The following is a 57,671-nucleotide window of genomic DNA, read 5'->3' on the forward strand; positions in this document are numbered from 1 at the left end:
CTTATCCGGAAGCACGCAAGCCGGCGCTGAAGCTCAGAATTGATTTCGGCGAAGGCATCGGCATCAAACAATCGAGCGCGCAGATCACGCGGCATTATGATTGCGCGGCTCTCATTGGGCGGCAGGTTGCGGCGGTGGTGAATTTCCCGCCGCGCCAGATCGGAAAGTTCATGTCGGAAGTCCTGACGCTGGGATTTCCTGATGAGAGCGGCGAAGTCGTGCTGTTCGCGCCGGACATCAAAGTGCCAAACGGCGCCCGGTTATTTTAGTCCATCATTCCGTCATCCTCAGCTTCGTACTTCTTCTTGTGCCCGATCGCTCAGACGTACAACGCGACCGCCTTCACCTGATCGTCGGTGAGATCGACGCCACCTTTCGATGGCATGGCGCCTGGACGTTGCTTGGATGTCGCGTTAGTTCAATTTGCCGATAGCTATCGGCACAATTCGGAATGGAAGCGTGGGCGGTCCGTTATCTTTGGCTGCGAAAAGGTGCCCGAGTTGCCCTTCTCCGACCCAGACAGTTTCGCCGACTTTCGCAACCGATGTCGGGCCAGCGAGGCCGTCCCGCAAGGTTTCGATATCGACCTTCTCGCCGTTCACCGTTATGCGATCGACTGCACCTCCCCCTTCGGCCATCAGAAATGTATTGCCACTGAGGTGGCGCAGTCCGTCAGGGTTTTTGATCGGTCTTGAGGTTTCCAGCTTCGTGACGATGCCGGGCGCACCATCCTTCAGGGTGACACGAAAGAATTCGCTTCCACCGAAGGTGTTGACGTAAAGATTGCCGTCGTCGCCGAAGGCGATGCCGTCGAGTCCAGCGCCGTTCTTGGGAGCCAAAAGGTCATTCTCGAGCCAGATTTCAAGCTCCTTCGCGCCAGGCTTCAGCCTTAGAATTTGCGGTGCGGCGGTATTCGTCACGTACATTGTTCCGTCGGGTGCTATCACCATGTCATTGCAGACGTGGGCCTTCCCGGGGAACTCGGCGCTGAATTTGCCTTCACCGGTCGCTAGGTCGAAGCCCTTGAGATAGGCGCCTTCGACTGTTCCGGGCCCCGGCACGCCCATCGCCGAAATGTCGTTCGAGCAGACCCATAAAGTGTTTGTTTTCTCATCGACAAGGACACCGAAAGTCGTTCGCGTGCCGAATGCGCCGGGCTCGATCCATGGTTCTGCGGTCGATACCCCCGGCTTGGCGCGCGCGAGGCCGCCGGAGGCGATGCTGCTGATATAAATCGTGCCGTCTGACGATGCGGAAATACTTTCGGGATATGCGCGGTCGCCGGGAATTGCGATCGGCTTTAAATCTTCCGCGACCACCGGAGGAGCAAACGCGGCAATCCCTACGAGAATAACCGCTGAAATCCAGCGATTTGGTTTTTGCGTACGCATCATTCCTCCTGCTTACGGATGAGAGTTCTCACGGAGATGGTCCTCCCCGTTCGACTCTCATTTAAATTATAATAAAAATCTAAAATGCTTGTGAAGGGCCGGTGCAGGCTCCAAGGCGGCTGCCGAGTATACCTCAATGCGTGATCGCTTCCGGCTTTTTCGCCAAAGCGAAGGCCATCGATTCCGACAGTTCTCTCGCCTTACTGCGCCGAACGGAAAAGCTGATGCCGAAACCGTCCATTGTTTTGAGCGTCACGATTACAAGCGACGGGTCGACGGTCTGTTCAATGACCCAGGATCCCAACGGATAGGAAAATCGGCACGAAGCGTCACCATACTGGCGGCGAACCGCAGCATCGATGAGGTTTGGAAATGTCATCGCAAGCATGCCGAGTTGATCGATGGGGAAATTGAGATCAACGGGCATTCCCTGCGCATCGACGGCGCGCAGGGTGACGCTCTTACCATCATTTTCGACGTTGAAGGCGTCCAGATGCTGCACGTCGATGCGCATGCGTTGTCTCCGATACATCGTTCAGAGCTATCGTTATAGCTGAATAACTATTTCGAATCCATCGCTGCGGCATGGCGGCGGGGCGGCGGGGCGAACTGTCCGGTGTCACCTTGGGAACAGACGATGCCCCGCGGCTGAGGATAGACGGGCATCGAGTTGGATTTTGTGATATGCGTTTGCCTTGATGGCGTTCTCACCGCTCCCCGATTTGGAGGCGCTCAATGCCGCGATTTTCTTTGCCCGGATTTGCCATGGCGCTTGCAAGCGCGGGCCCCGCCTTGATGACGGCCTCCTGCCTGCCCGCCTTTGCGAAATCCGGTGACCGGATCGGCGACGCCGTCGTCATCACCAACATCGTCATGGCGGATTTCGAGAAAGAGGAGCGCAAGCTCTCGCGCGGCGACGACGTCCGGCAGGACGAAATCATCGAGGTCAATACCGACGCGCAAGGCGAATTCAAACTCGACGACGATACGAAGCTGGCGCTCGGACCCGGGTCGCGCCTGGTGCTCGACAAGTTCGTCTACGACAGCGACAAGAAAACCGGTTCGATCATCATGAACATGGCGAAAGGCGCGTTCCGATTCATCACCGGCGTCGCTGCGAAGCCGACCTACGTCATCAACACGCCGAATGCCTCCATCACCGTGCGCGGCACGATCTTCGACACCTACGTTTTGCCCGACAAGTCGGTTTGGGTGCTGCTGCACGAAGGCGCCGTCGAAACGACGGGAAAGAAGAACGTCTGCCGTGTGCTCGATCGTCCCGGCCAAATGATGCATATAGACGCCGACGGCACCATTACGGGTCCGTTCAATTGGACGAAGCTCCCGGACAACAGAGCTGTCGCCTTCGACACCGCCTTTCCGTTTGTGATCAATGCGCCGACCATCGACCCCAATCCGCTGCTGACGCGCTCGCAAATTATCGAGGCTAACTTCCCGGACGAGCCATCGAAGCCGTGCGTCAACCCGCATCTACAGATCATTCCCACTCCGCCGATCAAAACGCGGAAGGCTGAGACGCCGAAAAAAGCGCCGCCGAAGAAAAAGGTCGCGACGCGCAAGCCCAAGAAGGGTGACGGTGGCTATGGCGACGACTGCCCCGGCTGCATGACCGGCATGGGCATCGTCATCGGCGGCGGCGGAATGGGAGGCTTCGGCGGCGGCCATCGCGGCAACTACGGCGGCGACCGGGGACGATAGAACGCGATCGCCGCCGGCGTGAGAGGCGAAGGTGCTCAGGCTCGCGGCACCGGATGGGCGGCGCTTTTTCGATAATAGTCGGCCATGCCGCCAGAGGCGAACTGCAGGCACTCCGAGGCGGCCTGTCCAATCCGGGACGGGTCGCCATCGCTCTGCGCCGACAGAAACGCGGCGTGGGCCGTTTCCCACCGGCGGAAAAGCTCGCCCGCGGCGTAGGCCTCATCGCCGAGGAGCGCGAAGATGATCTCCGGACGGTCCTTGCCGCGGGGCGTCACCGCACCGAGTTCGAGCAGCGCGAACTGCGGCGCTTCGGCCGCGGTACGTTCGCCGACAATGATGTCGGCAGCGAAGGTTTTGGTCGCTTCCTCGAAACGTGCGGCGACGTTGACGACATCGCCGAGCACGGAATAATCGAAGCGCTGCGGCGAGCCGACATTGCCGACGACGCATTTACCGGTATTCAACCCTATGCCCATACGCACGGGCGCGAACGGCTTTCCGGGCGACATGTTTTCGGTTTGAAGTTCATCGTTGAGCCGGGCCAGGCTTTGCCGCATAGCGAGCGCCGTCCGGCAGGCATTGGCGGCATGGGCCGCGTCAGGCAGCGGAGCGTTCCAAAACGCCATCACGGCATCGCCCATGAATTTGTCGATGGTGCCGTTGTGCTTCAGGATCTCATCGGTCAGCGGCGTGAAGAGACGATTGACGAAGCGGATCAATTCTTCGGCGGTCATGCTTTCGGATAGCTTGGAGAAGCCGCGTACGTCGGCAAAGAGCAAGGTTATCTCGCGCGTTTCGCCGCCGAGTTTCAGCTTGTCGCGGTTTCGCGCGAGTTCTTCGACGAGGGGCGCCGAGACGTAGTGGCCGAACGCAGAGCGGATTTCGGCGCGTTCGACCTCGGACTTGATGTAGCTCGTCAGCGAAATGCCGAGATAGAGCAGTGCCACCGAAAGCGAGGGATAGACAGGGTCGAACAGCAATCCGGCTCGCGAATAGGCAAACCACGAGGCGGCGATGATCAAAGCAATCGCGGCGACGCCCACCGCAGCGGCGACGAGTGCGCCCGAACGCTCGATCAGCCACGCAACCAGCGCGCCGACAATGACGATGAAGGTGAGTTCCGCTCCCGTGGCATAGGCCGGCCGCTCAAGGTGATCTCCAGACAGTATTTGTTCAAGCGCCTGAGCATGAATTTCGACTCCCGGCGCGGCCGCTTCAAGCGGGGTCGCCCTCAAATCGAGCAAGCCAGTCGCGGTGGCACCGATCAGGACGTGGCGCCCCTTCACCGCTGCCGGGTCGAACGTGCCGTCGAGGACGCTCAGCGCCGAGATCTGTCGCCGTGGGTCGCTATGCGAAAGCTTCAGCCAGAGTTCGCCTTGGCCGTCCGACGGCAGAATCGTTTCTCCGACGCGGACGCTTTCGATGCCGGTCTTCTGTCCGAATGCCGACAGTCCGCTGCCGCCCGACGACTTGAGGAAAATGGTCGATTGCCCGGTTCCGACGCGGAAGGCTTCGAGCGCGAGCGAGGGATAGAGCGCGCCGCCGATCGAAACGATCAGCGGGATGCGGCGGATGACCTGATCGGCGGACGGGAGCCAGTTGACCGCGCCGATGCCGCTCGCGGCTTTGGTGAGAACGGGCAAATTCTCGACGCCGCCGGCAAAGGCATGAACGAATTGGGCGGGGTCGTCGCCGGCGAACGCGATGGCGCCTGGATAGCGCGCGATCTTTGCCTTGCCGTCGGAGGTTCCCGCTACGCCGAGAACGACTGGGGCTGCCGCGATGGCTTTGCCGAGATTTTCGTCATTCGACGGCATTTTTGCCAGTTCGGCGACAAGCGCGGCACTATTCGACCGGCTTGAGACGGACCGCGCGAGTTCTTCCGGCGACATGCGATCGGGCTCGGCCAGCACCAAATCGAACGTAATCGAGGCGGCGCCCGCGGCTTTGAGATTTGCGACGATGGCGCTCAGCCTGTCGCGCGGCCACGGCCACTGGCCGACCTTGGCGAGAGATGCTTCGTCGATCGCAACGATGCGGACAGGAAAGGAGGTATCGACCGGCCTCGGAGCGCTTCGGAGATAGGTGTCGAAGACCGACAATCTCAATCGTGCGACCGGATCGGGATCGGCTATGCGGAGTGCGACGCACGCGGTTAACAGCGCCACGGCGATGAGCAAGGCGAGCGGCAGCTTGGTTTCTCGGAGCCTCATGGAACGCCAAACGTCCTTGCAAGTTATTGGCTTGGCGGTGCGCAATAGGCTGCGCCCCGCAACTCACAAGATAAGCGAACCTGCCTAAGCCAAGCTGGTGACTGAACGTTCATTTTTTGGGCTTGCTCGCGCCTACATTCCGAATAGTCTTAAAACTATCACAAATTCGGTCACTCAAGGCCGATAAACCAGGGATTTGGGGCAATTTGGAAAATCGAGCATTCTCGGTTGGAAGACGCTTTGGCATTCAATCCGGCTTCGCAACCTTCCTGTTCGCTGCGTGCTTCCTAGGCACACCGGAGATCAGCCGCGCGGAGATCGGCTCGGACGAGCCGCATGTCGACAGCCTACAGCCGCCGGAAGATCCTCGCGATGTCGCCGACCGCGATTTCCCATTCGAGCTGCGGAAAATTGCCGACAAGCTTGAAAGCCCATGGTCGATGGCGTTCCTGCCCGACGGGCGGATGCTGGTCACCGAACGGCCCGGCCGCTTGCGCGTGATCATCGGCGATCAATTGCAGGGCGAGCCGATCTCTGGCGTGCCGACGGTTCTGTGCTGCAGTCATTCGGGGTTACTCGACGTCCTGGTCGATCCGAGTTTCTCCGACAATCATCGGATCTTCCTGAGCTATATGCACGGCACGGCGGATGCCGGCACGATCCGAATCATGAGCACCGAACTCGAGGGCAACGCGCTGATCAACAGCCGGGTGATCTTCGAGAGCCGGCCAGCGGCGAAGGGCCTCGACCAGATCGGCGGGCGGCTCGCCTTCGGGCCAGACCACAAGCTCTATCTGACGATCGGCGATCGCTTCCAGATGGAGCGGGCGCAAAACCTTCTGGATGACGGCGGCAAAATCATCCGAATCAACACCGACGGCTCGATCCCGAGCGACAACCCGTTCGTCGGACGGCCCGATGCGCTACCGGAGATCTACAGCTACGGACACCGCAATCCTCAGGGACTGATCGGCAACGTCGGCGATGGTCAGCTTTGGGCAGTCGAGCAAGGGCCCAAGGGCGGAGACGAGCTGAACCTCGTCACGCCCGGAGGCAATTACGGCTGGCCGCTCGTCACATATGGCAAAAATTACGACGATACGGTCATATCCGATCAGACGTCGGCGCCCGGACTTATCGACCCGGTGCACTTCTGGGTTCCCTCGCTGGCGACGGCAAGCCTGGTTTCGTATTACGGCAACGTCATGCCGGATGACTGGCGCGGAGATTTTCTGGTCGGATCTCTGGCGGGCGAGTGCCTGATCCGGCTCCGGATGGATTCCGGACGCGTCGTCAAGGAAGAGCGCTATCTGCACCATACGATGGGTCGCATTCGCGACGTCGCCGTCGGTCCCGACGGGTATGTCTATCTGCTGCAGGACAACAGCGAAGCGGCCGTCTACCGGCTTGAGCCGACGACCGATCTGCTGGCGAGGATGAAGCCGCCGCAGTAGGCCAAGGGCTTTCCGCCCGTGCCAGATGTCAAGAAATCATGCGGGCCGGATCAAACGATCCGGCCCGTTTCTGTTACACCATGTCCGGACATTTGACAGGGAGCATGACCATGGCCGACCGGCTAAAGGGCAAGATCGCGATCATTTCTGGCGGATCGACGGGGATGGGTGGTGCGTCGTCGCTTCTCTTTGCTGCCGAAGGCGCCGCGGTCGGGGTGATCGACCGGCGCGAAAAGGAAGGTCAAGCGATCGTTGACCAGATCAACAATGCGGGCGGCAAGGCCGTGTTCGCTGCCGCCGACGTCGCGGACGAAGGGCAAGTGAACGATGCGGTCGCCAAGGTCACGTCCGCGCTCGGTCAGGCGAATGTGCTGTTCAATCATGCGGGCACGATCATCATCAAGCCGTTCCTCGAAATGACGCTGAAGGAATGGGAATGGCTGATGGGCATCAACGTCACGAGCATGTTCCTGATGACCAAGGCTGTGCTGCCGGGCATGATCGAGATGGGCGGCGGCTCGATCGTGTGCACGTCGTCGATTTCAGCGATTGCGGCGACACCGCTCGAGACGGCCTACAATACGTCGAAGGCCGCCTGCCACATGTTTGCGCGCTCGATCGCGGTCGAGTATCGCGACAAGGGCATTCGCTGCAACGCCGTCGCTCCTGGATTCGTCGCCACGCCGCACGGACTGCGCGAGGTCGCCGAGTTGCAGAAGCTCGGTGTCGATGCGTCAGAGGAAGCGCTCGCCGTGCAGCAGGGCCGACTGTGCAAGCCGGAAGAAGTGGCCAACGCAGCCCTCTTCCTAGCCAGCGACGAAGCAAGCTTCGTCAACGGCGCGTCGATCTTCGTCGACAACTGCTTTACGGCCGTGTGACGGGGCCTCAGCAGACGAGCGACGCCGATTGATTCCGTTATCCCGGCGCAGGCCGGGATTCAGTCAACTTTCGACTTCTGACGTGTTGACGCTTGTCTGGGTGCCGACCCCGGCCTTCGCCGGGGCAGGCTCTTCGTCGGCATGACGGTGGGATGAATTGGATCGGCCCCATTCGTCTTCCGCCAACTAAACCGACCGCTAGCCGATCAGCTCCGGGCCTTTGTGGCCCTCGATCAGGAACTGCAATTCGTCTTTTAAATTCACGCCGGTCAATCCGCGGCGGAAGGCTTCGCGCAGGATCCAAGCGGTTTTGAACGCGCCCTCCTCATACGACAGCCCGCGCTGGCGGACGTTCGAAATGCAGTTGCGATCCGCGTCCTTCAGGCCGACGCGCGGAGAAAAGGTGATGTAGACGCCGAGGCTATCGGGCGAGGACAAGCCGGGCCGCTCACCGATCAGCACGAGCACGGCCTTGCCGCCAAGAATTTCTCCGGCCTCGTCGCCCAGCGCCACGCGGGCGTCTTCGGCGAGCAGGATCGGCGACAATCTCCAACCGTTTTTCGTGATGTAAGGTTCGAGCGCCGACAGGAATGGCACGATGTTCGCCGAAACCGCCGTCGATGACAGACCGTCGCCAACGAGAACGACCAGATCGGGCCGCTCCCTCTCCATTTCGGAAGCGCGAACGAGGGCCTCTCGCGAATGATCGGATAACTTGCGGCCGAGATCCGGGCGGCGCAGGTATTCGGACCGATCGCTGGTGGCGCTCGTGACTCTTAGCGTCGGGAAGCCGAGATCAGCGAGCCCCTTCTCGATCGGCGTCCAGTCGATCGGCGTCGTGACCGCGTCGCGCGCCATGGCATGCGAAAGTGCGAAGTCGAGCACCTCATGCGTCGGCATCGCGGAGCCGGAGCGCCCGAGGCCGATGCGGGCGTCGGTGAACTGCTTGAGATTTGCCCAGGGATCTGCCGCCATGTCACGCCGCCAATGCCTGAGCGTGCGTCAGTAGTGGATTGCCCGGGCGATGCGGCGCGAGATGGCCGGCCGCGTCGGTGACACCGATCTTCGAGAGCCAGGCTTCGAATTCCGGTGCGCGTTTGAGGCCCAGCGCCTCGCGCACGTAGAGCGCGTCGTGGAAGGACGTCGACTGATAGTTCAGCATGATGTCGTCGGCACCGGGAATGCCCATGATGAAGTTGACGCCGGCGGCGCCGAGCATCATCAGCAGGATGTCCATATCGTCCTGGTCGGCTTCGGCGTGGTTGGTGTAGCAGATATCGCAACCCATCGGCAGGCCAAGCAGCTTGCCGCAGAAATGATCCTCGAGGCCGGCGCGGATGATCTCCTTGCCGTTGTAGAGATATTCGGGACCGATAAAGCCGACGACGGTGTTGACCAGCAGCGGCTTGAACTGGCGCGCGACGGCATAGGCGCGGGCTTCGAGCGTCTGCTGATCGCAGCCGTGATGAGCGTCGGCCGACAACGCCGATCCCTGCCCAGTCTCGAAATACATGCAATTGTCGCCGACGGTGCCGCGCTTCAGGCTGAGCGCCGCCTCCCTGCCCTCCTGCAAATGCGCGAGCGAGACGCCGAAAGAGGAATTGACGCCTTCGGTGCCGCCGATCGACTGGAAGACGAGATCGACCGGCGCGCCCTTGGCGATGGCGTCGATGGTCGTCGTGACGTGGGTTAGCACGCAGCTTTGGGTCGGAATTTCGAAGCGCTGGATGACATCGTCCATCATGACGAGAAGGTCAGTGATGGCGCTGATGTTGTCGCTCGCCGGGTTGATACCGATGACGGCGTCGCCGCAGCCGTACATCAGGCCGTCGACCATCGAGGCGGCGATGCCTTTCTTATCGTCGGTCGGATGGTTTGGCTGCAACCGCACCGACATATGGCCGGGCAACCCGATCGTGTCTCTGAACTTCGTGATGACGTGGGCCTTCTTGGCGCCGAGGACGAGATCCTGATTGCGCATGATCTTCGAAACGGCGGCAACCATCTCCGGCGTCAAACCGGATGCGAGCGCGGAAACCTTGTCGGGCGTCGCGTCCTCCGAAAGGAGCCAGTCGCGGAACCCGCCGACGGTCAGATGCGAGACGGGTGCGAACGCGGCGGCGTCGTGGGTGTCGACGATGAGGCGGGTGACGTCGTCGTGCTCGTAGGGGATGATTGCTTCGTTGAGGAACTGCTTCAAGGGAACGTCGGCGAGAGCCATCTTGGCGGCGACGTTTTCGGCGGCGGATTTCGCTGCCACGCCCGCGAGCACATCGCCCGAGCGCGGCGGCGTCGCCTTGGCCAAAAGCTCCTTCAGGGATGAAAAGGTATAAGTCGTCCCACCTGCGTGCACCCGATACATGATGTCTCTCCAGATCTGGCCGGTTGCCAGTTCAATAATGTCCTTCAATCAGCGGCGCGCAAGCTTCAATTCGTGCCGATTACGTCATCAGCCGCACATTTGCAGAGCAACAGACCTCAAGCGCACTGTTGGGTGTCGAAGTCCATCACAGGCGTCGCGCGCTGCCTGAGATTGGCGAGATCGGCAACTCCGGCGATGAAGACATCCATCGAATCTTCGAATGTCGCGCTCGGATCGAGGGTCTTGAGAACGGGAAGCAGAGCACGGGTGGCGCGATAGGTCTGCGGATCGAGCGCCTGGAGTTCGGCTTCCTCCGCCGTGCCGATGGCTTTCAGCAGGCCCTCCGCCTCAGCCAGCGCGAAGCCGAGAACGAAAGCATAGAATGCGAGGCCGAGGCCGGCAGCAGAAGCATCGGGAAGACCGGAATTGCGCAGGGCGCGATAGACGATCTCACTTGAAATATGGTCTGCCGGGCCCGTCGCGTTGTAGCGGAAATGCAGCGGAAAGACGCGCGGATGGTTGTGCGCCAACAGCCGGTAGGCATTGCCCACGGCTTTCAGGTCGTCGCGCCAATTCTGAGACTCCGTAGGCATCTCGACGCTATGAAGGCCGCGTTCGGCGATCGCCCGCAGCAATTCATCTTTCGATCCGAAATGATGAAGGACCGTCATCGGGTCGATGCCCATCAGCACCGCGACCTTGCGGACCGAAAATGCGCTCTCGCCGACCGTGTCGAAGAGATCGAATGCAGCTTCGAGGATTTCCGATTTCTCGACGCCCCGCCGTGCCCGCGATTTAGCTTCCGACATCCGACTGCCCCTTGACTTCTACAGTGTAGAGTTTACACAGGAAGTACTCTAAGAAGCAAGCCACCAAGTATAAATACTCCGACCACAAGTCAGCGCGAGCGCGGGTGGCGCGACGGAAAAATCCTGTGATGGCACCGTTGCATATGGGAATCCGAGGGCATAATCATGGGGGTGGCATCGTTCACCGCCCTGAGGCGCCGCGTTCCATGAGCAGCACCCCCCATCCCAAGCGCGAGCTCCTTAGGCTCTGCGCGCGCATCGGCTATACGCCGCACTGACCTCTACCAGCTTGTCCTGCAATCGGGCCCAAAGCCCGTCTTTTCCTGTTTCTGCTGGAGGTTATCCCGTGTCCAACCGTTTTCAGACCAAGCAAATTCAGCAACTTGACGCGCAGCACCATCTGCACCCGTTCACCGACCATCAGTCGTTGCGCGGCAGCCAGAGCGTCCGCGTGATTGTCAAAGGCGAAGGCCCGTATGTCTTCGACAGCGAGGGCAATCGCATCCTCGACGGCATGGCCGGGCTTTGGACGACGAACATCGGCTACGGCAACAGGGAGCTGGCACAGGCCGCCTACGACCAGATGGTCGAGCTGCCGTTCTACAATACCTTCTTCAAGACCACGCATCCGCCGGTCGTGGCGCTCGCCCGCAAGCTCGCCGAGATTGCGCCCGAAAACATCAACCAGGTGTTCTTCGGATCGTCGGGCTCTGAATCGAACGACACGGCCATCCGCCTCATCCGTCACTACTGGGCGCTCAAGGGGGAGCCGAAGCGGCGCATCATCATCAGCCGCAAGACCGCCTATCACGGCTCGACCATCGCAGCCGGCTCAATGGGCGGCATGAGCCATGTCCATCAGCACACCTATCCGGTCTATGAAGGCTTCCGCCATGTGATCGACCCCTACTGGTTTGGGGAGTCATTTCCCGGCGAGACGCCGGAAGCGTTCGGCCTGCGCGCGGCTCGCGCAATCGAGGAAGAGATCCTCCGTTGCGGACCGGAGAATGTCGCAGCGTTCGCGGGCGAGCCGGTACAAGGCGCGGGCGGCGTCCGGATCGCGCCGTCGACCTATTGGCCCGAAGTCCAGCGCATCGTCGACAAGTACGGCATCCTACTGCTCGCCGACGAGGTGATCACGGGCTTCGGCCGTGTCGGCACCTGGTTTGCGTCCGATTTCTACGGCATTCGTCCGAACCTCATCACCTTCGCGAAGGCGGCGACGTCGGGCTACATCCCGCTTTCAGGCCTTCTCATCGACGACAAGATCGTCGAAGCGCTGATGTCGAAGGACGACGACTTCAACCACGGCTATACGTTCTCCGGCCATCCGGTGGCGTGCGCGGTGGCGCTCAAGAACCTCGAGATCATGGAGCGCGAACGGCTCGTTCCCAAGGTGAAGGAAACGACAGGACCGGCGCTGGCGAAGCTGTTGGCGCGGTTCAAGGATCATCCGCTGGTGGGCGAAGTGCGCTCTGTCGGCATGCTCGGCGCGATCGAACTCGTCGCCGACAAGAAGACTCGCCGGCGCTTCGACAATCCGGGCCGCGTCGGCCTCATCTGCCGCGATCATTTCTTCCGTGAAGGCTTCATCATGCGCGCGGTCTGGGACACGATGGTTTGCGCGCCGCCGCTGATCTGGAACGAAGAGCAGTTCGAAGAGGCAGGCCGCGTCATCCAGAAGGCGCTCGATCAGACGCTTGCTGCCGTGAGCGGAGAAATGGCGGCATGAGCAGGCCCATTGTCGTCATTGCCTGCAGCACCGGGACTAGCAGCGAGTTGGTCGCCGACGCGGCGGGGCGGAAATATTCGCTCGCCGTCGCGGAGGTGTCAGAATGCCAGCCGCTGCTGCTGCCCGTCGGCAAAGGCCTTGCTGATATCGCTTCGGTCCTCGAGGTTGCGTCCGGCATTCTGCTGCCGGGCGCGATCGCGAACGTGCATCCCGAGCACTACGGCAATGAAGAACCGGTCATTCCGGAAGCGATCGATCGTGACCGCGACGCCGTCACGCTGCCGCTGATCCGGGCGGCGGTGGAGCGGAAAATTCCGATCTTCGCGATCTGCCGCGGCTTCCAGGAACTCAACGTGGCGCTCGGCGGGACGCTGCATCAGGCCGTTCACTCGGTCGAAGGCCTCGCTGACCACCGGGAGCCGGACGTCAAGGACTTCGACGTGATGTTCGCGGTCCGACATCCGGTGAAGGTCAAGGGTGAACTGAAGAAATGGCTCGGGCAGGACGAGGTGATGGTGAACTCGCTGCACGGGCAAGGCATCAAGGACCTTGCAAAGCCGCTCGTCGCCGAGGCTTTCGCCGAGGACGGCCTAGTGGAAGCCGCGCGCGTCGCCCAAGGCAATCCGTTTTCCCTCGGCGTGCAATGGCACCCCGAGTGGCTCGTTCAATCCAACCCCGTATCCCTGGCGCTGTTCCGTCGCTTCGGCGACGCCGCGAGAGGTATGATCGCGAAAGGCCAGGCTGCATGACCGATACTTTTCTGACCGTCGAAGAAACCGCCGCTTTCCTCGACGCCAATCCGACCGTGTCGTGGATCGACATCCTTCTGTTCGACATCAACGGCATGCCGCGGGGCAAGCGCGTGCGGCGTGGCGATCTGGTCAGCGCGGCGAAGAGCGGGCTGCTGTTGCCGGCGTCGGTGTATGTGCTCGATCCGCGCGGCAACTCGATTGCCGAGACCGGTCGCTTGTGGGAGACCGGCGATCACGACATTCCGTTCCGCATTCTGTCGGGAACGCTGCGGCCGGTGCCGGTCAACGGTTCGACCCATGGCCAGGCGGTAATGGTGCCGTCGGAGGGCTGCGATATGGATCCGCGCGGCGTTCTGGCTGCGCAAGTCTCGCGTCTCGGCAAGGCCGGGCAGAAGCCCGTCGTCGCTGTCGAGCTTGAATTCTACGTCACGCGGCGCATGCCGGACGGCAACTTCAGCCTGATCACGCCACCGGGTCTTTCGGCCGACCCCGACCGTCCGATGACGTTCGGCTTCGAGGAAATGGACACACTCGGACCGTTCATCGATGACGTCTATCGCGTCGCCGAGGCGCAGGGCCTGCCGCTCGATGCCGTGATGCAGGAATCCGGTCCCGGCCAATTCGAAATCAATCTCAAGCACTCGGACGCCATGAGCGCGGCGCTCGACGGCTTGCTTCTGAAGCGGGCTGTCAAGGCGGCGGCGCGGGCGCATGATCTCGAAGCGACGTTCATGGCAAAGCCGCATCACGACTGGACCGGGTCCGGCATGCACATTCACGTCAGCCTCGTCGACACGCAAGGTAATAACCTGTTTGCCGGTGAGCCGATGTCGCCCATGTTCCGTCAGGCGATCGGCGGCCTTCGCGCGTCGATGCCGGACTTCATGGCCGTCTGGGCGCAGTCGGCGAATGCCTATCGCCGGTATGTGCCGGAATCCTACGTGCCGATGGCAGCGCACTGGGGTTTCAACAACCGCACGGTGGCGCTGCGGGTGCCGCACTGTTCAGGCCCTGCGACCCGGATCGAGCATCGCGTCTCGGGCGCCGACGCCAATCCGTTTCTGGTGGTTGCGGCGATCCTTGCCGGTGTGCGCCACGGTCTCGTCAACGGCGTCGACCCCGGGCAGCACGCGCAAGGCAATGCCGAAGAACTCGACGGCGCCGAATTACCGACGGCCTGGGTCAACGCGCTGCAGACGTTCCGCTCATCCGATGTGGTTCGGGAGGCATTCGGCGAAGCATTCCAGGATGTCTACTTCCGCTTGAAAGAGACCGAACGGATCAGCTTCGAACGCATCGTCACATCTCTCGACCATGAATGGTACGCCCAGGTTGCATAAGGCTCACATCGCATGACCACTCTCGCGCACTTTGAATCTCTCGCCGGCTCGATCAAAATTCCGGGCGAAGCCGTGATCGGCGGCAAATTGGTTGCCAGCGTTTCGGGGAAGACATTCGCCAACATCTCTCCGCGCAACGGCCGCGTTCTCAATCACGTCGCCCAGTGCGGCCCCGAAGACGTCGATCTCGCGGTCAAAAGCGCACGCCGTACGTTCGAAGAGGGATCGTGGCGCAAACTTCACTACCGCGAGAAAAAGCGCATCCTGTTGAAGCTCGCTGAGCTGATCGAGCGCGACATCGAAGCGATCGCCGTGCTCGAAAGCCTCGACGTCGGCAAGCCGATTTCCAATGCGCTCGGCGGCGACGTTCCCAATGCCGTCCGCTCGCTGCGCTACTATGCGGAGGCGCTCGACAAGGTCTACGGCGAAGTCGGACCGGAGGCGCCGGACCGGTTTTCGTTCGTCGTGCACGATCCGCTCGGCGTCGTCGGGGCGATCGTGCCGTGGAACTTCCCCCTGCACATGGCGATGTGGAAGGTGGCGCCGGCGCTCGCGATGGGCAATTCGGTCATTCTGAAGCCGGCGGAGCAATCGCCGCTGACGGCATTGAAGCTTGGAGAGCTGGCGCTCGAAGCCGGACTTCCCGCCGGGGCGCTCAACATCATTCCGGGCTTCGGCGCGGAAGCGGGCAAAGCGCTTGCGCTGCACAATGACGTCGACATGATCGCGTTCACCGGATCGGGTCCGGTCGGCAAGCTGCTGATGCAGTATTCGGGACAGAGCAACCTGAAGCGCGTGAGCCTCGAGCTTGGCGGCAAGTCTCCGCACATCGTCTTCGCGGACTGTCCTGATCTGGATCGGGCGGCGACGGAAGCGGCTTGGGGCGTCTTCTATAATTCAGGGCAGGTATGCACCGCTGGATCTCGTCTCTTGGTGCAAGACGCGATAGCCGATCAGTTCACTGACCGGCTCTTATCCGTCGCCCGAAAAATCGTTGCCGGAGATCCACTCGAACCGGCGACGAATTCCGGCGCCATGGTTAGCGAAGAACAGATGAAGACGGCACTGCGCTATATCGAAACCGCGAAGCGCGAAGGCGGAGAGCTGGCGCTCGGCGGCCATCGCACGCTCGAAGCGAGCGGCGGTTACTATGTCGAGCCGACGGTTTTTGCCGGCGTGACACCGGAAAATACGCTGGCGCGCGAAGAAGTCTTCGGTCCGGTGCTCGCCATCACGCGATTTACCGAGCCGGACGATGCCATCCGCATCGCCAACGACACGAACTACGGGCTTGCCGCCGGTCTTTGGACCAAGGACCTGACACTCGCGCATCGCGCCGCCCGCGAACTGCGCGCAGGCCTCGTCTGGATCAATGGCTGGGATGCCTGCGATATCACGCTGCCGTTCGGCGGGTTCAAACAGTCCGGCTTCGGCCGCGACCGCTCGCTGCACGCACTACATAAATATGCCGACCTGAAATCGGTCTCGATCACACTCTGACACCCCCGGAGGCAGTGAAATGAATATCAAGTCCTCGACCCCCTTCCCTTCCGCCGCGTTCATTGACGGCGAATGGGTGACCTCGAAGAAGACGTTCCCGGTGATCGATCCCGCGACCGGCGAGAAACTTGTCGACGTGCCGGACCTGACGCCAGACGATGCCAAGCGCGCCATCGATGCCGCGCACAAGGCTTTCCCGGCGTGGTCAGCAAAGACTGCAAAAGAGCGGGCTCAGATCCTGCGCAAATGGTTCGATCTGATCATCGCCGAGACGGAGCCGCTGGCCCAACTGATGACGGCCGAGCAGGGTAAGCCGCTGACGGAATCGCGCGGCGAGGTCGTCTATGGCGCCTCGTTCATCGAATGGTTCGCGGAAGAGGGAAAGCGCGCCTACGGGCACACGATTCCGACGACGATCGCGTCGCGCCGCTACCTGACGATCAAGCAGCCGATCGGCGTTTGCGCCGCGATCACGCCATGGAACTTCCCGATTGCGATGATCACGCGCAAGGTCGGTTGTGCGCTTGCCGCCGGCTGCACCATCGTCGTGAAGCCGTCGGAAGAGACGCCGCTGTCGGCGTTAGCGCTTGCCAAACTCGCGCAGGATGCAGGCGTTCCAGCCGGCGTGTTCAACGTCATCACGACGCTCGACGGCCCGGGCGTCGGCAAGGTGCTGACCGCCGATGATCGCGTTCGCAAGCTGACGTTCACCGGCTCGACGGAAGTCGGCCGCATCCTCTATCGGCAGTGCGCCGACACCATCAAGAAGCTGACATTGGAACTCGGCGGCAACGCGCCGCTGATCATCTTCGATGATGCCGACCTGAAGCAGGCCGTCGCTGGAACGATGGCGTCGAAGTTCCGCAACGCCGGTCAAACCTGCGTGTGCGCGAACCGCATCCTGGTGCAGGCGGGTATCTTCGACAAGTTCGTCGCGGCCTTGAAAGAAGAAGCCGGCAAGCTCGTCGTCGCACCCGGCCGCGACGCCAAATCCACCGTCGGACCGCTGATCAACTCGGAAGCGATCGACAAGGTCGAGACGCTGCTTTCGGATGCTGTCTCGCACGGCGCCAAGGTCGAAATCGGCGGCAAGGCGGACAATCACGGCCCGCTGTTCTTCGCACCGACGGTCGTTACCGGCGTCACGACCGAGATGAAGATCGCAAACGAAGAGATCTTCGGGCCGGTCGCGTCGCTGATCAAATTCGAGACGGAGGCCGACGCCATCCGGATCGCCAACAGCACGCCGTTCGGGCTCGCCGCTTACCTCTTCAGCCAGAACGTCTCGCGGGCGTGGCGGGTGGCGGAAGCGCTCGAAGCCGGCATGGTGGGCGTCAACGAGGGTGTGTTCTCCAACGAGGTCGCGCCATTCGGCGGCGTCAAGCAGTCGGGACTCGGCCGCGAGGGCGCGGACGAAGGCCTCAACGAATATCTCGAGACAAAAATGATCTGCCTTGGCGGCATGAACACCTAGAAGTCAAGTTTCGGCGGGGCATTTGGATTAATGCTCCGCCGAAAAAGCATTGAGCCCTTTTTTCGCTTTCGAACTACGAAGGACCCATCATGACGACCTCTGCCGAACTTCAGGCCCGCCGCGTCGCTGCCGTTCCGCGGGGCGTCGGAAACGTGACGCAGATTTTCGCGAAGAAGGCGAAAAACTCCGAGCTTTGGAGCGAGGACGGGAAACGCTACATCGATTTCGGCGCGGGCATCGCGGTCGTCAACACCGGACATCAGCATCCAAAGCTGATCAAGGCGATCGAAGAGCAGCTGAAAGCCTTCAGCCACGTCTGCTTCCAGGTGACGCCTTACGAGAATTACGTCAGCCTCGCCGAGCGGCTGAACGCGATCGCGCCGATCGCCGGACCGGCAAAAACGATGCTGGCATCGACCGGCGCAGAAGCCGTCGAGAACGCGGTCAAAGTTGCGCGCGCATTCACTGGCCGCCCGGGCATCATCTCGTTTGCCGGCGGGTTTCACGGCCGGACACTGATGGGCATGGCGCTGACGGGCAAGGTCGTTCCCTACAAGAAGGGCTACGGACCGTTCCCGCCCGATGTCTATAACGTCGAATTTCCGAACGTCTTCCACGGCGGCAGTACCGGGCAGAGCATCCGCAGCCTGAAATCGCTGTTCAAGCACTCGGTCGATCCGTCGAACGTCGCCGGCATCATCATCGAGCCGGTGCAGGGCGAAGGCGGTTTCAACATCGTGCCGCGTGAATTCATGGTGGCGCTGCGCGAGCTTTGCGACGAGCACGGCATTCTGCTGATCGCCGACGAGATCCAGACCGGCTTCGCCCGCACGGGCAAAATGTTCGCGATGGAGCACTTCGGCGTCAAAGCCGACGTCGTGACGATGGCCAAAGGCCTCGCTGGCGGAATGCCGCTGTCGGCGATCGTCGGCCGCGCGGACGTGATGGATGCTTCGAACCCCGGCGGACTTGGCGGCACTTACGCGGGCAATCCGGTCGCGTGCGCCTCAGCCCATGCGGTGCTCGACGTCATCGCAGAAGAAAAACTGTGCGATCGCGCCAACGCCATCGGCAAGACCATTCTCGATCGCTGCTCGGCGCTGCAGAACAATTCAAACCTCAACTGCATCGGCGACGTGCGTGGCCTCGGCGCGATGTGCGCTGTCGAACTCGTCAAAGACAAGTCGAGCGGCGAGCCCGCGCCTGAGCTCACCGCAGCGCTGCTCAAATCGGCGAGCGAGCGCGGCCTTATCCTGCTTTCGTGCGGCACATACGGAAACGTCATCCGCTTCCTGGTGCCGCTCACTGCGAGTGACGAACTCGTCAAGGAAGGCATGGACATTTTCGAAGCGGCGCTGACCGACGCCGTCGCCAAGGTAGCTTAATTTCAGGCCCCCCGGGGACACTCCCCTTCGGGGAGCCGGCCGCCGGGGCTGACCAAAGGGACCATCACATGAACGTTCAGATCAAACCCAACGACCTCGCATCCTTCTGGATGCCGTTCACCGCGAACAAGCAGTTCAAGGCGAACCCCCGGCTGTTCGTCGGCGCCAAGGACATGCACTATGTGACGAACGACGGTCGCAAGGTGCTGGATGGCACATCGGGTCTTTGGTGCGTGAATGCGGGCCACTGCCGCCCGAAAATCTCAGAAGCGATCAAGCAACAAGTCGACACGCTCGACTTCGCGGGCACCTTCCAGATGGGCCATACGCGGGCGTTCGAAGCGGCCAGCCGGCTGACCGCGCTGGCGCCGAAGGGTTTCGACCACGTGTTCTTCACCAACTCCGGTTCGGAATCGGTCGAGACTGCCCTGAAGATGGCGATCGCCTATCATCGCGCCAAGGGCAACGCCACGAAGGTGCGCTTGATCGGACGCGAGCGCGGCTATCACGGCGTCAACTTCGGCGGCATGTCGGTTGGCGGCATCGGGCCGAACCGCAAGATGTTCGGCGCGCTGGTGGCGGGCGTCGATCATTTGCGCCATACGCACGATCTTTCGAAGAACGCATTCACGCGCGGCGAGCCGGAGCACGGCGCGGAATTGGCCGATGATCTCGAGCGCCTCGTCGCGCTGCATGACGCCTCGACAATTGCGGCAGTGATCGTCGAGCCGGTCGCGTGCTCGACGGGCGTGCTGATCCCGCCGAAGGGCTACCTGAAGCGCCTCGAAGCGATCGCGAAGAAACACGACATCCTACTGATCGCCGATGAAGTGATCACCGCGTTCGGCCGTCTTGGCACGCCGTTCGGGTCGGACTACTTCGGGATTTCGCCCGACATCATCACGACGGCCAAGGGCGTGACGAACGGCACGATCCCGATGGGCGCGGTGTTCGTCAAATCGCACGTGCACGATGCCTTCATGAACGGCCCCGATTGGGTGATCGACTTCTTCCACGGCTATACGTATTCGGGCCATCCGGTAGCGGCCGCCGCCTGTATCGGCACGCTCGACACCTATGCTGAGGAAGGCCTGTTGACGCGCGCGGCCGAGATTGCGCCCTATTGGGAAGAGCGCGTTCACGCGTTGAAGGACCTGCCGCATGTCATCGACGTGCGCAACATCGGGCTGATCGGTGCGGTGGAGTTCGCTCCCGATCCGGCGCAACCCGGCAAACGGGCGTTCGACCGTTTCGTCAAGGCGTTCGAGGACGGCATCCTCGTGCGCCAGACCGGCGATATCATCGCGCTGTCGCCGCCGCTCATCATTTCGAAGTCGGAGATCGATCAGCTGTTCGACACCTTCGGCAAAGTGCTGAAAGAGATGAACTGAGTTAAGCCTCTCCCCTTGGGGAGAGGCAGGCGCGACAGCGCCGGTGAGGGGGAAGTGGATGGCCATGAAGCGTCCCCTCACCCTGACCCTCTCCCTAAGGGGAAAGGGAAAACACGCCTCAAAGAGAAACGAGTACCCAATGCACATGATCGAAAATGCCATCGATGGACGCCGCGCGGCGGTTCATGCGGCGCGCACGCAGGCCGTCTTCAATCCTGCAACCGGCGAAGAAGTTGCGCGACTGCCGTTATCGAGTGTCGAAGATCTCAATATCGCCGTTGCCGCCGCGAAGAAGGCCGCTTTAGCGTGGGGGACGACGCCGCCGATGAAGCGCGTGCGTCCGCTGTTCAAGTTCAAGGAACTTCTGGAGAAGAATGCCGACGAGATCGCACGGGCGATCTCGCGTGAGCACGGCAAGACGCATCCCGATGCGCTAGGCGAGTTGCAGCGCGGCATCGATGTCGTCGATTTCGCGTGCGGGATTCCGCATCTGTTGAAGGGCGAGTTCAGCCGCAACGTCGGCCCGGATATTGACAGCTGGTCCGACCGCCAGCCGCTCGGCGTCGTCGCCGGCATCACGCCGTTCAACTTCCCCGCCATGGTGCCGATGTGGATGTTTCCCGTCGCCATCGCATGCGGCAATGCTTTCATCCTGAAGCCATCCGAGCGCGATCCGTCGGCGCCGATGCTGATCTGGGAATTGTTCCAGGAAGCGGGCCTGCCGCCGGGCGTGTTCAACGTCGTGCACGGCGACAAGACGATCGTCGACGGCATTCTCGATCATCCCGACATCGCCGCTGTTTCGTTCGTCGGCTCGACACCGGTTGCGCAATACATCTACGCGCGCGGCTCGGCGAACGGAAAACGCGTGCAAGCGTTGGGCGGCGCCAAGAACCACATGATCGTGATGCCCGATGCCGACATGGATCAGGCCGTCGATGCGCTGATGGGCGCAGGCTATGGCTCAGCCGGCGAGCGTTGCATGGCGATCTCGGTCGCTGTGCCCGTCGGCGAAAGGACCGCCGACAAGCTCGTTGAAGCATTGGCTCCACGGGTCCGCTCGCTGAAGGTCGGTCCTTCAACCGATCCGGAGTCGGAAATGGGTCCGGTCGTGACGGCGGACGCCAAGCGCAAGATCACATCGCTGATCGACAAGGGTGTCGCGGAGGGCGCAAAGCTCGTCGTCGATGGCCGCGGGCTGACGCTGCAGGGCTACGAGAACGGCTATTTTCTCGGCGGCACGCTGTTCGACAACGTCACTCGCGACATGACGATCTATCGCGAAGAGATTTTCGGGCCGGTGCTATCGGTCGTGCGCGCGAAGAACTACGATGAGGCTGCTGACCTCATCAATACGCACGAATACGGTAACGGCACCGCGATCTTCACGCGCGACGGCGACACGGCGCGCGCATTCGCCGATCGCATCGAAGTCGGCATGGTCGGCATCAACGTGCCGCTACCGGTGCCTGTCGCCTATCATTCGTTCGGTGGGTGGAAGCGGTCGCTGTTCGGCGACCACTCGATCTACGGGCCGGAAGGCGTGCACTTCTATACCCGGCTCAAGACGGTGACGGCGCGTTGGCCGGCCGGCATCCGCAAGGGTGCGGAATTCAACTTCCCGAGCTTGAAGTAGTTTTGTCGCCCCCGAGCACGCGAACGCGTTTGCTCGGGGACGACGCCGAGAATTTAGTTCGCGGCAGGCGCTGCCTGCTTCGCGGCCCAGGCGGCCACGCGCTGCTTGCAAGGGTCGGAGAGATCGGCCTGATGCTCTGACAGGCACGCGCGAATCTTGCCCTTGGCGTGCTCGACGCCTGAACAGAATTTCTGTACGTCCGCCTTGCACGCGCCTTTGCCGCCTGCGGGCGGTGCTGCGGTTTCGTCGGCGAGAACTGCGACCGAACCCAATGTCAGGGCGGCCGCAACCGCGATTGCAAATTTCATTTGGTGCTCCTCGATGATCGTTGCGATTGTCTTAACGCAGCGCATTCGCGTATCCGGCGCACCAATCCGAACATCGAGCGTTTCTTTTTTTAAAGCCGCTTTTCGAAACGAAAACTGCGTGCCTTCCTTCCGGAAAGCACGCAGTTATTCTCTCGTTCGAGCTTTTAAGCTGAAATCAGATCAGCGCAGATATGGGCAAACGCGCTCGACGCCGCGGCGATCGATATAGGTGCCCGTGCGATAGCTGAAATCGGGGAAGTCACGCGCACAACGGTCCATGTCGCGCGGCGCGGCTCGGTGCTCGGAGATCGCCGCAGCGATCAGCGCTCCGCCGATGATGCCGCCAACCAGCGCACCCGGGCCCCAACCCCAACCAGGACCATGACGCCAACCGACGTGCGTAACGGTGCCCGCATCTTTCGCGACACCCGAAACGCCTGCGCCGAATGGTGCGGCCGCCGCCTGTTCGGTCACTGCCAAACTCGTCGCAAGCGTCGCGACGATCAACGAGGAGGAAATGATAGTCTTCAGTTTCGTCATAGTTACGTTCCCACCGAAACGATGTGTCTGTTCCGCCTAACGCGGCAGATGGACAAGATCCGTCGCTTGCCTCGAAACGATCACAAGTCTTGATGATTCGTTTCTTTTAAGCTGACTGAGCTTCGCGACATTTCGAAGGCGATCATTTCTTAGATCAGTCACGATGAATCCGCGGTGAACCAAACGCAAAATGAAAAGCCGGCCACTCCGGGGGGATGAAGCGACCGGCTGGTAGCCGCCGGTGAGGGATCCAGCGGCACGGGGGTTCTTTTCTCGACTACTCTGCCGCTTGACGGAAGTTCCGTGCGGCATCGAGAGTGTCGAAGCCAAGCGAAGCTGCAACCGCCGAATGCGTGATGCGTCCTTCCTTGACATTCAATCCTGCAGCGAGATGGGGATCGCGATCGAATGCTGCAAGACCCTTGTCGGCCAGTTTCATGACGAATGGCAGCGTTGCGTTGTTGAGCGCCTGAGCCGACGTCAGCGGAACGGCGCCCGGCATATTGGCGACGCAGTAGTGAATGATGCCGTCCACTTCATAAGTCGGATGTGCGTGCGTGGTCGGCTTCGAGGTTTCGAAACAGCCGCCCTGATCGATGGCAACGTCGACGAGCACTGCGCCCTTCTTCATGTCCTTCAGCATTGCGCGGCTGACGAGCTTCGGCGCGCTTGCACCGGCGACCAGCACAGCGCCGATCACAACATCGGCTGCGAGCACTTCGTTCTCGATCGTCTCCATCGTGGAGGCGAGTGTCTTGACGCGGCCTTCGAACAGCTCATCCAGCTGACGCAAACGCGGAAGCGAACGATCGATGATGGACACGTCGGCACCGAGACCGGCCGCCATCCGCGCCGCATGCGTCCCGACGACGCCGCCGCCGAGTACAACAACTTTCGCCGGCTTGACGCCGGGTACGCCGCCCATAAGGACGCCGCGGCCGCCGGTCGGGCGACGAAGCGCCTGAGCTGCGGCTTCGATCGAAAGACGGCCCGCCACTTCGCTCATCGGAGCCAGAAGCGGCAGCGAGCCGTTGGCGTCCGTCACGGTTTCGTAGGCGATGGCGGTGGCGCCTGATTCCATCAGGCCGATTGCCTGCGGCGCATCGGGAGCGAGATGCAGATACGTGAACAGGATCTGATCGGGCTTCAACCGCTTCCACTCGACCTGCTGCGGCTCCTTGACCTTCACGATCATCTGGGCGTCGAAGAAAACCTCATCCGCAGTCTTGACGACGCGTGCGCCGGCCTTCTCGTAGGTGGCGTCATCGGCGTAGATCCCAGCGCCAGCGCCGGACTGCACAATTACCTCGTGGCCGCGCGCCGCAAGTTCGCGAACCGAGCCGGGGACGAGACCGACGCGAAACTCGTTGCTCTTGATTTCCGTGGGAACACCGATGCGCATAATTCGCTCCTGTAAAGCGCCGCCCGAATTCTCTATTGCTCTAGATCGCACATTAGTGATTTGGTTACTCGGCAATTTCAGTTGCATATTCGATATTTATCGCTGATATTCTGCGCAGCTTCTTCGTTTGGCGCATGAAAATGGCGGAAGTTCCCTTAGACGCGCTTGATAAGGCCATCCTGGCCGCCCTGCTGGCCGACGGGCGGCAAAGCCAAGTCGATCTCGCTGAGCGCGTTCCTCTGTCACCAACGGCGATCGCGCGCAGGATCAAGGCGCTGGAACAATCCGGCGTTATCGAGGGCTACCAGGCGCGGATCAGCCGCAAGGCGCTCGGCCTCACGATGATGGCCGTGGTGCAGATCAGCTTGGAGAGCCAGAGCGAGGAGCTTCTGGCAGCGTTCGAGCAGGCGGCTGCGGCCGCGCCGTCAATCGTATCGTGCTACATGATGTCGGGGCACGACGACTATCTGATTACGGTGCTCGCCCGCGATCTCGCCGATTTCGAGAGGATTCACAAAGAACAGCTTTCGCGACTGCCGGGGGTGTCGCGGCTGCATTCCAGCTTCGTGCTGCGCGAGGTCGCGAACCGCTCCCTGCCGATGTCGAGCCTGCTGCGATAGTCATCAGCCCTCGATCGTCGTCTTCGACGAGTGATGCGCCCGAGGATGACGACATTTAGGGGGCGAGCGCGGCTGCAGATCGTGCGGATGGGGCATCGTCTGCATCGCGCGTATAGCTCGCCTGTAGCGCCGAGCCATCGCGTCCATAGATGTCCTGACGGAACTGGACTTCGCCGGTCGACGGCTCGGCCCAGGCGGTGATGTAGGCGAAGTGGACCGGCACCGGACGCGTCAGCTTCAGCTCGAACGGCTGGCCGGCCGCGAGTTGCTGGCGCACGCGGCCCGGCTGCTCCCAGCCCGGCTCATAGTGCGCGATCCAATCGGCGAGATCGAAGACGTTTTGAACGCGCACGCAACCGGCACTGAACGGGCGGCTGCGCTGATCAAACAGGTTCTTCATCGGCGTATCGTGCATGTAGACGCCGTATTGGTTCGACATGTCGAGACGAAGCAAGCCGAGCGCGTTCTTGCCGCCTGGATCCTGCTTGAAACGATACGTCATCGCTTGAGGCGACGACCAATCGACGGTGGTCGGGTCGAGTTCCTGGCCATTTGCGGTGTAAACGCGAATGCCTTCATCGGCGAGGTAGCCCGGCTCTTTCCTGAGGCGCGGAATAAGATCGAGCGTTGCGACGCTCTCAGGCACGCGCCAATAGGGATAGAAGTTCAGCGCCTTGATGGTGGCACCGACTTCCGGCGTCTGCCGTTCGGGGCGGCCGACAATGACGCGATAGCGCAGCTGCACTTCGTACTTGTCGACGGCTTCGAGTTGAAACGCTGGAACGTTGACGAGGACATAGCGATCCTCGACGTTCTGCGTCAGTCCCTTCAGCCGGTCGTAGTTGAGCTTGAGCTGCGCGAGCCGCTGATCGGCCGTGACATTCAAAACCGGATAAACTGATTGCTCGATGCGGCCGGTTTCGCGCAGACCGTTGCGCTTTTGGAAGTGCTTCACGGCTTCGGTCAGCTCGGAATCGAACGTGGTCGAATCGTAATAGGACGACTTCGCCGAAAGGTCGCCGCCGATCCTCAAGCGCTTGCGAAGCATCGGCACGCGGTCGTCGTCGTCGCCTTCGCGCAGCATGCGGCCGGGGGGCACGAGCGGCCAGCCACCGGCATCGACGATCTTCTGATAGCGTTCGATCGCAGCGGAGACAGCATTCAACATCACGTCGCTGCGCCATGGCGTTGCGTCGGGGCGAAGATCGTCGAGCTGGTCGGGCTTGCGTTCGATCGGCGCGTCGTTGGTCGCACCGCCGCCGTAGCTCTTCTGAAGCTGGTCCCAGAGCGTCTGCGCGTTCCCCTGCGTCACGAATTGCGGAAGGAACTGGACGAAGGCCAATAACGCCGCCGTCATCGCCGCTTTGAAAATTCGAGTTCCAAACCGCGTCGTCGAAGTCAGATCGTTCATCCCGCTCGTCCGGCTTTTCCCAGAATGATGCGCACCATAATAAAATACGCGCGGTCGGGGCCCCAAATATTGCCGCAGCCCGGTGTTGCCCTGCCCACGTGCCTTTTCAGTCACGAACTGCCACGACGCATATGGCCAAAGAGTGACGGCATTCCAACCCCGTAGTGTCTCGATCCATCCAGGAAATGGGCGCCATGTTGCGCGCGCGCCGCGTTGCCCGGATTCACGGCACAGCGCACCGGCTATCGGGAAAAATGGTCGTATCCGCTTCGTTCGATTTTGATCGGACGGCCGCGCGAATCGACGATTTCGAGACCGGGTTCTCTGCGAAGCACGCCGAGTTCGCTGACGTTCACGCCTGCAGCAGCCGCGCCGTCGCGGAAGGCGACAACGGAACTCGGCGGTACGGCAATGAGAAGCTCATAATCGTCGCCGCCACTCAAGACGGTTTTCGCTATTTCTGGGTCGGCTGCGAGCGCAGCAGCAGCCGCGTTGGACAATGGGATACGCCCAAAGTCGAGTGCGAGACCGAGGCTGCCGGCGAGACGCGTCAGGTCTTTCACCAGGCCATCGGAAACGTCGAGCGCCGCACGGGCATGAGCGCGTAGCGTCTCCGCCAAGGCCAATCTCGGCATGGGCCGCAGATAGCGACCGGCGAGAAACGCGCGCTCGTTCGCGGTCAGTCCTGAGAACGCGGCAGGGTCGCGGTGGGCCAGCAATCCGAGCGCCGCATCGCCGATCGTGCCAGTGACAAAGACGTGGTCGCCTTCGGCAGCACCCTGGCGGCGAACAAAGCGGCCGGAGGGCACGCCGCCGATCATCGTGATGCCGATCGAAAGCGGGCCGGGCGTCAGGTCAGTGTCGCCGCCAAGGAGATGGCCTCCGAAATTTTCCTGTGCCGCCTTGAGGCCCGCGGCGAAGCTCTCGATCCATTGCCGTTCGGGCGGCTCAGGGAATGCGAGCGTCAGGATGTAGGCGAGAGGCTGTGCGCCCTTGGCGCCGAGATCGGACGCGTTGACGGCGAGCGCCTTCCAAGCGATGTCGGCCGGCCGGTCGGTGGGCAGGAAATGCACGCCGGCGATGATCGGATCGCTGGTGAAGACCAGATCGGTTCCGGGCTCAGGTGTGAGCAACGCAGCATCGTCGCGCAATCCGAACGCGCCCGGCGCGCCGCGCGTCAACGGCGCGAGGAAAGTCTGGATCAAGTCGGTTTCGTTCGAGATTTCGATCGCCGGGGCCAGACATGACACCACCGCTCCGGATCGTGACGCGTCAGGACGAGGGCGTCGCGCGCTTTGAAACGAACTCGTGCCCGCGCAGCCGCCGCGCGAGCTTATCGAGCACGCCATTGACGACACGCGGCTCATCGTCATCGAAGAAGACATGGGCGACGTTGACATACTCGTTGATGGCGACGCGCGCCGGCACATCGCTGCGATCTAGAATTTCGGCGACCCCGGCGCGGAGAATGGCGCGCAGGATCGAGTCGACGCGCACCAGCCGCCAACCGGTCGCGAGCTGCTCGTCGATCATCGGATCGATTTCGCGCTGGCGGCGAAGAACGGCGCGCAGGATGTCGGCAAAGAAGACGCGATCGGCGGTCGCCAGCGTCTCATCGCGATTGTCGCCTTCGAAGCGCTGCTCGATGAACTCGGCGATGACGTCGTTCACGTCGGTTCCCGCCATGTCCATCTGATAAAGCGCCTGCACGGCCGCTATACGCGCCGCCGTGCGGGAGGTGATTTCGCCAGCTCGCGGTTTGCCTGTCGCGGTCATGCCGGCACGCCCCAGAATGCGCGTCGCGTCTCGATCAGGCGAAGGCACGCGCGGGTGGCGTCGCCGCCCTTGCCGTTGATGCCGCCTTCGGCGCGTGCAATGGCCTGGGCCCGGGTATCGACCGTCAATATCGCGTTGCCGACGGGTATGCCGCGGTTCATGGCGGCATCCATCAGCCAATGATTGGCGTTGTTGCAGACGATGTCGTAGTGGCCGGTTTCGCCGCGAATGACGCAACCTAACGCAACGGCGCCATCGAAGATCGCCCGTCCGGCCGCGCGTGCCTCAGCGGCGGCGGCAAGCACCTGCGGTATTTCGAGAGCGCCCGGCACAGAAATTCGCTCGAACGTCACGCCGCGCTTGACGCATTCGGCGATGGCGCCTTCGATCAGGAGATCGGCAATGTCTTCATAGAAGCGCGCCTCGATGAAAAGAACGTGGGCGCGAATCTGGCTGGCGCCCTTGTCGTCCTGCGGCGCTGCTGGTGCTTTCTGGACCATGGTTCGGACTACTCGATTTTCCGGGTGCCGGTGACACGCAGCCCAAACGCCTCGAGGCCGACGTAAACGTGTTGCGGCGATGTCGTCAGAAGCACCATGTCCTTAACGCCCAGATCGGCGAGGATTTGCGAGCCGATACCGATTTCGACCTGGCGGCGCTCCTTGCTGGGCTCGACGCCTTCACCGGACGTCCGGCGCGACACCCATTCCGATACCGATTTTGCACGCAGGTCGCGGATCAGCACGACGATACCGCGGCCCTCCGCTTCGATGGCGCGCAGCGCCTGATTGATCGCGGTTCCATCCTCGCAATGCTGATCGACACCGACGACGTCAGACAGGACATTGACGGCATGGACGCGGACGAGGACCGGGCCGCCTTTTGAAACGTCACCCTTGACGAGCGCCAGATGTTCGCCGGGCTCCACGGTCGTATCGTAGACAACGAGGTTGAAATCACCCGCCGAGGTCGTGACTGGTGTCTGTGCGACGCGCTTGACGATGCGATCGTTCTTCAGGCGATAGGCGATCAGATCTTCGATGGCGCCGATCTTCAGACCATGGAACTGCGCGAAGGCCGTGAGATCGGGCAACCGCGCCATGGTGCCGTCTTCGTTCATAACCTCGCAGATCACGGCTGACGGATTGAGGCCGGCAAGCTTGGCAAGATCGATCGAAGCTTCGGTATGGCCGGCGCGGATCAGCACGCCGCCTTCGCGGGCGATGAGCGGGAAGACGTGGCCTGGCGATACGATATCGTCGGCGCCTTTGGTCGGATCGATCGCGGTGGCGATGGTGCGCGCGCGGTCGAAGGCGGAGATGCCGGTCGAGATGCCTTCGCGCGCTTCGATCGAAGCCGTGAAAGCGGTGCGGTTTCGCGAGCCGTTCTGGCGAACCATGTAATCGAGTTTCAATTCGTTGGCGCGGGCAGGCGTCAGCGACAGGCAGATGAGGCCACGACCATACTTGGCCATGAAGTTGATGGCATCCGGCGTCGCCATCTGCGCCGGAATGATGAGATCGCCTTCATTCTCGCGGCTTTCGGCGTCGACGAGAATGACCATGCGGCCATTCTGCATGTCCTCGACGATTTCCTCGATCGAAGACAGTACGCTGCCGCTGGTGGCGGCCTGTAAATTCGTTGAGCCCGACATCAGGGGCGAAACTCCATCAGACGCGCGACGTAACGCGCGAAAACATCGACTTCCAGATTGACCAGATCGCCGGGGGTTTTCGCGCCCCAGGTCGTTACCGTCAAGGTATGAGGGATGAGATTGACGCCAAAACGGGTTTCGGCGACCTCATTCACCGTAAGGGAGGTGCCGTCGAGCGCGACGGAACCCTTGGGTGCTATATAGCGAGAAAGATGCTCGGGTGCTTGCAAAAGAAAGCGTTTGCTGTCGCCATCTGGGGTAATGGAAATAATCTTGGCGACGCCATCGACGTGGCCCGAGACGATATGTCCGCCAAGCTCGTCGCCGGCGCGCAGGGATCGTTCCAAATTGACGCGATGGCCAGGTTTCCAACCGCCAAGCGTGCTTTTGGCCGTCGTTTCATTCGAGACGTCGACGGTAAATTCGGCGCCGGTCGGGATTGGCACGATTGCGGTTGCGGTCAGGCAGACGCCGTCGCAGCAGATCGAAAGACCGGTATCTTCCGGCTTCAGGGCGTAGGCGGTGCGCAGCTTGAACCGCCCCGGTGACCGCTCCACCACCTCGCCGACATCGGTGATCAATCCGGTGAACATCTGATCAGCGTCCTTTCCTATCTGCGAGGCGGCGGTAGCGCCACATCGTATCGCCGCCGATCGACCGGCGTTCGACGGACTTCATCCCGAGGCCGCCCGCCCAGCGCTCGACGGCGTGATCGGCTTCGGCATCGGTCGGGCTTCCCGCCATATAGAGCACGATCTCGTCGGCAAAAGATGCTTCCGCAAAGCCGCGCCAAACGGCAGGGCCGCCCTCAACCAGAACCCGCGTGATGCCGCGCGCGACGAGTGCCTCCATGACGGACGGCAGCCACAGCGTACCGCCGACGACTTCGACATTGATGATCTCGGTCCCGCCCTCGGCGATGGCGCGTTTTTTTGCCGGGTCGCTGCCCGCCGACGTCATCAGCCACACGGGGACGCTCTGCGCGCTCTTGAACAGCTTCGCGGCGGGCGGCAGATCGAGCGATCGCGACAGCACAATACGAATGGGCGAGCGATCGATGAGGCCCGGCAGCCTGCACGTCAGTTCGGGGTCGTCGTCGCGAACGGTGGCGCTGCCGACCAGAATGGCGTCGAACTCCTTGCGCAATAGCATGCCGTGCGCGCGGGCGCGTTCTCCGGTCACCCAAACGGGCGCGGTGCCGGAGCCGCGGGCGATGTCGCCATTGGCGTCGAGCGCGAGCTTCAATGTGACGAGCGGGCGGCGTTCGGTGATGCGGACGATGTGTCCGCGCGTGATCCAGCGTGCTTCCGCCGCGCCGACGCCGCGCACGACGTCGATTCCGGCGTTACGCAGGCGATCGAGGCCGCGGCCCGCGACGCGCGGATCGGGATCTTCGATGGCAACGACGGCGCGCTTCAATCCTGCCGCCACGATGGCGTCGGCGCAGGGCGGCGTGCGGCCGTAATGCGAGCATGGCTCGAGCGTGACATAGATCGTCGCGCCGCGAGCTTTCTCACCGGCAATCGCGATGGCCTGGGTTTCGGCGTGCGGGCGGCCGCCGTGCGCAGTCGTGCCACGGGCAATGACCTCACCCGTCGCCTCATTGGCGATCACCGCGCCGACCGATGGATTGGGCGCGGTCGCGCCGAGGCCGCGCTCGGCCATGCGCAGGGCAATCGCCATCATCTCGGCGTCGAACGCATGACTCTTGCTAAGCGGCATCAGGACTAGTGTTTTTTCTCGCTCGCGAGTTCGCTCAGGGCGGAGGAACCGAACCGTTCGCTGAGATCGAGCGGATCGCGGGTGTCGCTCGCAAGCTCGCGCAGGACGGCATGAAAATCCGCCGCGTCGCGGAAATCGCGATAGACGGAGGCGAAGCGTACATAGGCGACCGGGTCGAGCTCGCGCAAGGCCGCCATGACGAGTTCACCAATTTCAGCCGATGTTATTTCGGTCTCGCCGGAACTTTCGAGCTGACGGACGAGGCCGGAAACCAAACGGTCGATGCGCTCGGGCTCGATCGGGCGCTTGCGCATCGCCACAGAGATCGACTTTGAAAGCTTGTCGCGGTCGAACAGGACCTTGCGGCCGGAGCGTTTAACGACGGTCAGTTCGCGAAGCTGCACGCGCTCGAAGGTGGTGAAGCGGCCACCGCAATCGGAGCAGATGCGACGCCGGCGGATGGCGGAATTCTCGTCCGACGGGCGGCTATCCTTAACCTGGCTATCCTCGCTTCCGCAGAATGGACAGCGCATCTTCAATTCCTCCCCATGAGCCCACATCCGGGCAGCGCGCAGCGCCTTGTCTCCCTCGGGACAGACTTCCTTTTAACCACAAGCCAGATTCCGTCCGTATCACGCATCAGCCGAGACCGGGGGCGGTCAGGTTTTCAACAATGTGAGACCGGATATGAAAGCTTTTCTGACGTTCGCCATTGCCGCGATCTTAACTTGCTTCGTGGCTTATAGCATCTTCGCGGCCGCGCCCGACGCTCAAGGCGTCGATCAGAGCCCGTCGGCATGGGCTGAGATCACGGGAGTGGCCGAGTAGCCGACAGCAAAAGAGCGCCGGGCAGGACCGGCGCTCTCGATTGAGCAAACTCAAAGTTCGGTTCAGGCGTAGATCGGGAAGCGTGCCGTCAGCGCGTTGGCCTTCGCCTTGACGGCGGCTTCGACGGCCGCATTGCCCTCCTCGCCGTTCTTGGCGAGACCATCGAGCACTTCCGTGATCAGACGGCCGATTTCCTGGAACTCGGCGACGCCGAAACCGCGGGTCGTGCCGGCGGGCGAGCCCAAGCGGATGCCCGACGTCACCATGGGCTTCTCGGGATCGAACGGGATGCCGTTCTTGTTGCAGGTGATGTATGCGCGGCCGAGCGATTTCTCTGCCTTGTTACCGGTGATCTTCTTCGGCCGGAGATCGACCAGGATCAGGTGCGTGTCGGTGCCGCCCGAGACGAGTGCGAAGCCGTTCTGCACCAGGACTTCGCCGAGCGCCTTGGCGTTGTCCATGACGTTCTTGATGTAGACCTTGTAGTCGGGACGCAGCGCCTCACCGAAGGCGACGGCCTTGGCGGCAATGACGTGCATCAGCGGGCCGCCCTGGATGCCCGGGAAGATCGCCGAGTTGACCTTCTTGGCGATGTCTTCGTCGTTGGTCAGGATCATGCCGCCGCGCGGACCGCGGAGGGTCTTGTGGGTCGTCGTCGTGACGACGTGGGCGTGCGGGAACGGGCTCGGGACGAGACCGGCTGCAACGAGGCCCGCAAAGTGTGCCATGTCGACGAGGAAGGTGGCGCCGACTTCATCGGCAATCGCACGGAAGGCAGCGAAATCGATCTTGCGCGGATAGGCCGAGCCGCCGGCAATGATGATGCGAGGCTTGTGCTCGTGGGCGAGTTTCTTCAGCTCATCGTAATCGATCAGGTGCGAGTCGGGCTTCACCATGTAATGGACGGCGTTGAACCACTTGCCCGACTGATTGACGGGCGCGCCGTGGGTCAAGTGACCGCCGGCGGCCAGCGAAAGGCCGAGGATGGTGTCGCCGGGCTTGGCGAGGGCATTGAACACACCCTGGTTCGCCTGCGAGCCCGAGTTCGGCTGGACGTTGGCGAAACCGCAATTGAAAAGCTTCTTGGCACGATCGATCGCCAGCTCTTCGGCGATGTCGACGTACTGGCAGCCGCCGTAGTAGCGCTTGCCGGGATAGCCTTCGGCGTACTTGTTGGTCAGCACCGAGCCGGCGGCATCGAGCACGGCCTGGGAGACGATGTTCTCGGACGCGATGAGCTCGATTTCGTGCTGCTGGCGTCCGAACTCCTTTTGGATGGCGGCGAAGACTTCCGGATCCGTCTCCGAAAGGTGCGCCTTGAAGAAGCGCGACGTCTGCGAATTTGCTGCGGCCGGTGCAGTCGACATGGGCTTTCCTCTGATTTTGGAAATGTTTTTGTAGCGCTGGCGGGCACACTAAAGTCAAGCCCGGCCGGACGCGGGTTCAACCATAGTACGGGCTCGGACGCCAGGGCTCAACACCCCACAAGGGCGCGTAATATGGGCGCGGATGGGATTTTTGGCTCAAAGGGGTAGTCGGAGCCTGCTCGCCGATCCCGCCCTACTCCGCGGCTTCGGCGAGGCTTTCCATCAGTGCGAGCGGGCACTGCGACCACAGCTCGGACAGGGCACCGACCAGATGTTCCACATCAGCGTCGGTATGCTGAGGCGACGGCGTCAGACGCAGCCGCTCGGTGCCGCGCGGAACCGTCGGATAATTGATCGGTTGCACATAGATACCGTAGCGCTCGAGCAGAACGTCGGTCAGCGCTTTGCAGCGCACCGGATCGGCGACGAGGACGGGAACGATGTGGCTCGGGCCCGGGATGACCGGGAAATCGGCGGCCGCCAGCTTGCGCTTCAGAGTGCGGGCGCGCTCCTGGTGCTTCTCGCGCTCGACGTTGCTGGTTTTCAGATGGCGGATCGATGCGACTGCGCCTGCGGCGATGGCAGGGGCGAGCGAGGTCGTGAAGATGAAGCCCGGAGCGTACGACCGGATGGCATCGCAGAGCGTCTTGGAAGCGGCGATGTAACCGCCCATAACGCCGAAGCCCTTGGCGAGCGTGCCGTTGATGATATCGACGCGATCCATGACGCCATCGCGCTCGGCGACACCGCCGCCGCGCGGTCCATAAAGGCCGACGGCGTGGACTTCATCGAGATAGGTCAGCGCGTTGTATTTCTTGGCGAGGTCGCAAACGGCGCCGATCGGGGCGACGTGTCCGTCCATCGAGTACACGCTTTCGAAGGCGATGATCTTGGGCGTATCGCGCGGCACGGTTTTGAGCTTGGCCTCGAGGTCGGCGAGGTCATTGTGGAGGAAGATCTGCTTCGGGCCGCGGCCGTTGCGGATACCGGCGATCATCGAAGCGTGGTTCTTCTCGTCGGAGAAAATCACGCAGCCGGGGAAAAGGGTGGCGAGCGTCGAGAGCGCGGCTTCGTTGGCGACGAAGGCGGACGTGAATACGAGTGCCGCTTCCTTGCCGTGAAGATCGGCGAGTTCGTGCTCAAGCTCGACGTGGTAGTGCGTGGTGCCGGCGATGTTGCGCGTGCCGCCAGAACCGGCGCCGACGAGATCGATGGCTTCATGCATGGCCGCGAGCACCTTGGGGTGCTGGCCCATGCCGAGATAGTCGTTGGAGCACCAGACCGTGATAGGCATTGAAGCTTCACCCCGGATGACGTCGGCTTTCGGAAAAGAGCCACGGTGGCGCTTAACGTCGGCGAAAACCCGGTAGCGACCCTCTTTCTTGACGGTATCGAGGGCGTCGGTGAGCTTCTGCTCGTAATTCATTTTCTGGTTTCCGCTCCCAAAAACACGACGTTTATTTTTCGGCCTTTATGAACCCCGTGGGCACAAAGGACCAGTGCCGTTTCGTCGCGCAGATGAATGAAAATTCGGACAGGTTCAAGGCCATTCTTCGACGTGACGCCAAGCGTGAAGAGGATTGCAGTTATGCCGATACCCCTCAATCGGCTTTGAGGCGCGTCAAACCATACCAAGGTATGTGGAAAATCTCAAAAATTAATAGGATGCGGCGATCTCGCCGACGCCGTCCTTTTGATAAATGTCGCGCCGAAACTGCACGACGCCATCCTCTGTCGCCCAGGCGCTGATGTAGACGAACAGCAATTGGACGGGTTTTTTCAACTTAACGTCGAGCGGGCGGCCCGATTCCTTCATTTGTGCGACGCGATCGGCGTCCCAAGGAGCTTGTCCGGCAAGCAACCAGGTCGCCAGATTCTCGATATTGTGCACGCGAATGCAACCTGAACTCTCCGACCGGAAGTTGCGGCCGAAAATCCGGTCCGACGGAGTGTCGTGCATGTAGACCGAGTGGGCGCTGTCAAAATTGATCTTGAGGAAGCCCAGCGGGTTTTCTTTCCCCGGCTTCTGGCTGTAGCGATAGGTGCCGGGGTTGACTTTGTTCCAGTCGATCTTGGTCGGATCGACTTTACGGCCGCTGCCGTCGTAGGCATCGATGCCGAATTTGACGAGGACATTCTGGCCCTTTTGCTGCATCTGCTGGCCGCGCGGAATGAGGTCCTCGGAAATGACCGTCGGCGGCAGCCGCCACGTCGGATTGAAGCTCAAGTCCGTTATCGGTGTGTGCAGCAGCGGTGTTGGGCGATCGGCCTTGCCGACGACGCCGGCATAGCGAGCGACGATGCGGCCGTTTTCGACGGCTTCGATCTGGGCAGCGGGAATGTTGACGACGACATACTTTTTCGACGTCGTCGGGATGACCTCCTGCAGGCGGACGAGATTGGCTTTCAGCTGTTTCAGCCGTACGTCGGCAGGCACGTTGAGCGCGGCGATGGTGCGCTTGTCGGCGATGCCGGTCGGCGTCAATCCGTTCGACGCCTGGAAGCGCTTCAGCGCGCGATCGACATCGTTGTCGAAATAGTTCGACGAGGTGTTGCCGCCTAGGAGATCGCCGGATGCCAACAAGCGGGCGCGGAGCAGAGACACCGCCGGATCGGTCGTGCCGTACTGCATCAGGCTATCGCGCGGCGCCTTGTTCGGCGGCAATGGCAGCTGGGGCCAGCCGCCGCGACTGACGATCATCAGGTACTGGCGGATCGCCATCTTGGTGGCTTCGATGTTCGCCTTGGCGAGGGTCGCGAAGCCTTTCGGCGGGTTTGCCTCCCACTCGCGGACGAAATCGGGATCGGTGGGGTTGGTCGAGTATGACGGCGTGTTGTCGCCGCTCGAGGGGCCGAAATTGATCCAGCCGAAATTCTGGGCCGCAGCGCCGCCCTGCCCGGTCCAGTCTGCGGCCGAGAAAGCAACGATCGCGAGAGCCACGCCGGCCGACGCCATTGCGCGTGCGATCCGGCCTCTCATCCAGCTGTTTCGTCGCCCCGTGCCCACGCCGTTCCCCCGAGTCGCCCACCTTTGCTTGCGGCTTTCAGTAGCAGCTTAACCGAATTGCCGAAAACGAAAAAGGACCGCCCGGCTTTCGCTGGACGGCCCTTTTTTTATGCTGCGGGACAACAGCATAGCAAACCGGCAGGCGTCAGGGCGCCGGATTACAGGCGGTAGCGGATCTGATCCGACCAGAAGCGCTCGAGACGAACGAGGGCCTTGTTCAGGCTCTTGACGTCGTCGGTCGAAACCTCGCCGACGGTCTGAACGGAACCGAGCTGGCGAAGATAGAGCTTGCTGACGACTTCGCGGGCTTCGAGGCCCTTGTCGGTGAGGCTGACACGCACCGAACGGCGATCGGTGTCCGAGCGCTTGTAGTGAATGTAGCCCATATCGACGAGCTTCTTCAGGTTGTAGGAGACGTTGGAGCCGAGGTAATAGCCGCGCGTCTTCAACTCACCTGCAGTGAGTTCGCTCTCGCCGATGTTATAGAGCAGCAAAGCCTGAACGCTATTGAGCTCAGCGCCACCGCGACGATCGAATTCGTCCTTGATGACGTCGAGCAGAAGACGGTGGAGGCGTTCGATCAGGCGAAGGGCCTGAAGATATTCGCCGCTGAAGCCTTCTTCCTGGACGGGCGCCCGATGTCGCGCCATGTCATACGCTAAACTCATACCCTGCCTCACATGATTTTTGACGCCACCCGGTTTGCCCCGGGTTTTGACAAATGAATAACGCGGAGGACTGAATTTCGCCTAAATAGATATAGTAAAAGAATAGTACCGCCCTCTATTTTGAATGATTTTTTAACGAAGGCGCAAAACGAAATCTATTTGTGGTGATTAAAGTCTTAAGCGAGTGACGGTAATTTAAGCGAATTCTATTCGCTCAAACGCGCGACGCTTGCATTTCAGCCCGGCTCTGCAATTCGAGATCGCCATCGGGCAGCGGCGCGAAATATTCGTCGATCAACGCCGCACCGATATCTTCATAGCGCTCAGGTTGCCAGCGCGGCTTACCGTCCTTGTCGCGCAGAAGCGCGCGGACACCTTCGTGAAAATCGTGGTTTTGGAGGCAGCGCACGGCAAGGCGATAATCCTCGATCAACGTCTGGCGGATATCGAAGCGAAGCGCGGCCTGGATGTGCCGAAAGGTAATTGCGAGCGAAACGGGCGAGCAGGCTCGCAAACCTGCAAGCGTTCTTTTCGCCCATTCTGAGCCTTTTGATTCCGATATCGCGAGAGCGCGGAAAATCCCGTCGAGCGAAGGCTCGGAAAAATGATCGAGGATTTGCGAATGTTCCTTCTGCAAATCTCCGGGTGCCTGCAATTCATTCAATCCGTCGAGAATGGGATCGACGGGCTGCGCATCCGACAGCTTTGCAAAAATATCTTCGTAATGATGCGATGAAATACAGTGCGTGACGAGTTGCAGCCACTGGGCGTCGGCGCGGCCGATCGAGCGACCCGTCAGACCGAGATACATTCCGATCGGCCACGGCATTTTGGCGAGAACGCGGGAGATTCCGACATCGGGGAAAAGCCCGAGCTTGGTCTCGGGCATCGCCCATTTGTAATTCTCGCCGGCAATGCGGTGGGTATTGAAGGCGCTGAGGCCCGCGCCGGAGCCCATGCAAATGCCGTTGATGAACGAGACCGTCGGCTTTGAAAAACACTCAAGCAGCCAGTCGAGCGAATATTCGTTGCGCAGATAGCTTTTCGCGGTGTCGAGATCGCTTTTGGCGGCGTCCGCAAGTGCCACGACGTCACCACCGGCACAGAACGCCTTCGGGCTGGTCGAGACAATCGCCACGATATAGACGTCCGGGTTTCTCGCGACGCGAGGGATGGTATCGGCCAACACGCGACACATGTCGTTGTCGAAGGCGTTAAGCGACTGCGGACGATTGAGCGTGAATGTTTGCAGCGCACGCGTCTGGGCGGCAATGATCTTCGGGGCGTCGTTCCCAGCGGCGATGTCGGTGTTGTTTTCGTTCACTGCAAATCCGATTGCAACTTTGATGCGATTCTGTCGTTACGCTGCTTAGAGCCTAACGCCGCGCTATTCCAGCGCTTGTTCCAAAGTTTGTATCAGTGCAGCAACACCAGCGACTTGGCCTGCCCGTCGAACTCTGCAATGATCGCCGCGGGGGCTTCCGAGAGCACGATGCGCGGTTATCGTTTTTCGTTCGCATTTGCATGTTCTCTTGGGTGGAACAAAACAACTGTGAATGCACAATGATTGCGCCGCGATCCGAACGAACCGGAGGCCGACGGTCCTATATGGGCGTCAGTGCGCTTGCCGCCCTCGCGGCTGCAATCGTCTCGTGCCTTTGCCCGACGTTCGCCGACGCCAAACAGAAGAAGTCGCTCAGTCCCGCGACGCAGACCCCGACGGCGAAAGCAGCGGATTCCGCCACGCCTCCGAATGCCGAGACGCCTGCTGGCACGCCTACTCCTTCTCCGACGGCACCGCCGAAAAGCGATGCGCAGGCCGCACAGAAGCCGGCTCAAACCTGGAGCGATGCCGAGATTGCGGTCGAGCGCGCGCACTGCGCCGTCGTTCTGCAGCGCATCCATGCTGTTGCCGTCCCCCACGCGCCGATCCGCGAAGGCGCTTGCGGTGCACCGGCGCCGATCGAACTGATGAGCATCGGCAAAGACCCGGAAGTCGCTCTGTCGCCGCCTGCGATCGTGCGCTGCGATCTTGCCGAACAACTCGTCAATTGGTTCGAGAAGGACGTGCAGCCCTTAGCGCTCAAGCATCTCAAATCACAAATCGTCCGGATCGAGACGATGAGTTCTTATTCGTGCCGGAACGCCTACGGGCGCAAGACGACGAAGCTCAGCGAGCACGGGCTGGCGAACGCTGTCGATATCGGCGGCTTCATCACGGCATCGGCGAAAACCGCGGAAGTGCTCGACGACTGGGGTAAGCCCGAGCGCGAAATCGTCGCCGAGGCGGAGGCGCGCCAGAAAGCTGCCGAGGAAGCCGCGGCCAAGACGGCGCAGGCGGGCGTTGCAGGAAATCCGGCGCAGGGCGTGGTGCCTCCGATCGTTCCGTCGACGACGGGGGCAGCTGCCGCCGGTATCGTGCGTCTCACCATCGTCGAGGTCGCGCCGAACACGAGCGACGTACCGAAAGCGCCAGCGATTGCCGACGCCAATCGTCTCGGAGGTCCGCCGCCGAAACCCGTCAAGGACCGGCAGCGCGTGCGGCCGGTGGCCTTCGTCGGCAGCCCCTCGATCGACAACCCAGACCCGGAAATGAAAGCCTTCCTGCATGAAGCGCATGAGGCGGCCTGCAAGATTTTCGGGACGACGCTCGGGCCGGAAGCGAACGCCGCGCACCGGAACCACTTCCATGTCGATATGGCGCCGCGAAAGTTCACCAAGATCTGCGATTAGCCCGCATATCGGGCTTCGGCATCCCAGCCCTGCACTGCGTCGCTTGCGCGGCGGCGCGGACCGTGTCCATTGTCGGCCCGGTCCGGGGCTCCGTCCCCTCCCCGACAGCAGCAGGACTTATTTCGATGTCTTCTCGCACGCGCCCCGTGTCCGCACCCGAAACCGCAGCACCGGCGGACTCTCTCTCCGGCGGCTTTCCCGCGATCCGCATGCGTCGGAATCGCAAAAGCCCGTGGTCGCGCAGGCTTGTCGCCGAGCATCGGCTGTCGCCGAGCGATCTCATTTGGCCGATGTTCGTCGTCGACGGCGAAGCGCAGCGCGTACCGGTCGCGTCAATGCCGGGGGTCGAGCGCCTGAGCGTCGATTTGATCGTCGAAGCGGCGAAGGACGCCGAGCGGCTCGGCATTCCGGCGGTGGCGCTCTTCCCGTTTACCGACCCGAAAAAGCGCAGCGAGGATGCGAAGGAAGCTTTCAACGCCGACAACCTCGTTTGCCGGGCGACGCGGGCGATCAAGGCGGCGAAGCTCGATGTCGGTGTCATCCTGGACGTGGCGCTCGATCCTTATACGAGCCACGGCCACGACGGATTGATCATCGGCGGCGAGATCGCCAACGACGAGACGACGGCCGCGCTCGTCAAGCAATCGCTGGTGCAGGCGGAAGCCGGCGCCGACATTCTGGCGCCGTCGGACATGATGGACGGGCGCATCGGCATCATCCGCACCGCGCTCGAGGCGGCGGCCTTCAAGAACGTGCAGATCATGGCGTATGCGGCCAAGTACGCGAGCGCGTTCTACGGGCCGTTTCGCGACGCAGTCGGCTCGACGGGCCTGCTCAAGGACGACAAGCGCACATATCAAATGGACCCGGCCAACACGGACGAAGCGCTGCGCGAGGTGGCGCTCGATCTCGACGAAGGCGCGGACATGGTGATGGTGAAGCCCGGAATGCCCTATCTCGACATCGTGCAGCGGGTTTCGAGCGAGTTCGGCGTGCCGACGTTCGCGTATCAGGTGTCGGGCGAATACGCGATGCTGGCAGGCGCATTCGAGCGCGGCTGGCTCGACGCCGATAAGACGATGGTCGAGAGCCTGCTCGCGTTCAAGCGCGCGGGGGCATCGGGCGTGCTGACGTATTTTGCGCCCAAGGTTGCGAAGCTGTTGGCGGAGTAGCACACCTTCCCCGCTGTCATTCCAAGGCTCTTCCTCGGAATGTCGTCAGCAATCAACCGCGTTTGCCGTCATGCCGGCGAAGGCCGGGATCCAGCCAGCCTTCGACACAAAGTCCGTGGAACATTGCCTGGGTGCCGACCTTCGTCGGCATGACGATGCAGCAAGAGACAGCTTATTCTCAACGTCCCTCGTCGGCGTGACGTCATAATCAGGAAACCTAACGCCTCACGCGGCGGCGGAAGTCCTGGTCGGGCGGGATCTGATCGGCGGGAACGGCGGCGCCGGCGGGAGCGCTACCGGCGTCGGCAGCAGCGGGATTGTCGGACGGCGCGACAGTGCTGGCGTTGGGATTATCTTCGGCAATCGTCCGGCTCGGCTTCTTGCATTCGTTCAGCCAGACATCGTACGTCGGGTGCTCGAGGCCATAGATGCCGGGGCTTTCAGCAAACATCCAACCGGTAAAAATGCGCTTCTCCGAGCCGTCGAGCTGCGTCTCGTCGATTTCGACGAACGTGGTCGTCTTCGGCTCGTCGGTCGGCGGGCGCGAATAGCAGGCGCGCGGCGTGATTTTGAGGGCGCCGAAAGTCTGCGTCTGATTGAGAGGAATTTCGATCTTGGAGATATGCGCCGTCACCTTGTCGAGGGCCGAGAACACGGCGACCTGATTTTCGATGCGGTCGGCGTCGGCGGGCGATGTGGTCATGGCGGCGACCGCGCCCGAGGTGAGCATGACGGCAACGGCCACGCCCGCGCGGCGCCAAATGTGCGCAGGGCGCGCGAAATCGTTCGGTAACGTCGGTTTCAACTGCAAATCCATTCCCCAGAGGCGCGCGACGGCGCCTCGACGGATTGCCCGGCAAAGCGGGCGATATTTCGTTCTGGCCTGGCGATTCAGATTAATTCGGCTTCCACGCCTTGTAGTCGCTGGATGAAGCCGCACGCTCGCCCTTGCCGAGAATCGAGCCCTTCGGACGATAGGCCTTGGCGGTGCCGGTCATATTCATCTGGTGCGGCTTCTGCCACGGGCGCGGGTGATACTTTTCCTCGGTCGGCGGCGTGTCGACGGTGTAATGCATCCAGCCGTGCCATTCGGGCGGGATCTGGCTGGCTTCCGACAGCTTCGGATAGGTGACCCAGCGCGCCGGAACGCCGAGCGGCCCGACGCCGCTTTTCTGGACGTAGTAGCGATTCCCGAACTGGTCCTCGCCGACGAACTTGCCCTTTCGCCAGGTGAAAAACCGTGTTCCCCAGGTATTACCGCCCCACCAGCTGAAGATCTCGCTGAACAAGCTCATGTCCGGGCTTCCTTTTTCCCGCCGCCACCGATGACGAATTAGCGGTTCTTCGGCACGGATGTCCAGACGTCCGTGCGCCGATGCAGAGCGGCAACAATGCTGGTACGGAATCGCACTAATGTTGGGCCACGCTCGGTCCAAAACCGGTGAAATTAAGCTCTGTCCACACGACAGGCGGCCCGGACGGCGAGCAAAATCCTAAAGAAAGCACGGCAATCGCGGCATCCGGCCGGAAGTTGTTCACACCACTAGATCTAGTGTTTGTTGCCTCTGCCACCCCAACATCTATTTAAAATCCCTTGTCGGTGTCGCGACGAATCTCATAGCCTTCAGGTGTTGCGACATTCGTAAGACGGCCGCTTCGAGACCGGTTGAAGAACATCGCAGCGGTTCAGTTCAGTTGCGTTCCGTGTAGCGCGCAGTCGTCGTCGCAATCACACACTCGAGGTCGGCATGAAGCCGGCGAAGCAGCCCTTTTCGGCCGCTTTGCGGGCTCGGGGAAACTGCGGCCTGAGTGGTTGAAGATCGACTTGTCTGAAGTGCGATACGTACCGCGTTTTTCGATCCGCTGAAGTGCCGGGTGCAGGACCGGTGCAAGGCGTCAACATCTCATACGGCCTCGGCGCACTCGTCGCTGGCCGCGCAATTCGGGGGCACTTTCACATGAAGATTACACGGCGTTTCACGAAAGCCGGCCTTTCTCCCTATGCCTCGATCCCGTTCCGGCGTGCGACGTCAGAAATCAAGAACCCCGATGGATCGGTCGTTTTCCGTCTCGAAGGCTTCGACGTTCCCGAGCAGTTCAGTCAGGTCGCGGCCGACATCCTGGCGCAGAAATATTTCCGCAAGGCGGGCGTCGCGCGGCGCCTGAAGCGGTGTGAAGAAACACAGGTCCCCTCCTGGCTGTGGCGCTCCGCCCCGGACGACGCGGCACTTGCCGAACTGCCGGAAAAAGAGCGTTTCGGCGGTGAGACCGACGCGCGTCAGGTCTTCGATCGTCTCGCCGGCACCTGGACCTACTGGGGCTGGAAGGGTGGCTATTTCTCGTCGGAAGAGGACGCGCAGGCGTTCTTCGACGAGCTGCGCTACATGCTGGCGATGCAGATGGCGGCGCCGAACTCGCCACAGTGGTTCAACACCGGCCTGCACTGGGCCTATGGCATCGACGGCCCGGGCCAGGGTCATATGTATGTCGATTTCCAGACGGGCGAATTGGTGCACTCGTCGTCGGCCTACGAGCATCCGCAGCCGCATGCCTGCTTCATCCAGTCGGTTGCCGACGACCTCGTCAACGAGGGCGGCATCATGGACCTGTGGGTGCGTGAAGCGCGTCTCTTCAAATACGGTTCGGGCACCGGCTCGAACTTCTCATCGCTGCGCGGCGCCAATGAAAAGCTGTCGGGCGGCGGCCGTTCGTCGGGCCTGATGAGCTTTCTCAAGATCGGCGACCGGGCGGCGGGCGCGATCAAGTCCGGCGGCACGACTCGGCGCGCGGCGAAAATGGTCGTCGTCGATGTCGATCACCCCGATATCGAGGAATACATCGGCTGGAAGGTGAAGGAAGAGCAGAAGGTCGCGGCGCTCGTGACCGGCTCGAAGATCTGCCAGAAGCGCCTCAAGGCGGTGATGAAAGCCTGCGTCAACTGCGAAGCGGAAGGCGACGCCTGCTACGAGCCGACGAAGAACCCGAAGCTCAAGATCGCGATCCGCGAAGCCAAGCGCGACGGCGTTCCGCAGAACTACATCCTGCGCGTCATCCAGTTCGCAAAGCAAGGCTACAAGGACATCGAGTTCGACACCTACGATACCGACTGGGACAGCGAAGCCTATCTGACGGTCGCGGGTCAGAACTCGAACAACTCGGTGCGCGTGACGGATGATTTCCTCAACGCCGTCGTCGAGGGCAAGGATTGGAGCCTGCGCTCGCGCCTCGGCAACAAGGTGACGAAGACGATCAAGGCGAAGGATCTGTGGGAGCAGATCGGGTTTGCGGCGTGGGCGTCGGCTGATCCCGGCATCCAGTTCCACACCACGATCAACGACTGGCATACGTGCCCGCAATCGGGGCCGATCCGCGCCTCGAACCCCTGCTCGGAATACATGTTCCTCGACGACACGGCGTGTAACCTGGCGTCGCTCAACCTTTTGCGCTTCCGGCGCGAGGACAAATCGTTCGACATCGAGTCTTATGAGCACGGCTGCCGGCTGTGGACGATCGTGCTCGAAATTTCGGTGCTGATGGCGCAGTTCCCATCGCGGCAGATCGCGGAGTTGTCCTATCGCTACCGCACGCTCGGCCTTGGCTTCGCGAACATCGGTGGCTTGCTGATGTCGGCGGGCATTCCTTATGACTCCGAGGAAGGCCGCGCGATCTGCGGCGCGATTTCGGCGATCATGACCGGCGTCTCCTACGCGACGAGCGCGGAGATGGCGGAAGAGCTTGGCCCCTTCCCCGGCTATGCGCCGAACGCCCAGGACATGCTGCGGGTGATGCGCAATCACCGCCGCGCGGCACATGGCGAAGCGGAATTCTACGAGAAGCTGTCCGTTGCTCCCGTGCCGCTCGATCATGATGCGCTGACCGATCCGCGCCTTGGCGAAGCTGCGAGACGGGCGTGGGACCGCGCACTCGAACTCGGCCAGGAACACGGCTATCGCAACGCGCAGGCGACCGTCGTTGCGCCGACCGGCACGATCGGCCTCGTGATGGACTGCGATACGACCGGCATCGAGCCCGACTTCGCGCTCGTCAAGTTCAAGAAGCTCGCGGGCGGCGGCTACTTCAAGATCATCAACCAGTCGGTACCGGAAGCGCTGCGCGCGATCGGCTATCGCGAAAGCCAGATCGCCGAGATCGAGGCCTATGCGGTCGGCCACGGTTCGCTCGCACAGGCGCCCGCCATCAATACGGCGACGCTGAAAGCCAAGGGCTTCACCGACGACGCGCTGGCAAAGATCGAGAAGGGCCTCGCGACCGCGTTCGACATCAAGTTCGTGTTCAACCGCTGGACGCTTGGCGACGACTTCATGACGGGCAAGCTCGGCGTTCCCGCCGACAAGCTCAACGATCCGTCGTTCGATCTTTTCGCGCACCTCGGGTTCTCGAAGAAGGACGTCGACGCCGCGAACGAGCACGTCTGCGGAGCGATGACGCTCGAAGGCTCGCCGCACCTGAAGGCCGAGCACCTGCCGGTGTTCGACTGCGCCAATCCGTGCGGCAAGAAGGGCAAGAGGTATCTGTCGGTCGAGAGCCACATCCGCATGATGGCGGCGTCGCAGCCCTTCATTTCGGGTGCGATCTCGAAGACGATCAACATGCCGAACGACGCGACGGTGGAAGACTGCAAGCAGTCTTACATGTTGTCGTGGAAACTGGCGCTGAAAGCCAACGCGCTCTATCGCGACGGCTCGAAGCTGTCACAGCCGCTCAACAGCCAGGTCCTGGGCGAGGATGAGGACGAAGCCGCGGATGTCGCGGAAACGCTGATGAGCCAGTCGATGGCGGCGCGCACGGCGACGGTGACGGAAAAGATCGTCGAGAAGATCGTGGAGCGCGTCGTTTACGTCGAACGGGAAAAAGCCAGCGGGCGCGACAAGCTCCCGGGGCGGCGCAAGGGCTACACGCAGAAGGCGTCCGTCGGCGGCCATAAAGTGTATCTGCGCACCGGCGAATACGACGACGGCCGCGTCGGCGAGATCTTCATCGACATGCACAAGGAGGGCGCTGCCTTCCGGTCGCTGATGAACAACTTCGCGATCGCGATCTCGCTCGGCCTGCAGTACGGCGTGCCGCTGGAGGAATACGTGGAGGCCTTCACCTTCACGCGCTTCGAGCCGGCGGGCCTGGTGCAGGGCAACGAGACGATCAAGAACGCAACGTCGATCCTCGACTACATCTTCCGCGAACTCGCCGTGTCGTATCTCGGCCGGCACGATCTGGCGCACGTCGACCCGCGCGAGATCGTCGGCGAGACGGGCCTCGGTTCCAGCGACGACGAGACGGACGAGCAATTGGCGTTCGATCTGCCGGAAAGCGTGACGAAGATGGTGTCGAAGGGCCTCGTGCGCGGCGCTCCCGTCGTCCGTCTCGCCAGCCGGATGACGACGAACACGATGGCATCGCCGAAAGCTGCGTCGCTCGGCGCGGCAGCGGTGCAAAGCGAAAGCTTCGATGTGACGTCACGTTATGTCGAGCAGACGTTGACGCACGGCGCCACGGCTCTCGCCGTCGCCAGCGAAGAGATGCACGCGGCGGTGGCGTCGCCAGTTCTGACGAAGTCGGAGCTGTTCAAGCAGCGCATGTCGGAAGCCAAGTTGCGCGGCTACGAAGGCGTCGCCTGCAGCGAGTGCCAGAACTTCACGATGGTGCGGAACGGCACGTGTTTGAAGTGCGATACGTGTGGCAGCACGAGCGGGTGCAGCTGAGGAAACGGCTATGACGCAGCTTGCTTCAGCAGATTTTTGGATTGCCGCGACAGCGGCAATCTTACTCCAGTGGGCGCTTGAGCCGTTGAAGCGGCCCCTAGTAGGCGCAGCGTATACTGTTGTCGGGGCAAATGCGGTAATCCTGTTTTTGTTGGTCCTGGGTGGCGCCGCGCCTCTAACTGGCAATCCAGTATTCGACAGTCTACAAGCGCTGTCACTTGCTGGAGGTTACTGGTGCACCGCTAGTTTGCTATCCGATAGGGCTCGCGCGATTCAGGCATATCTACCTTGGACGATAGTTTTTTGGTCCTATTGCATGGCCATTCGACTGGACTTCCCATTCCCGATCCAAGGAGCATTCGGGATATTTCCGTTGGTCATTTGCGTGGTCACCTTGGTGTTTCTTCCGTTGTCATTGGTTTTGCGAAACCGGGAACAATCATTCTCGAACGCGTGAGCGGACGCGAGATGCGTTCGGGATTCAGCAGGAGACTCGTCGCAGACGACCGCATTTCTGCAGAGCGCCATCGCAAGTGGCGCCTTGTTTGTTTTTGGCTTGACTGGATCCCGGCCTTCGCCGGGATGACGGAGGGTGAGGAGGCTTCTATGTCTCCACATCGTCATGCCGACGAAGGTCGGCACCCAGACAGGCGGCAGCGTGTGATCAATCAAGGACCTGCTCGGATTTATCGAAAGGTCCGAAAGCGATCTCGCCTGTTTGCGGATTAAATAGGTTGATCCACTGCGAGTTCATTTACTCGATCAAGCGCAGCTTCCAGATACGCCGCCATTCCTTCAATTGCTTCTCGCGCGCGATAGCGAGGTCGATAGTTTCGTGCATCTCGTAGTAGACAAGTTGCGTCACGTCGTATTGCGCAGTGAATCCAGGCATGAGCTTCTGCGAATGCTGAGCCATGCGTGTGTGAAGGTCACTCGTTACGCCAATATAGAGCGTGCCGTTCTGGCGGCTCGCCAAGATATAAACGCATGGCGACTTAGCACGCGGGACCATTGCCACTCCCCCTCAGCGCAAATTGATGCGCCGCGACGGATTGCGCAAATCTTTTAAGGAGCGTTGGCTGGATCCCGGCCTACGCCGGGATGACGGAGGGGAAAGAGAACACGCGGCAGGCAAAAAATACCCGCCGAGGCGCTGTCCGGGAGATGCGAGGAAGCGGAAGCGCACTCGGCGGTGTTGCGGACGCGCGGTTCCCGATCGACCCCCCAATCGGGAACGCGGCACGGCCTCAGGTCTTCTTGGATTTCTTCACCTTCTTCACCTTGTGCGTCTGCGCGACTTTCTGTTTGCCAGCCTTATGCGCATGCACCTTCTTCTTAGGTTTCTCCTTGTCGGCCACGAGCGTCGCGGATTTCTCGGCGGAGAGGCGCGGCGCGGTCGAGGCCGCCTCAGCGGAAGCGGCGGCGCCGAGCACGAATGCGCCGAGCAAAATCAATCGTCCGATCTTCATTGTCTTTTTCCCAAGCAAAGCCACAGCCGGTCTCGGGCTGCAGAGGCGACGCTAGGCGGCGGGGCGGGAAAAGAGAAAGAAGAAGACTTCAAATGCTCCGAAGTTATTTTTCGTTGTGGCTGGCGGAGCTGATGCAGATCGCAGGAGCCGCTAATAATTGTCGAACGGACAGTTGACGCGCCGTCGGGATCTGAGAAAGCTTATTCCTCCAAGCGTTGTCATTGGAGGTGCCCTTTGCAGCCGGAAGTCCTCGCCTGGGCTTTGCTTTTTGTCGTCGCCTTCGCCCTCGTCTATCGCTTTTTCGCGTGGCTCGGCCGCTCTTTCGCGGCGCGGGCCGACGCAAGGCCGGTTGCGCATGAGGCGGAGCGCGCGACCACCACCCCTGCTGTCGTAGCGATCCCGCCGACGCCGCAAGCCGAGCCGATTGTGACAGCTGCGGCTATTGCCGCGCCGCCCCTCCCAGTCGCGACGCCTCCGCCGCAAGACATACCGCCGCCGATCGAGCTTCCGACACTTCGTACTGCGCTGGTACCGAGCATCGCAGCGACGCTGCCGCCTCGGCCAAAGCCAAGCGTTGCGGCAACTCTGCCGCCGCGACCGTTGCCAAGCGTCGAAGCGACGCTGCCTCCCGGGCTCCGGTATGCTCTCGCGCTCGCGGCCGTACCCGAAGCCGAAGCGGTCGCGGATGAGGTGGCTGTGCTTCCGCCGCTTGCAGCCATCATTGCCGCGCCGGGCCTCGCAGACGAGGCCACATCCGAGGTGGAACCGGCGCCGCCGGCTACAGAGCTGCAAGCGCCGAAGCCGTTTGTCTTGCGCGCGCGCCGCCTCGGCACCGAAACGGAAAGCCTCGACACGCGCCTTCGAGACGCGCGCGAACGCAAGATCTACAGGACGGCGAAGATCGTGTGCGTGCCGCCAGCGCCTGTTGCCTTGAAGGAATTGCGCGTGCTCGTGCCAAAAGCCGCTCCTGAGAAAACGCCGGCGCGGCGCATCGGTCAAAAGGCCGGCGACGCGATCGTGCTGCTTTCGACGAAGGCGCGGACGCGGATTATCGGCGCCGCCGAGCGCCCGTTTCGCGTGCTTATTCCGCAGGCGATCTGATCCGCTTCACTATGTCGGGCGGGCCACACGGGCCCGCGAAAGCCGCTGACGGCCGGACCAACGTGCACGTCGTATCGGCCGGCATGATTTTCCAGAGCGCCGGCGAAACGCGCTGTTTCCTGGCTTTTTGACCGGCGCGTCCCCGCCCCCGATCAACGTCTCCACATCTTATCCTCAGCCATCACCGTTCTCTTCGATCGCTGTCGGATCGCTGGTCCGGCCGACGCGAATCAGGTCACTTCGGATGGAAGCCAAGTGATTGAGAAGAAAGCGGAGTTGCGGATGAAACTGGGTTCGGCACATGCGCCGTTGGCGGTCTATATGCTGGCCGATCACCTCGACGCCGCACTCGCCGCCGGTGAAGACATCGTGGCGCGCGGCAGTCGGTGGCGCGAGCTTGCCGAGCGGGTGGGCGATCCAGCGGAATTCGCCGCGCGGCAGCGCAAGATCGCCGACGAGATCAGGGGACTCGAACTGATGCTCGTCGCGCGCGTCCTGAAGGCCCGAACGCACGCCGTGACGCTGACCGAATACGACGATCGTTTCCGCACCGTCGCCCGGCTGTTCGCCTCTGGGACGGCCATTCTGCTCGATGCAATCGAGGAAAGCGGCGATGCGCGCGGCGTCGACTTCGACACCGGCGACGAGATCATCGCCTATGTCCGCAGCCGCGGCCTCATCGCGCCCGACGCGGCGGACGTCCGCCGCGCGTCCGACCTGACGATCGACGACAGCTTCCTGGTGGCGAAGCGCATGGCTCTCGGACCTCTGCTCGATATGGCGGCAGCGTTCCTCGATGCTCTCGACGTCCAATACGATCTCTTCGTCGAAGAAGAACCGGCGGCGAAGCGCACTCTCCTGCTCGACTTCGACGAGAGCGAACGCGTTCCCCTGAACTGACGGCGGGGCACGGCCGACGCGGCCCAGCGCGCGCGGTAGCCCGATCTTGCAACACGCCGCGAAGTGACAACCGTGCGGCGAGCAGAGTGCGATGCGACGGCGGGCGTGGGCTTTTTCTCAGCGGCGGGTGATGGTTCGCTTGCCGTTTGTGCCGCTACCGAGCGATCGAAATTGGCCGCGATCGCGGGCGGCACGGCCCCATCAACTGAGGCGACGCGCGTCTGATCGGTGCGCAGCACGTTGGCAAGCGCCGGCGTCATCGTTTTGACTGCCGTCAGCATCTTGCTCGCGACGGGCGCGAAGACCGAGGCCGACATGGCGTCGAACGCCATCGCCATCATCATGCCGCCCTGCGCCTGATCGAGAGACGCGAAGGCGCCGATCGGTCCGGGCACCGGTGCATAATGGCGGTTGCGCTGATACGTGGCATCGATGATCGATGGCGCGGACATCACACGCGTCTCTAGCTTGGCGACGCCGCTATCGGCAAAGCCGAGCTTCACGGCGGTGGCGCGAGAAACGTCGAGCTTGCGCTGACGCCAGTACGGACCGGCATTGTTGACGCGAACGACAGCGGAATTGCCGTTGTCAGGATTGCGGATGAGGAGAATTGTACCGTCCGGGTAGATCGGACTTGCGGCACTATCTGCTTCGTTCGGACGAAACGCTTCGCCCGACGACGTCAATCCGCACGGATTGAGCCGATCGCGGCGGCAATCATCGTAATAAGATGCCTCGAAGACTTGATCGCGGCCGACAACGGCGACCATTTCCGGGATGCTCAGAACGCGGTGACAGATACCGTTGAAGCAATACGTCTTTCCCGGTGTTTTTGCGTCGGCAGGAGTGCTGCCTAGTGTTGTCAGCGCCATCGAGAACGCTGCAGCGCTGCACAAAGACCCAACCACGGCGCGCGCGCGCCCAGTCCAACCAAGTCGCGAAATCATTCCCTACTCTCCGTCATAGCCGGCGCGGGCCAACGCGCCGTGTGCCTCCGTGAGTTCCAGCTGAGCGGAACAAGACCCCAAACACGAACGGAGCGACGTTAGAGAGTGCAACGCACAACGACAATCCAAGAATTGCAGTTACAATGCCGCAGTAATCACAAGTTATTTCATCGTGTTGCTTCCATCAGTTTGACTGAATTCTGCGCTGAAGGGCCGCCACAATGCCTATCCAGGCCGCAACAACTGCGGCTTATACGCATCATTTTACGACTATCGCGAACGGAACAGGATTCTCTGATTGCTCCGAATTACTGCGTATGCGTCTCTTCCCGCCGAAAATGCTGATGCGTTGGTAATCAGCGGGTGTGAGTGTGTTGATGCGTTTTCTAGTCCTCGTGTTGCTGTCTTTTCTCGCGGGCTGCGCGTACGATCCGCCGGTGGAACGGATCGCGGCGAAAAAGCGCCCCGCCGAAAGAAAAGTGGCGATGCAGACGCCGATAAAGCTCAAGGAAGAGCCGCGGCCGATCAGCAGATCGCGGTTTTCAGCCAATACCCCGCTTAAAATGATCCGCGTGAAAAACTGCGATTGCCCGGAAGATTTCGATGCCGCCGTCTGCGGCGACCGGAGCGCTTATGCATCGTTGTCTCCGAACTGCCCGTCGAATAACGCTTCGCCGGACCGCTAATCCCGCTCAGAGGTTCAGCGCAGCCTTCAAGGTATCCGCCGCCTCGTTAAGCCGTGCGGGATCTGAGCACCGCAAAACCAGATCGGACACGGGGCGGCCGTTGCGCAACTGCGGATAGCTGCCCATCGCGACGTCGCGATAGCGTTTCTGATGAGCTGAGAAAACGTCGGCGATTTCGCTTTCAGGTCGGTCGACGGCGATCGTAACAGACAAAAGCCTGTCACCGGTTTTGAGGCCCGGCGTCACGGCTTCGAGCATCGCGCGCATGATGCTCGGAACTCCGGCCATGACGATGACATTGCCGATGCGAAACCCTGGGGCCGCCGAGACCGAGTTGTCGATCAGTTCGGCACCGAGCGGAGCGCGCGCCATGCGCAATCGCGCGGGCGTCACTTCCAGTCCCCTGCCGGCGTAATAATCGCGCAGCATTTTTTCAGCGCGTGCATCGATATCGACCGCAACGCCGAAGGCCCTGCCTATGCTGTCGGCCGTGATGTCGTCGTGGGTCGGTCCGATGCCGCCCGTCGTGAACACATACGTGTAGCGCAGGCGGAGCGCGTTGACGGCAGAGACGATTTCATCCTCATCGTCGGGAACGACGCGGACTTCTTTCAAGCGGATGCCGATGCTCGTCAGGTGCTCTGCGAGCGCGCCAATATTCTGATCCTTGGTCCGCCCCGACAAAATCTCGTCGCCGATGACCAGCAGCGCCGCCGTTACGATCCGTTCTTCAGCCAAGGTGTCCGCTCGTCTTTTTTATCATTGCGGCACCGTCATAGCACCGGCGAGGGCCACGCGAAAATACTTGCCGATGGCGCGGCAACGCCGATATGGCGTTGGGTCATGAAATTCGATCGATCCCTCATCCCAGGCATACTCATCCAGCGGTACAAGCGCTTTCTCGCCGATGTTACGACTGCGGGCGGGGTCACGGTGACGGCCAGCTGCCCGAATACCGGATCCATGCTGGGATTGACGACGCCGGGATCGAAAGTCTGGCTGTCGGATAGCGACAGTCCCACGCGCAAATATCGCCATACGTGGGAAATGATCGAGACCGATCTCGGGGGCGGGCCGCATCTCGTCGGTATCAACACGGGGCGGCCGAACGCACTGGTCACGGAGGCGATCGGCGACGGCACGATCGTGGAGCTTGCAGGATATTCGACGCTCCGGCGCGAGTTGAAGTACGGCCTCAACAGCCGGATCGACGTGCTTTTGGCCGGCGGCCGCGACCCGCGCGATTGTTATGTCGAAGTCAAGAACGTGCATCTGATGCGCGAGAGCGGGCTTGCCGAATTTCCCGACAGCAAAACGGAGCGCGGAGCCAAGCACTTGCGGGAACTCATCGCGATGGTCGAAGGCGGCCATCGGGCCGTCATGGTGTTTCTTGTGCAGCGCAGCGACGCCGAACGATTCAAGCTCGCTGACGACATCGACCCGGCTTACGCTGCGGCTTTTCAGGCGGCAGCGGCCGCGGGCGTTGAAATGCTCTGCTACAAATGCGAGCTCAGCCCCACGGAAATCGCAGTTGAGAAGCGCATCGAGATTGCGGATCTTTAATAAGAAAGCCGGGCGAACGGCTGAAACGCAAAAGAGAGAGGCAACGTACTCTCCGGCATACGGCGTTTAGGGCGCCGATTGGGAAACGCAACCAAGGTGAAGACAGATGTATTCACGGCGCGATTTTTCGAGATTTGGCCTCGCGCTCGCGGGCGGCATCGCGGCGCTCAAGTCAGCTTCAGGGCTGGCAGCCGATGCTTCGAACAAGACCTTCGAGGTCACGAAGACGGACGAGGAGTGGCGCAAAGAGCTGACGCCCGAGCAATACCAGGTGCTGCGCAAGCAGGGCACCGAGCGGGCGGGAACATCGCCACTCGACGCCAACGATGCGCCCGGCACGTACTTGTGTGCGGGATGTCAGCTGGCGCTTTTTTCCTCGGAGACGAAGTATCATAGCGGTACCGGCTGGCCGAGCTTCTGGAAGCCGCTCGACGGCGCTGTCGATACCGAAACCGATAACAGCTATTTCATGACCCGCACCGAAGTTCATTGCCATCGCTGCGGCGGTCATCTCGGTCACGTGTTCGAAGATGGACCGAAGCCGACGGGTCTGCGCTATTGCATGAACGGAGTGGCGCTCAAGTTCGTGCCCAAGGTGGCGTGAGCCAGGTTATCGTGCTGCCATCACGCGCTTCGGGCGAGAGACTGCGTCTTGCCCGAAGCCAGTAACGCGGTCGCCTCTTCAGGTGGCAACGGACGCCCAAGCAGATGGCCCTGACCATAGCCGACATTCAGAGCGCGCAATTTCTGTAGTTGCTCGTCGGTCTCGATGCCTTCGGCGACGATCGTGCAGTTCAAGTTCTTGGCGAGCTGCGAAACCGAGCGCACGATCAAGTCGCTTTCGCGCGAGCGCCCGAGCCCGCTGACGAACAGCCGATCTATCTTGATGCGGTTGAGCGGGAAGCTCACGAGATAGCTCAGCGACGAGTAGCCCGTGCCGAAATCATCGAGCGCGATCGATATGCCGAGCGCCTTTAACCTTCTGAGCTGATCGAGCGTCGCCGGGTCGTTCTGCAACAGGCTCGTCTCGGTTATTTCCACTTCCAGCCTGTTCGCTGCCACCCCTGACGCCTTCAGCGCCCGCTCGATGTGCTCGACGATATCGTCGGACGCGATCTGAAGCGGCGACAGATTGATGCCGACGGCGACGTCGGACGGCCATTGCGCCGCCTGTGCGCAGGCTCGGTCGATGACCCATCGGCCGATGTCGTTGGCCATCCCCATTTCCTCGGCGATGGAAAGGAATTGACCCGGCAGGACAATGCCGCGTTCGGGATGGCGCCAACGGATAAGAGCTTCGAAACCGGCGATGGAATCATCGGGCAGCCTGCGGATCGGCTGGAAGTAGAGGTCGAATTCGTTCTGAGCAAGGGCGCCGCGCAGGCAGCGTTCGATCGCCTCGCGTTCTTCGGCGAAACGCAGCATATCGGCTTCGAAAATGCGTTGTGAATTGCGGCCCGCCGATTTGCCGGCATACATCGCGAGGTCGGCCTGCTTCAGGAGCAGATCGCCGCCCGCGTGGTCGTCGGAGGCAATCGATACGCCGACGCAGGCGCCGATCTGGACGCGCTGGCCTTCGACGAAAAACGGCTCGTTCAACACCGATACCAGCCGTTCCGCGAGATAGGTCGCGGTTGCCCGGTCGGGGATTTCCTGCGCAACGACGGCGAACTCATCGCCACCGATGCGGGCCACGAGATCGCCATCGCGCACAGTGTTGGAGATGCGCGACGATACCATGCGGAGCACGGCGTCTCCCGCGGAATGACCGAAGGCATCGTTGACCCGCTTGAAGCCGTCGAGATCGATATAGAAGACGCCGTATTCGGCCGACTGCTGCTTCTCCGACGCCAGTCCATTCAGGCGCGCCATGAAGGCGCGGCGGTTGGCGACGCCCGTCAGACCGTCGGTCATCGCCGCACGCTCTGTTTCTTCGCGCGACGTTTCGAGAGCCGAGACGGTGTCCCTCAACTTTTCGACGGCTTCGAGCCGCTCGGCGAAGATGCGGGCGTTGGACGTGATGAGGCCGATGAGAAAGGCGAGGAAGCTCAGTCCCAACGCGCCCAGAATCAAATGGTTGTCAAATCGGAGGAAAACGCACTTGATCGTCAGAGGGAGGAGGATCGTCGCGGCGTAGAGCGTGGCCGCCGCTGGAATCGGTGCCAGCAGAACGCTGCCGCTGGCGGCCATTCCGACGACGAGAGCGACGAGAATGACCTCGCTATCGCCCAGCGAGCCGCTCCACAAGATGCCTAGCACTGCCCACGGTAGAGCGAGAAGGACGCTGAACACGAGAGCATTCCGAACGGAGCGGAACGGCGTCTTCTTCGTGTCGGAAACGGTAAGCGCGTCAATGTGCTTGCCATAAGACCGGACGCCGACGAACCCGCAGATCGCGAGGGAGGATATCGTCCAGATCACCAGGTCCGAAAACGCAACGAGGCTGCGAAAGGCTATCGCAGCAAGCACGACATTGATCGCATACCCGACCATGGCCGGAAACGTCGCCCGCGCGATGCTCGCGAGCTGTTCGCGGTGGACGGTCGTCCAGTTCCGGTCACGGAAAGTATCAGGAATTTTCACTTCACTCGCCTAAGCGCCTGTCGGGACAGGCCGAGACTAGGCAGCACCCCTTAACGATCCGCGTTGACCCGACGAATTTTTTCCTAAGTTGCTGCCACGGCTATAACTTCCGTAGCGATATCGGACATTGTTCGACGAACGTCGAACCTTCAGCCGCTAATCTGCTGATATTGAGTATAAATTGTCGCAGGGAGTGGAATTGTGGAAGGCGCGCTCCGGCCCGGTTGCAGCGGGCATGTTTCCGCCATTCGGGCGGCCGAAGGGCATGGGGGCACGAGATGCAGAAGCATCGCTTGCCGGGGCAACGGATTTAGCTGAACGCTACGTTTCCCTCTCCGGGTGTATGGGAGAGGACTTCTGGGCGCTCAGACGTTTTGGGACTGCCGGAAGTTCTGATGAGAGCTGAAAAGAGACACTATGGCGCTGATGCGGTGGGTTTCAACGGTCGTCGTTATCGGGGCGATAGCGGGCGGCGTCTATTATTACACGACGCATAATGGCGCGCCCGAAAGCGCGAGCCAGAGCGCCCGCACGCGTAACGGCGGCTTCGGCGGGCCGGTATCGGTGATCGCGAAGAATGCCGAGACGACGGACGTGCCGGTGTACCTCGAAGGCGTCGGCTCGATCAAAGCTCTCAACACCGCAACGATCCGCGCCCAAGTCGACGGCCGGCTGCTCAGCGTCAATTTCAAGGAAGGCCAGGACGTCAAGCGAGGCGATGTCTTAGCCAAGATCGATCCGGCGACCTACCAGGCCCAACTCGATCAAGCGGTAGCGAAAAAGGCGCTCGACGAAGCGTTGCTCGCCAACACCAAGCGCGATCTCGAACGCTATCAGAAGGTCGGAACGCTGGCGATTTCGCAGCAGCAGATCGACACGCAGACGGCGCTGATGAAGCAGCAGGAAGCTCAGATCAAGTCGGACGTCGCGGCAATCGAAAATGCACAGGCGATCCTTGGCTACACGACCATCGTCGCGCCGTTCGACGGGCGGACTGGCATCCGACTCGTCGACGAAGGCAATCTCGTGCACGCCAATGACACGGCCGGCATCGTCGTCATCACGCAGGTGCAGCCGATTACGGCACTGTTTACGCTGCCGCAGCAGCAGCTCCCGACGCTGACCAAGGCGATCGAGGCCGGACCGCTGACGGCGACCGCGCTTTCAACCGACAGCCAGACGGAACTCGACGTCGGCTCGCTCAAGGTCATCGACAATCAGGTCGATCAGCAGACCGGCACGATCCGGCTCAAAGCCGAATTTCCGAACGAAAAACGCCAGCTGTGGCCGGGGCAGTTCGTCAACGTGCGCCTCCTGGTCGATACGCTCAAGGGCGTGACGGTGGTGGCGACCGAAGCGGTGCAGCGCGGCCCGGACGGCACTTATGTTTTCGTCGTCGATAGCGACAACAAAGTCTCGATGCGGCCGGTCGAGGTTTCGCGTCAGGACGACAAATGG

The 57,671-nt window shown here is 61.7% G+C and carries 52 protein-coding genes and 1 pseudogene (2 of these 53 running past the window's edge); 24 read left to right on the top strand and 29 right to left on the bottom strand.

All coding sequences use genetic code 11. The annotated features are described in order from the left end of the window. Nucleotides 1-269: the 3' portion of a tRNA-binding protein gene (locus QM780_RS08105; RefSeq protein WP_415069964.1), read on the top strand. 103 nt of this gene lie to the left of the window's left edge; the window shows 269 of its 372 coding nt (coding positions 104-372); the start codon falls outside the window, past its left edge; its stop codon occupies nt 267-269. 144 nt (nt 270-413) lie between these two features. On the opposite strand, the gene QM780_RS08110 is transcribed toward QM780_RS08105, so the two are convergent. After that, nucleotides 414-1,394 carry an SMP-30/gluconolactonase/LRE family protein gene (locus QM780_RS08110; protein WP_415069965.1) on the bottom strand — a complete coding sequence of 327 codons (981 nt, stop codon included), beginning with the start codon at nt 1,392-1,394 and terminating at the stop codon, nt 414-416. A gap of 130 nt (nt 1,395-1,524) precedes the next feature. After that, the gene (locus tag QM780_RS08115; RefSeq protein WP_415069966.1) at nt 1,525-1,905 is read right to left on the bottom strand and encodes a hypothetical protein; all 381 of its coding nucleotides are present in this window, start codon (nt 1,903-1,905) and stop codon (nt 1,525-1,527) included. Between the two features lie 221 nt (nt 1,906-2,126). Here QM780_RS08115 and QM780_RS08120 point away from each other — a divergent pair, with 221 nt between their 5' ends. Beyond that, nucleotides 2,127-3,110, top strand: a complete 984-nt coding sequence (locus QM780_RS08120) for a FecR domain-containing protein (protein WP_415069967.1) — start codon at nt 2,127-2,129, stop codon at nt 3,108-3,110. Nucleotides 3,111-3,145: 35 nt separating this feature from the next. Here the strand turns inward: QM780_RS08120 and QM780_RS08125 are convergent, their stop codons facing one another. Next, nucleotides 3,146-5,323 carry a CHASE2 domain-containing protein gene (locus QM780_RS08125; protein ID WP_415069968.1) on the bottom strand — a complete coding sequence of 726 codons (2,178 nt, stop codon included), beginning with the start codon at nt 5,321-5,323 and terminating at the stop codon, nt 3,146-3,148. A gap of 206 nt (nt 5,324-5,529) precedes the next feature. Here QM780_RS08125 and QM780_RS08130 point away from each other — a divergent pair, with 206 nt between their 5' ends. Both QM780_RS08130 and QM780_RS08135 read left to right on the top strand, forming a co-directional pair. Next, entirely contained in the window at nt 5,530-6,777 is a 1,248-nt protein-coding gene (locus QM780_RS08130; RefSeq protein WP_415069969.1) for a PQQ-dependent sugar dehydrogenase, read from the top strand. Nucleotides 6,778-6,887: 110 nt separating this feature from the next. Continuing rightward, a complete protein-coding gene (locus QM780_RS08135) occupies nt 6,888-7,655 on the top strand; it encodes an SDR family NAD(P)-dependent oxidoreductase (RefSeq protein ID WP_415069970.1) in 768 nt (255 codons plus the stop codon). Between the two features lie 198 nt (nt 7,656-7,853). Here QM780_RS08135 and eutC read toward each other — a convergent pair whose 3' ends face one another. The 3 genes from eutC to QM780_RS08150 form a co-directional block, all read right to left on the bottom strand. Continuing rightward, entirely contained in the window at nt 7,854-8,630 is a 777-nt protein-coding gene (gene eutC, locus QM780_RS08140) for an ethanolamine ammonia-lyase subunit EutC (RefSeq protein ID WP_415069971.1), read from the bottom strand. 1 nt (nt 8,631) lies between these two features. Beyond that, nucleotides 8,632-10,020, bottom strand: coding sequence for an ethanolamine ammonia-lyase subunit EutB (locus QM780_RS08145; protein WP_415071990.1), 1,389 nt, complete (start codon nt 10,018-10,020; stop codon nt 8,632-8,634). A gap of 113 nt (nt 10,021-10,133) precedes the next feature. Further along, a complete protein-coding gene (locus QM780_RS08150) occupies nt 10,134-10,826 on the bottom strand; it encodes a TetR/AcrR family transcriptional regulator (protein WP_415069972.1) in 693 nt (230 codons plus the stop codon). 346 nt (nt 10,827-11,172) lie between these two features. On the opposite strand from QM780_RS08150, the gene QM780_RS08155 reads away from it, so the two are divergent. The 8 genes from QM780_RS08155 (at nt 11,173) to QM780_RS08190 (ending at nt 22,036) form a co-directional block, all read left to right on the top strand. Then, nucleotides 11,173-12,558 carry an aspartate aminotransferase family protein gene (locus QM780_RS08155; protein ID WP_415069973.1) on the top strand — a complete coding sequence of 462 codons (1,386 nt, stop codon included), beginning with the start codon at nt 11,173-11,175 and terminating at the stop codon, nt 12,556-12,558. Then, nucleotides 12,555-13,307 (top strand): gamma-glutamyl-gamma-aminobutyrate hydrolase family protein, encoded by a 753-nt coding sequence (locus QM780_RS08160; RefSeq protein ID WP_415069974.1) that lies wholly within the window; start codon nt 12,555-12,557, stop codon nt 13,305-13,307. Before QM780_RS08155 ends, QM780_RS08160 begins: the two co-directional genes overlap by 4 nt. Next, nucleotides 13,304-14,650, top strand: coding sequence for a glutamine synthetase family protein (locus QM780_RS08165; protein WP_415069976.1), 1,347 nt, complete (start codon nt 13,304-13,306; stop codon nt 14,648-14,650). Before QM780_RS08160 ends, QM780_RS08165 begins: the two co-directional genes overlap by 4 nt. Nucleotides 14,651-14,662: 12 nt before the next feature. After that, nucleotides 14,663-16,150, top strand: coding sequence for an aldehyde dehydrogenase (locus tag QM780_RS08170; RefSeq protein WP_415069977.1), 1,488 nt, complete (start codon nt 14,663-14,665; stop codon nt 16,148-16,150). Between the two features lie 19 nt (nt 16,151-16,169). Beyond that, entirely contained in the window at nt 16,170-17,624 is a 1,455-nt protein-coding gene (locus QM780_RS08175) for an NAD-dependent succinate-semialdehyde dehydrogenase (protein WP_415069978.1), read from the top strand. Nucleotides 17,625-17,713: 89 nt separating this feature from the next. After that, nucleotides 17,714-19,009: a 4-aminobutyrate--2-oxoglutarate transaminase gene (gabT, locus tag QM780_RS08180; protein WP_415069979.1), complete on the top strand. Its 1,296-nt coding sequence runs from the start codon at nt 17,714-17,716 to the stop codon at nt 19,007-19,009. A gap of 68 nt (nt 19,010-19,077) precedes the next feature. After that, nucleotides 19,078-20,400 carry an aspartate aminotransferase family protein gene (locus QM780_RS08185; RefSeq protein WP_415069980.1) on the top strand — a complete coding sequence of 441 codons (1,323 nt, stop codon included), beginning with the start codon at nt 19,078-19,080 and terminating at the stop codon, nt 20,398-20,400. A gap of 139 nt (nt 20,401-20,539) precedes the next feature. Further along, nucleotides 20,540-22,036 (top strand): CoA-acylating methylmalonate-semialdehyde dehydrogenase, encoded by a 1,497-nt coding sequence (locus QM780_RS08190; protein ID WP_415069981.1) that lies wholly within the window; start codon nt 20,540-20,542, stop codon nt 22,034-22,036. 53 nt (nt 22,037-22,089) lie between these two features. Here the strand turns inward: QM780_RS08190 and QM780_RS08195 are convergent, their stop codons facing one another. The 3 genes from QM780_RS08195 to ald all read right to left on the bottom strand — a co-directional run bounded on the left by QM780_RS08195 (nt 22,090) and on the right by ald (nt 24,286). Further along, on the bottom strand, nt 22,090-22,344 hold the full coding sequence (locus QM780_RS08195) for a cysteine rich repeat-containing protein (protein WP_415069982.1): 255 nt from the start codon (nt 22,342-22,344) through the stop codon (nt 22,090-22,092). A gap of 180 nt (nt 22,345-22,524) precedes the next feature. Then, entirely contained in the window at nt 22,525-22,884 is a 360-nt protein-coding gene (locus QM780_RS08200; RefSeq protein WP_415069983.1) for a hypothetical protein, read from the bottom strand. A 277-nt stretch (nt 22,885-23,161) separates the two neighbouring features. Further along, entirely contained in the window at nt 23,162-24,286 is a 1,125-nt protein-coding gene (ald, locus tag QM780_RS08205; protein ID WP_415069984.1) for an alanine dehydrogenase, read from the bottom strand. Nucleotides 24,287-24,426: 140 nt separating this feature from the next. On the opposite strand from ald, the gene QM780_RS08210 reads away from it, so the two are divergent. Next, a complete protein-coding gene (locus QM780_RS08210) occupies nt 24,427-24,906 on the top strand; it encodes an Lrp/AsnC family transcriptional regulator (protein WP_415069985.1) in 480 nt (159 codons plus the stop codon). 55 nt (nt 24,907-24,961) lie between these two features. Here QM780_RS08210 and QM780_RS08215 read toward each other — a convergent pair whose 3' ends face one another. The 8 genes from QM780_RS08215 to nrdR all read right to left on the bottom strand — a co-directional run bounded on the left by QM780_RS08215 (nt 24,962) and on the right by nrdR (nt 32,002). Beyond that, on the bottom strand, nt 24,962-26,317 hold the full coding sequence (locus QM780_RS08215; RefSeq protein WP_415069986.1) for a L,D-transpeptidase family protein: 1,356 nt from the start codon (nt 26,315-26,317) through the stop codon (nt 24,962-24,964). Nucleotides 26,318-26,559: 242 nt separating this feature from the next. After that, complete coding sequence (gene thiL, locus QM780_RS08220; protein ID WP_415069987.1) at nt 26,560-27,567, bottom strand: thiamine-phosphate kinase; 1,008 nt, start codon at nt 27,565-27,567, stop codon at nt 26,560-26,562. 22 nt (nt 27,568-27,589) lie between these two features. Then, the gene (nusB, locus tag QM780_RS08225; protein ID WP_415069988.1) at nt 27,590-28,093 is read right to left on the bottom strand and encodes a transcription antitermination factor NusB; all 504 of its coding nucleotides are present in this window, start codon (nt 28,091-28,093) and stop codon (nt 27,590-27,592) included. Continuing rightward, entirely contained in the window at nt 28,090-28,593 is a 504-nt protein-coding gene (ribH, locus tag QM780_RS08230; RefSeq protein ID WP_415069989.1) for a 6,7-dimethyl-8-ribityllumazine synthase, read from the bottom strand. Before ribH ends, nusB begins: the two co-directional genes overlap by 4 nt. 8 nt (nt 28,594-28,601) lie before the next feature. Further along, the gene (ribB, locus tag QM780_RS08235; RefSeq protein ID WP_415069990.1) at nt 28,602-29,747 is read right to left on the bottom strand and encodes a 3,4-dihydroxy-2-butanone-4-phosphate synthase; all 1,146 of its coding nucleotides are present in this window, start codon (nt 29,745-29,747) and stop codon (nt 28,602-28,604) included. Continuing rightward, a complete protein-coding gene (locus tag QM780_RS08240; protein ID WP_415069991.1) occupies nt 29,747-30,340 on the bottom strand; it encodes a riboflavin synthase in 594 nt (197 codons plus the stop codon). The genes ribB and QM780_RS08240 overlap by 1 nt, the downstream gene beginning before the upstream one ends. Nucleotides 30,341-30,344: 4 nt before the next feature. Beyond that, on the bottom strand, nt 30,345-31,469 hold the full coding sequence (gene ribD, locus QM780_RS08245) for a bifunctional diaminohydroxyphosphoribosylaminopyrimidine deaminase/5-amino-6-(5-phosphoribosylamino)uracil reductase RibD (protein ID WP_415069992.1): 1,125 nt from the start codon (nt 31,467-31,469) through the stop codon (nt 30,345-30,347). Nucleotides 31,470-31,474: 5 nt separating this feature from the next. Then, complete coding sequence (gene nrdR / locus QM780_RS08250) at nt 31,475-32,002, bottom strand: transcriptional regulator NrdR (RefSeq protein ID WP_415069993.1); 528 nt, start codon at nt 32,000-32,002, stop codon at nt 31,475-31,477. Between the two features lie 154 nt (nt 32,003-32,156). Here nrdR and QM780_RS08255 point away from each other — a divergent pair, with 154 nt between their 5' ends. Continuing rightward, the gene (locus QM780_RS08255) at nt 32,157-32,297 is read left to right on the top strand and encodes a hypothetical protein (RefSeq protein ID WP_415069994.1); all 141 of its coding nucleotides are present in this window, start codon (nt 32,157-32,159) and stop codon (nt 32,295-32,297) included. 62 nt (nt 32,298-32,359) lie between these two features. Here the strand turns inward: QM780_RS08255 and glyA are convergent, their stop codons facing one another. From glyA to QM780_RS08280, 5 genes are all read right to left on the bottom strand, one after another. After that, a complete protein-coding gene (gene glyA / locus QM780_RS08260; protein WP_415069995.1) occupies nt 32,360-33,664 on the bottom strand; it encodes a serine hydroxymethyltransferase in 1,305 nt (434 codons plus the stop codon). A 193-nt stretch (nt 33,665-33,857) separates the two neighbouring features. Beyond that, on the bottom strand, nt 33,858-35,090 hold the full coding sequence (gene hemA / locus QM780_RS08265) for a 5-aminolevulinate synthase (RefSeq protein ID WP_415069996.1): 1,233 nt from the start codon (nt 35,088-35,090) through the stop codon (nt 33,858-33,860). 231 nt (nt 35,091-35,321) lie between these two features. Beyond that, nucleotides 35,322-36,644 (bottom strand): L,D-transpeptidase family protein, encoded by a 1,323-nt coding sequence (locus QM780_RS08270; protein WP_415069997.1) that lies wholly within the window; start codon nt 36,642-36,644, stop codon nt 35,322-35,324. Nucleotides 36,645-36,829: 185 nt separating this feature from the next. Continuing rightward, nucleotides 36,830-37,339 carry a transcriptional regulator LdtR gene (ldtR, locus tag QM780_RS08275; RefSeq protein WP_415069998.1) on the bottom strand — a complete coding sequence of 170 codons (510 nt, stop codon included), beginning with the start codon at nt 37,337-37,339 and terminating at the stop codon, nt 36,830-36,832. Between the two features lie 214 nt (nt 37,340-37,553). Continuing rightward, on the bottom strand, nt 37,554-38,663 hold the full coding sequence (locus tag QM780_RS08280; RefSeq protein WP_415069999.1) for an enoyl-CoA hydratase/isomerase family protein: 1,110 nt from the start codon (nt 38,661-38,663) through the stop codon (nt 37,554-37,556). 284 nt (nt 38,664-38,947) lie between these two features. Between QM780_RS08280 and QM780_RS08285 the strand changes: the two genes are divergently transcribed. Then, nucleotides 38,948-40,072, top strand: a complete 1,125-nt coding sequence (locus tag QM780_RS08285; RefSeq protein ID WP_415070000.1) for an extensin family protein — start codon at nt 38,948-38,950, stop codon at nt 40,070-40,072. Nucleotides 40,073-40,197: 125 nt separating this feature from the next. Next, complete coding sequence (hemB, locus tag QM780_RS08290; protein WP_415070001.1) at nt 40,198-41,244, top strand: porphobilinogen synthase; 1,047 nt, start codon at nt 40,198-40,200, stop codon at nt 41,242-41,244. Between the two features lie 217 nt (nt 41,245-41,461). Here hemB and QM780_RS08295 read toward each other — a convergent pair whose 3' ends face one another. Continuing rightward, complete coding sequence (locus tag QM780_RS08295; RefSeq protein WP_415070002.1) at nt 41,462-42,049, bottom strand: DUF2155 domain-containing protein; 588 nt, start codon at nt 42,047-42,049, stop codon at nt 41,462-41,464. A 91-nt stretch (nt 42,050-42,140) separates the two neighbouring features. Further along, nucleotides 42,141-42,539, bottom strand: coding sequence for an NADH:ubiquinone oxidoreductase subunit NDUFA12 (locus QM780_RS08300; protein WP_415070003.1), 399 nt, complete (start codon nt 42,537-42,539; stop codon nt 42,141-42,143). Between the two features lie 663 nt (nt 42,540-43,202). Between QM780_RS08300 and QM780_RS08305 the strand changes: the two genes are divergently transcribed. After that, nucleotides 43,203-46,964, top strand: a complete 3,762-nt coding sequence (locus tag QM780_RS08305; RefSeq protein WP_415070004.1) for a vitamin B12-dependent ribonucleotide reductase — start codon at nt 43,203-43,205, stop codon at nt 46,962-46,964. Nucleotides 46,965-47,718: 754 nt separating this feature from the next. Here the strand turns inward: QM780_RS08305 and QM780_RS08310 are convergent. Both QM780_RS08310 and QM780_RS08315 read right to left on the bottom strand, forming a co-directional pair. Beyond that, the gene (locus QM780_RS08310) at nt 47,719-47,976 is read right to left on the bottom strand and encodes a GIY-YIG nuclease family protein (protein WP_415070005.1); all 258 of its coding nucleotides are present in this window, start codon (nt 47,974-47,976) and stop codon (nt 47,719-47,721) included. Nucleotides 47,977-48,211: 235 nt separating this feature from the next. Next, nucleotides 48,212-48,433: a hypothetical protein gene (locus tag QM780_RS08315; RefSeq protein WP_415070006.1), complete on the bottom strand. Its 222-nt coding sequence runs from the start codon at nt 48,431-48,433 to the stop codon at nt 48,212-48,214. A gap of 234 nt (nt 48,434-48,667) precedes the next feature. Here QM780_RS08315 and QM780_RS08320 point away from each other — a divergent pair, with 234 nt between their 5' ends. From QM780_RS08320 to QM780_RS08330, 3 genes are all read left to right on the top strand, one after another. Then, nucleotides 48,668-49,534 (top strand): hypothetical protein, encoded by an 867-nt coding sequence (locus QM780_RS08320; RefSeq protein ID WP_415070007.1) that lies wholly within the window; start codon nt 48,668-48,670, stop codon nt 49,532-49,534. Nucleotides 49,535-49,816: 282 nt separating this feature from the next. Then, nucleotides 49,817-50,434: a hypothetical protein gene (locus QM780_RS08325; RefSeq protein WP_415070008.1), complete on the top strand. Its 618-nt coding sequence runs from the start codon at nt 49,817-49,819 to the stop codon at nt 50,432-50,434. Nucleotides 50,435-50,662: 228 nt separating this feature from the next. Then, on the top strand, nt 50,663-50,794 hold the full coding sequence (locus QM780_RS08330; protein ID WP_415072084.1) for a hypothetical protein: 132 nt from the start codon (nt 50,663-50,665) through the stop codon (nt 50,792-50,794). Nucleotides 50,795-50,910: 116 nt separating this feature from the next. Here the strand turns inward: QM780_RS08330 and QM780_RS08335 are convergent. Continuing rightward, nucleotides 50,911-51,381: pseudogene (locus tag QM780_RS08335) on the bottom strand (septal ring lytic transglycosylase RlpA family protein); the annotation flags it as partial. 377 nt (nt 51,382-51,758) lie between these two features. On the opposite strand from QM780_RS08335, the gene QM780_RS08340 reads away from it, so the two are divergent. After that, on the top strand, nt 51,759-52,067 hold the full coding sequence (locus tag QM780_RS08340; protein ID WP_415070009.1) for a hypothetical protein: 309 nt from the start codon (nt 51,759-51,761) through the stop codon (nt 52,065-52,067). Between the two features lie 6 nt (nt 52,068-52,073). Here QM780_RS08340 and QM780_RS08345 read toward each other — a convergent pair whose 3' ends face one another. Beyond that, a complete protein-coding gene (locus tag QM780_RS08345; protein ID WP_415070010.1) occupies nt 52,074-52,805 on the bottom strand; it encodes a competence/damage-inducible protein A in 732 nt (243 codons plus the stop codon). A 105-nt stretch (nt 52,806-52,910) separates the two neighbouring features. On the opposite strand from QM780_RS08345, the gene sfsA reads away from it, so the two are divergent. Beyond that, nucleotides 52,911-53,630: a DNA/RNA nuclease SfsA gene (sfsA, locus tag QM780_RS08350; RefSeq protein WP_415070011.1), complete on the top strand. Its 720-nt coding sequence runs from the start codon at nt 52,911-52,913 to the stop codon at nt 53,628-53,630. Between the two features lie 106 nt (nt 53,631-53,736). Further along, the gene (msrB, locus tag QM780_RS08355; protein WP_415070012.1) at nt 53,737-54,234 is read left to right on the top strand and encodes a peptide-methionine (R)-S-oxide reductase MsrB; all 498 of its coding nucleotides are present in this window, start codon (nt 53,737-53,739) and stop codon (nt 54,232-54,234) included. A gap of 20 nt (nt 54,235-54,254) precedes the next feature. Here the strand turns inward: msrB and QM780_RS08360 are convergent, their stop codons facing one another. Then, complete coding sequence (locus tag QM780_RS08360) at nt 54,255-56,213, bottom strand: putative bifunctional diguanylate cyclase/phosphodiesterase (RefSeq protein WP_415070013.1); 1,959 nt, start codon at nt 56,211-56,213, stop codon at nt 54,255-54,257. A gap of 417 nt (nt 56,214-56,630) precedes the next feature. On the opposite strand from QM780_RS08360, the gene QM780_RS08365 reads away from it, so the two are divergent. Beyond that, nucleotides 56,631-57,671: the 5' portion of an efflux RND transporter periplasmic adaptor subunit gene (locus QM780_RS08365; protein WP_415070014.1), read on the top strand. The gene runs 279 nt beyond the window's last position; the window shows 1,041 of its 1,320 coding nt (coding positions 1-1,041); the start codon lies at nt 56,631-56,633; the stop codon falls past the right edge of the window.

The organism is Hyphomicrobium sp. (assembly GCF_047600905.1).
GTDB lineage: Bacteria > Pseudomonadota > Alphaproteobacteria > Rhizobiales > Hyphomicrobiaceae > Hyphomicrobium_B.

Excerpts from the sequence above, each read along its gene's own strand:
- QM780_RS08110 (WP_415069965.1), bottom strand. The coding sequence starts at position 1,394 with ATGATGCGTACGCAAAAACCAAATCGCTGGATTTCAGCGGTTATTCTC.
- QM780_RS08115 (WP_415069966.1), bottom strand. The coding sequence starts at position 1,905 with ATGCGCATCGACGTGCAGCATCTGGACGCCTTCAACGTCGAAAATGAT.
- QM780_RS08120 (WP_415069967.1), top strand. The coding sequence starts at position 2,127 with ATGCCGCGATTTTCTTTGCCCGGATTTGCCATGGCGCTTGCAAGCGCG.
- QM780_RS08125 (WP_415069968.1), bottom strand. The coding sequence starts at position 5,323 with ATGAGGCTCCGAGAAACCAAGCTGCCGCTCGCCTTGCTCATCGCCGTG.
- QM780_RS08135 (WP_415069970.1), top strand. The coding sequence starts at position 6,888 with ATGGCCGACCGGCTAAAGGGCAAGATCGCGATCATTTCTGGCGGATCG.
- eutC (WP_415069971.1), bottom strand. The coding sequence starts at position 8,630 with ATGGCGGCAGATCCCTGGGCAAATCTCAAGCAGTTCACCGACGCCCGC.
- QM780_RS08150 (WP_415069972.1), bottom strand. The coding sequence starts at position 10,826 with ATGTCGGAAGCTAAATCGCGGGCACGGCGGGGCGTCGAGAAATCGGAA.
- QM780_RS08160 (WP_415069974.1), top strand. The coding sequence starts at position 12,555 with ATGAGCAGGCCCATTGTCGTCATTGCCTGCAGCACCGGGACTAGCAGC.
- QM780_RS08165 (WP_415069976.1), top strand. The coding sequence starts at position 13,304 with ATGACCGATACTTTTCTGACCGTCGAAGAAACCGCCGCTTTCCTCGAC.
- QM780_RS08170 (WP_415069977.1), top strand. The coding sequence starts at position 14,663 with ATGACCACTCTCGCGCACTTTGAATCTCTCGCCGGCTCGATCAAAATT.
- QM780_RS08175 (WP_415069978.1), top strand. The coding sequence starts at position 16,170 with ATGAATATCAAGTCCTCGACCCCCTTCCCTTCCGCCGCGTTCATTGAC.
- gabT (WP_415069979.1), top strand. The coding sequence starts at position 17,714 with ATGACGACCTCTGCCGAACTTCAGGCCCGCCGCGTCGCTGCCGTTCCG.
- QM780_RS08185 (WP_415069980.1), top strand. The coding sequence starts at position 19,078 with ATGAACGTTCAGATCAAACCCAACGACCTCGCATCCTTCTGGATGCCG.
- QM780_RS08190 (WP_415069981.1), top strand. The coding sequence starts at position 20,540 with ATGCACATGATCGAAAATGCCATCGATGGACGCCGCGCGGCGGTTCAT.
- QM780_RS08195 (WP_415069982.1), bottom strand. The coding sequence starts at position 22,344 with ATGAAATTTGCAATCGCGGTTGCGGCCGCCCTGACATTGGGTTCGGTC.
- QM780_RS08200 (WP_415069983.1), bottom strand. The coding sequence starts at position 22,884 with ATGACGAAACTGAAGACTATCATTTCCTCCTCGTTGATCGTCGCGACG.
- ald (WP_415069984.1), bottom strand. The coding sequence starts at position 24,286 with ATGCGCATCGGTGTTCCCACGGAAATCAAGAGCAACGAGTTTCGCGTC.
- QM780_RS08210 (WP_415069985.1), top strand. The coding sequence starts at position 24,427 with ATGGCGGAAGTTCCCTTAGACGCGCTTGATAAGGCCATCCTGGCCGCC.
- QM780_RS08215 (WP_415069986.1), bottom strand. The coding sequence starts at position 26,317 with ATGAACGATCTGACTTCGACGACGCGGTTTGGAACTCGAATTTTCAAA.
- nusB (WP_415069988.1), bottom strand. The coding sequence starts at position 28,093 with ATGACCGCGACAGGCAAACCGCGAGCTGGCGAAATCACCTCCCGCACG.
- ribH (WP_415069989.1), bottom strand. The coding sequence starts at position 28,593 with ATGGTCCAGAAAGCACCAGCAGCGCCGCAGGACGACAAGGGCGCCAGC.
- ribB (WP_415069990.1), bottom strand. The coding sequence starts at position 29,747 with ATGTCGGGCTCAACGAATTTACAGGCCGCCACCAGCGGCAGCGTACTG.
- QM780_RS08240 (WP_415069991.1), bottom strand. The coding sequence starts at position 30,340 with ATGTTCACCGGATTGATCACCGATGTCGGCGAGGTGGTGGAGCGGTCA.
- ribD (WP_415069992.1), bottom strand. The coding sequence starts at position 31,469 with ATGCCGCTTAGCAAGAGTCATGCGTTCGACGCCGAGATGATGGCGATT.
- nrdR (WP_415069993.1), bottom strand. The coding sequence starts at position 32,002 with ATGCGCTGTCCATTCTGCGGAAGCGAGGATAGCCAGGTTAAGGATAGC.
- QM780_RS08255 (WP_415069994.1), top strand. The coding sequence starts at position 32,157 with ATGAAAGCTTTTCTGACGTTCGCCATTGCCGCGATCTTAACTTGCTTC.
- glyA (WP_415069995.1), bottom strand. The coding sequence starts at position 33,664 with ATGTCGACTGCACCGGCCGCAGCAAATTCGCAGACGTCGCGCTTCTTC.
- hemA (WP_415069996.1), bottom strand. The coding sequence starts at position 35,090 with ATGAATTACGAGCAGAAGCTCACCGACGCCCTCGATACCGTCAAGAAA.
- QM780_RS08270 (WP_415069997.1), bottom strand. The coding sequence starts at position 36,644 with ATGAGAGGCCGGATCGCACGCGCAATGGCGTCGGCCGGCGTGGCTCTC.
- ldtR (WP_415069998.1), bottom strand. The coding sequence starts at position 37,339 with ATGAGTTTAGCGTATGACATGGCGCGACATCGGGCGCCCGTCCAGGAA.
- QM780_RS08285 (WP_415070000.1), top strand. The coding sequence starts at position 38,948 with ATGGGCGTCAGTGCGCTTGCCGCCCTCGCGGCTGCAATCGTCTCGTGC.
- hemB (WP_415070001.1), top strand. The coding sequence starts at position 40,198 with ATGTCTTCTCGCACGCGCCCCGTGTCCGCACCCGAAACCGCAGCACCG.
- QM780_RS08300 (WP_415070003.1), bottom strand. The coding sequence starts at position 42,539 with ATGAGCTTGTTCAGCGAGATCTTCAGCTGGTGGGGCGGTAATACCTGG.
- QM780_RS08305 (WP_415070004.1), top strand. The coding sequence starts at position 43,203 with ATGAAGATTACACGGCGTTTCACGAAAGCCGGCCTTTCTCCCTATGCC.
- QM780_RS08310 (WP_415070005.1), bottom strand. The coding sequence starts at position 47,976 with ATGGTCCCGCGTGCTAAGTCGCCATGCGTTTATATCTTGGCGAGCCGC.
- QM780_RS08315 (WP_415070006.1), bottom strand. The coding sequence starts at position 48,433 with ATGAAGATCGGACGATTGATTTTGCTCGGCGCATTCGTGCTCGGCGCC.
- QM780_RS08325 (WP_415070008.1), top strand. The coding sequence starts at position 49,817 with ATGAAACTGGGTTCGGCACATGCGCCGTTGGCGGTCTATATGCTGGCC.
- QM780_RS08340 (WP_415070009.1), top strand. The coding sequence starts at position 51,759 with ATGCGTTTTCTAGTCCTCGTGTTGCTGTCTTTTCTCGCGGGCTGCGCG.
- sfsA (WP_415070011.1), top strand. The coding sequence starts at position 52,911 with ATGAAATTCGATCGATCCCTCATCCCAGGCATACTCATCCAGCGGTAC.
- msrB (WP_415070012.1), top strand. The coding sequence starts at position 53,737 with ATGTATTCACGGCGCGATTTTTCGAGATTTGGCCTCGCGCTCGCGGGC.